Genomic DNA, 56624 nt, shown 5'->3' on the forward strand with positions numbered 1-56624 from the left:
CGGTTTTCATTGTTCCACTGGCTTTCGCCGTGACGTACCAGAACCAGCTTAGTTACAGCCATAGCTTAACTCCTTAATAACTTTACGTTTCTATGATAATGGTGACCGGTAAACTGCCGGAGACGACAACGCGGCAATTTTAATGTGCATTACCATAGCTGAATTCTGCGCAGCGCGTAAGTCCGTAACGCTCGCGATGCGCGATTTTCATGCGCTTTGTCAAACCGCAGTCAGTTGATAACGCGTTATTGACTGATACGATTCACCTGGTTGCAGCCAGCAGTCGGGCTGAGGCCACTCAGGATGATTAGGCGAGTCGGGTAAGAACTCACTCTCCAGCGCAATACCCTGGAAAGCAGTATAGACGCCCTGTTCGCGCGCCGGAGTACCTTCCAGATAATTCCCGCTATAAAGCTGTAATGCCGGGGCGCTGGTAAAGACATTAAGTTGCAGTTTGCCATCGGCAGACCACAACGTGGCAGCGGGCTGTGTCGCGCTGTCATTTAACAAATAGGCGTGATCGTAGCCTTTTACCGCACGCTGATCGGCATCACTGAGGAAATCCTGTGCAACCGATTTTGCCTGGCGGAAATCAAAACTGGTCCCTGCCACGGCTTTCAGCGGTGCATTGGGAATGCCTTCGCTATCCACCGGCAGATAATGATCGGCATTCAGGTACAGGCGATGCTGACGTGCATCACCGTGTTCCGCATCCAGATTGAAATAGGCATGATTCGTCAGGTTAACCGGGCAGGCTTTATCCACAGTGGCGTCATAATGAATCGACAGCATGTTGTCATCATCCAGATGGTAGCGCAGCGTCACCAGCAGCGTGCCCGGGAATCCCTGATCGCCATCGGGAGAGTCCAGGCGATATTCCACTTCGCTGTCGCTTTGACCAACAATCTGCCAGCGACGGTTGTGGAAGCCCTCAGGGCCTCCGTGCAACTGATGCGCACCCTGATTGGCTGTGAGCGCGATGCGCTGGCCGTCATGCTGCAACTGTGCGTGGGCAATGCGGTTGGCATAGCGGCCTACGGTCGCACCTAAGTAAGCGCTCTGTGCCAGATAGTCTGACGGCGTGGCGCAGCCGAGCAGCGCCTCACGAACGTGACCATCGCCCATCGGGACCCGGGCAGAGAGCCAGGTGGCACCCCAGTCCATAAATGTCGCGACCATCCCATTGCGATTGCGCAGGGTAGTGATGCGCCACGGTTGCCCATCGGGCGCGTGAGAATTTGGGGTTAGCATTCGCCGGCTCCTGCTGAGGCTTTGCAGACGTAGAAGGTCTCTTTAATGCCAGATTTTACTTCGTACTGTTCTGCTACGGCGGCTTTGACCTCGTCCACCAGATCGAACGGCATCAGCGCTACGATGCAACCCCCGAAACCACCGCCGGTCATGCGCACGCCGCCGCGATCGCCGAGCGTGGCTTTGACAATCTCAACCAACTGGTCGATCGGCGGTACGGTGATTTCGAAGTCATCACGCATTGAGGCGTGCGACTCGGCCATCAGCACGCCCATGCGGGCCAGATCGCCGCGCGCCAGGACATCGGCGGCTTCAAGGGTACGAGCGTTTTCCGTCAGAACATGACGAACACGTTTGGCCACCAGCGGATCAAGCTGATCCTGCTGCGCGGTAAACTGGCTCAGTTCCACATCACGCAGTGAGGTTTCGCCGAAGAATTGTGCTCCGGCTTCACACTGCTGGCGGCGCGTATTGTATTCACTGCCTACCAGGCTGCGGCGGAAGTTGGAGTTGATAATGACCACCGCGATATCGGATGGCATCGGCACCGGGCGCGTGCCCAGCGTGCGGCAATCGAGCAGCATGGCGTGATCTTTCTCACCCAATGCCGAGATCAGTTGATCCATAATGCCGCAGTTACAGCCGACAAACTGATTCTCAGCTTCCTGTCCGTTTACCGCAATGGCGGCACCGTCCAGAGGCAGTTCATACAGATGCTGGAACACGGTACCGACGGCCACTTCCAGCGAGGCTGAGGAACTTAATCCGGCACCCTGTGGCACATTGCCGCTGATCACCATATCGGCACCGGCAAAATAGGGTGCACGCTTCAGCAGGTGTTTTACCACGCCGCGTACATAGTTAGACCACATCTGATCCGGGTGGCTGACGATCGCTTCATCCAGCGAGAAAATGTCCTGCTGATTGTCATAGTCGGCGGCAATCACCCGCACCTGACGGTCGCTGCGTTTTGCACAGGCGATAACAGTCTGGTAGTCAATGGCACAGGGCAGCACAAAACCGTCGTTGTAGTCGGTATGCTCACCGATCAGGTTGACGCGGCCCGGTGCCTGAAGGGTATGGGTTGGCGCGTAGCCGAACACGGTACTGAAAATCTGTTGGGTAGCGGTCTGTAAGCTCATGATTATTCCGCCTCACGGAAATGAATATCGCTGACGGCGCGCAGACGTTCTGCTGCCTGCTCGGCCGTTAAGTCACGTTGGGTTTCAGCCAGCATTTCATAGCCGACCATAAATTTACGCACCGAGGCTGAACGCAGCAGCGGTGGATAGAAATGTGCATGTAGCTGCCAGTGGTCATTGGCATCGTCATTAAACGGCGCGCCATGCCAGCCCATGGAATAGGGGAAAGAGCACTGGAACAGATTGTCATAGCGACTGGTGAGCTTTTTCAGCGCCAGCGCCAGATCGCTGCGTTGTGCCTCGCTCAAGTCGGGCAGGCGCTTCACGTGGGCTTTCGGCAGCAGCAGTGTTTCAAACGGCCATGCCGCCCACCACGGCACCACGGCCAGCCAGTGCTCCGTTTCCACTACGGTACGACTGCCATCGTTCAGCTCGCGAGCCGTGTAATCAACCAGCATCGGGGAGGCATGTTTCGCAAGATACGCGCGTTGCAGATCGTCTTCACGCTTCGCTTCATTCGGCAGAAAACTGTTGGCCCAGATCTGGCCATGCGGATGCGGGTTAGAGCAGCCCATTGCGGCGCCTTTGTTCTCGAACACCTGTACCCAGGGATAGTGCTGGCCCAGATCCGCCGTTTGTTCCTGCCAGGTTTTTACGACATCGACCAGGCCTGCCAGCGTCAGTTCGGGCAGCGTTTTGCTGTGGTCCGGAGAGAAGCAGATCACCCGGCTGGTGCCGCGTGCGCTCTCGCAACGCATCAGGATGTCGTCGCTCTCTGGCGCATCCGGGGTGTCGGTCATCAACGCAGCGAAGTCGTTAGTGAAAACGTACGTGCTGGTGTAATCGGGATTTTTATCCCCGGTCACACGGGTATTTCCCGGGCAAAGGAAGCAATCGGGATCGTGTGCAGGCAGTTTTTCCTGCGACGGTGTTTCCTGTGCACCCTGCCATGGTCGTTTGGCACGGTGAGGGGAAACCAGAATCCACTGATCGGACAGCGGGTTATAACGTCGATGAGGGTGATCGACCGGATTAAATTTCTGCATGTTGTGTCCTGATAACCGGGTTTATGCATTTCTGAACTGCAAAGAAAAATAGCACAATCTACGCACTGAAAGCGTGATCGAGTTTGTATAAATGGAATCGTTTACACAAGCTGAAAAATCCGAAGTATCAATAAAAATAGTGCGGGCTTGGAGAGTTATCAGGCAGAGTGGGGTGAATAATGGTAGCGGTTACACCAAAAGAGCAACGGTCAGGTTGCCACGAGCTGCAGGGGTCGATCGTTTTTTCCGATCGACCCGAAAGGTCAGAGTGACAACGCGTCCTGCGTGTAACGATATCCCTCGCCATCCGCGACAAAGCTCAGACGATGAGTAATGCACTGCGGAGCATCCTCCGCATGGTGCGAGACAAACAGCAGTTGGGTACGGCCTTCTCCAATCAGCACATCAACGAAGCGGCGCACCAGCAGGCGATTTATCGGGTCCAGGCCTTGCAGAGGTTCATCGAGGATGAGCAGCGCCGGATGTTTCACCAGCGCCCGGGCGATCAATACCAGCCGTTGCTGACCCCAGGAGAGATCGTGGAAAGGGGAATCCGCCACGGCTCCGCTCATGCCCAGCAGCGCCAGCCACTGTTTTGCCAGCGCCTGCTGACGGTCGGACACCGCCTGATAAATCCCGATGGAGTCAAAGTAGCCGGAAATCACCACATTGCGCACGCTGCTGCTGACACGATAGTCGAGATGCAGACTGCTGCTGACATAACCAATATGCTGTTTGATATCCCAGATAGTTTCCCCGCTGCCACGGCGGCGGCCAAACAGCGTCAGATCGTTGCTGTAGCCCTGCGGGTGATCGCCTGTCACCAGGCTGAGCAGTGTCGATTTTCCGGCACCGTTAGGGCCGGTGATCTGCCAGTGCTGGCCACGTTCCACCTGCCAGCTGAGAGAATGCAGGATGGGACGGTCGTTGTAAGACACCACGCCATCGCGCAGCGTAATCAGCGGTGCGTCCTCCGCCAGTAATGGGATCGCGCTGGCATCATCGGCTTCCGGCAGTGTCATGCCCGCCAGCTGTTCACTGTGCGCCAGCTGCGCCACCAGCGCTTCCGCCAGGATCGCCTGCCGTTCACCGGTGTGGGTCAGGGTGCATTCAGCCAGCACGCCCACCCGATCGATGAAATCAGGAATATCATCAAAACGGTTAAGCACCAGCACCACCGTTAATCCCTGCTGTTGCAGGTTGCCGAGGACATCGGCAAGGTTGGCGCGTGACGCCACATCTAAACCGTCAAACGGTTCATCGAGGATCAGCAGATCGGGCTGCGCCATCAATGCCTGACAGAGCAGCGTTTTGCGGGTTTCCCCGGTCGAGAGATACTTAAAACGGCGTGTCAGCAGGTGCTCAATACCAAACTGAGCAGCCAGTTGCTGGCAGCGAACGTTATCGCGTACCGCTTCCTGAATAATTTCACTGGCAGTGAGGCCGGTATCGTCTTCATCAGCACTCAGCAAATCGGTGTTATTACGCTGCCATTCATCGGCTACCAGTTTTTGTAACTGCTCCAGCGATAAACGGGTGGGGCGTTGAAACTGGCTGGTCACGCTGCCTTTCGAGGGCGGCAGTTCACCTGAGAGGGCGCGGGCCAGTGAGGACTTACCGCTACCGTTAGCGCCGACAAACGCCCAGCTTTCACCGGCCGTCAGGGTCAGGTCGTTGAGGTTAAGTACCCGGGTATCGTTCAGACGGAAGATACCCTGGCGAATCTGCAATACTGGCATTCTCGTTTCCCTTTTCGATTCACAGTAACGTCGCGATGATGACGCGGTCGGCATTAAAACTGGCGGTCACAGTGGCGCCCGGTTCGATTTTTTGCTGCACAATATGCAGATTATCCACGGTCGCGCACAGGATTTCACCGCCTCCCACGGCAATCAACACCTCGCTGTGGGTTTCCCCCTGCTCAATCTGACTCACGGTTCCGGCCAGCTGATTATCCGCCTGGGTGGGAGCGCGAGTCACCTCAATCCACGGCGCTTTAATCAGCACCAGCACCTCTTTGCCGTGGGTCAGTTGCAGACGATTGGCACTTACTTCCGTCAGGGCGACCTGGATTTGTGTCTGCCCGTCGGCCAGTTGCACTCTTATATGCTGCTGCACCGGACGCTCATCGCGGGCGATAAGCGTGCCGAAAAGCTGATTGCGTGCGCTGGTTTGCAGTGAAAAGCGCGCAATGGCACCTAACAGACTGCCTGGCAGTGCGTCATCCTGCAAGACATCAAACGCTTTTTGCTGAATCTGCTCCAGCAGGGCATACAGTTGCAGCAGGCGCTCGCCGTAGGCGGTGACCACGGCACCGCCGCCGCCTTTTCCTCCGGTGGCGCGATCCACCAGCGTCCGGTCGGCCAGCTGATTCATTTCGTTAATCGCATCCCAGGCACTTTTATAGCTGATGCCCGCAAGTTTGGCACCCTGGCTGATCGAGCCACTCTCTTTCACCTGGCGCAGCAGTTCAATACGGCGTGGGTCGGCAAACAGTCGTTGTTGCAGTTTCAGGATCAGGGAAATATCGGCCTGCATAGGAACTCCGGAAGGGGGCAAGATAAAGGGTCTGGGTTGATTCTATCAGTGCGCGGCAAATAAATTGCGCACGAAGGCACAAAAGGTCAGTGCTTTCTTAACCATGCCCGCTACAATGCTTCTTTTGTCCCGTAAGATGAGGTTTCCATGCTGGAGTTACTGAAAGGCCTTGCCGTTGCCATTATCATGGTGCCAATCGTCATGGCGATTATCCTCGGTCTGATTTGGGGTCTGGGCGAAGTATTCAACGTTATTTCCAAAATTGGTCACCGCAAAGACCAGCCAGCGAAAAAAAACCAGATTACCCAGTAAATCTCTCCTGTTTCTGATCGGCGCCCGGCTCTGCCGGGCGTTGTCGTTTCTGCCCCACTAAACTTCTCGCCTCAGATGCCGATAATTACGGTTACAGATCCCAGTGCATCGTTATATTATTCAGTACATAACGAACCCACTGGAGAGAAAACATGTCTGTAAAATGGAATCACTGGCTGGCCGCCGCCGCCGTCAGTCTGAGCGTGGGTGGCCATGCCATCGCGGCAGAAAACGTGACTGTATTTGCGGCAGCTTCACTGACCAATGCGCTGCAGGATATTGCCAGCGAGTATGAGAAGGGCAAGGACGTGAAAATCGTCTCTTCGTTTGCCTCCTCATCAACGCTGGCTCGCCAGATTGAGCAGGGTGCGCCGGCCGATCTGTTTATCTCTGCCGATCAGCAGTGGATGGACTATGCCAGCGAGAAGAAAACGATCGATAATGGCAGTCGTGTGACCCTGTTGGGTAACGACCTGGTGCTGGTGGCCCCAACGGCCAGTCAGCCACAGCCGGTGAACATCAGTAAAACAACCGACTGGAAAAGCCTGCTAAAAGGTCAGCGTCTGGCCGTCGGGGACCCGGACCATGTTCCTGCGGGAATTTATGCCAAAGAAGCGTTGCAAAACCTGGGCGCATGGGAGCAACTTTCCCCGGTGATGGCGCGCAGTAACAGCGTGCGTGCGGCGCTGGCGCTGGTGGAGCGTAACGAAACCCCTTACGGAATTGTTTACGGCTCTGACGCCATAGCCAGTAAGAAAGTCACCGTGGTCGGCATCTTCCCGAAAGAGAGCCATAAACCGGTTGAGTATCCGCTGGCGATCGTCACCGACCATAACAATGCCCGTGTGAAGGCGTTTTATGACTATCTGAAAGGGCCGGAAGCGGCGGTTGTGTTCAAAAAGTACGGGTTCGCGCCATTATAATTGCAGGTTAAAAGATAAATTAACCAAAATATTTTAAGCTGCAGCAAGGCGGCAAGTGAGTGAATCTCCAGGAGCTGACTAAAGTCAGTGACTGGGGTGAGGGAGTGCAGCCAACACTGCTGCAGGTTAAAAGATAAAGGTTAAAACGATGTTTTTAAGCGATCCTGAATGGCAGGCCGTAGCGCTGAGTCTTAAAGTTTCCCTGGTCGCAGTCGCCTGTAGTCTGCCTTTTGGGATCCTGATGGCATGGCTACTGGTGCGCCGTCAGTTCCCTGGAAAAACCCTGCTCGACAGCATTATCCATCTACCGCTGGTGCTGCCACCGGTGGTGGTGGGCTATTTGCTGCTGCTGGGATTCGGGCGTCGCGGCTTTATTGGCGAATATCTTTATGACTGGTTCGGCTTCAGTTTTGCCTTTAGCTGGCGCGGTGCCGCACTGGCCTCAGCGGTGATTGCTTTTCCGCTGATGGTGCGCGCTATCCGTCTGGCGCTTGAGGCCGTGGATACCAAACTCGAACAGGCAGCACGTACCCTCGGGGCCGGGCGCTGGCGGGTCTTTTTCACCATTACCCTGCCGCTCACGCTGCCGGGTATTATTGCCGGTACGGTGCTGGGTTTTGCCCGATCGCTGGGCGAATTTGGCGCCACCATTACGTTTGTTTCCAATATACCCGGCGAAACCCGTACGCTACCTTCTGCCATGTATACCCTGATTGAAACACCGGGGGCCGAAGGGGCGACAGCACGCCTGTGCGTGATTGCCATTCTGCTGGCGCTGGTTTCCCTGCTCCTTTCCGAATGGCTGACCCGCTGGGGTCGTAAGCGTTTAGGTCTCTGATGCTGATCCTCGATTTTACTCAACAGCAGGGCGACCACACCCTGACGGTAAAGGCCACCCTGCCCGCCAGTGGTGTTACGGCCATTTTTGGCGTATCCGGTGCGGGAAAAACCTCACTGATCAATGCCATTGGCGGTCTGACCGTACCGCAGCAGGGCAGCATTACGCTGAACGATCGGGTGCTGAGTGATACGGCTACCGGCATCTGGTTACCGCCGGAGCAGCGGCGTATTGGTTATGTCTTTCAGGATGCCCGCCTGTTCCCGCACTATCGGGTGCGCGGCAATCTGGAATACGGCATGGCAAAAAGCATGCGCCCGCAGTTCGATGCACTGGTCAAACTGCTGGGGCTTGAATCTCTGCTCGATCGTTTCCCGTGGTCATTATCCGGGGGGGAGAAACAGCGCGTCGCCATTGGCCGGGCGCTGCTGACCGCTCCGGACATGTTGCTGATGGATGAACCCCTGGCGTCCCTCGACTTACCGCGTAAGCGCGAACTGCTGGCCTGGCTGCAAACGCTGGCGCGCCAGGTTTCCACGCCGATCCTCTATGTCAGCCACAGCCTGGATGAACTGCTGCATCTGGCCGATAACGTCATGGTGCTCGATCAGGGGAAGGTAAAAGCGTTTGGTGCACTGGAGAGAGTCTGGGCCAGCAGCGCCATGCGTCCGTGGCTGCCAAGAAGTGACCAGAGCAGCATTCTGCGCGTGCAGGTGCTGGAACAGCATCCGCATTATCAGATGACGGCGCTGTCGCTGGGCGATCAGCATATCTGGGTGAATCGGGTGGATTCCCCGGCGGGCACGCCGTTACGTATCCGTATCCAGGCCGCCGATGTATCGCTGGTGCTCAAGCCACCGGTGAACAGTAGCATCCGCAACGTTATCCCGGCGCAGGTGGCTGAACTGCTGGAGATTGATAACCAGGTGGAAGTGAAGCTGCTGGTGGGGCAAAGCGAGCTGTGGGCGCGTATCACGCCCTGGGCTCGCGATGAACTGATGATAAAACCGCATATGTGGCTGTTTGCTCAAATAAAAAGCGTGTCAATCACCACCTGATTACAGCACTTCCTGATAGATAGTGTCGGCAATCCCGGTTTCCAGATTGGTGCCAATCACGCGTTTTGCCCGCGCTTTAATGGCTTCGTCGGCGTTGCCCATGGCTACGCCTAATCCTACGGTTTCCAGCATGCTGAGGTCATTATAATTATCGCCAAAAGCGATCACGTCACTCATCTGGTAACCGTTGGCGGCTACCCATTGCGCCAGTCGTTTGCCCTTGCTGTTACCCGCTTTGGCGATATCCACCTGATCATGCCATGACCATTCACAGGCCAGACCCATCTCGGCTTCGACCTTTTCAGCGAACTGTTGCAGCGCCGTGGTGTCTGCATGAGACAGGGCAAATTTCCAGATTGACTGCGCATTTTTTGCCGCATCTGCCAGGCTATTGACCTGCAAGAATGTCGGACGCTGGGCTTCAGGCAGTGACAATCCCCAGTTAATGGTGCGCGTCACATGGCCGGTTTCTGTTTTGTACAGCATCGCATCATCGACGTATAGCAGGCCATGGATCCCCGCGGTGTCGAGCATCTCAATCACACGCAGCGCCTGTTCTTTGGGCAATGGGTCACTTTGTAAGACTGTTTTTGCCTGATAATCATACAAATAAGTGCCATTACAGCAGATTGCAGGTGTATCCAGCGCCAGTGCCTGATAAAAAGGATGGATGGCCACATGATGGCGACCCGTCACGATCAGGATTTTTATGCCGGCCTGTTGCGCCTTTTTGAGCGCTTCCAGTGATTCTGGCAGTATGGTTTTGGAAGGGGTTAACAGCGTGCCGTCCAGATCGAGGGCGATGATGCGATAGCTCATAACAGTTCCCGTGGCTCAAAAGAAGTCAATAAGTGTACACCTTGTGACGCCAGCCACAAAACGGGCGGCACAGAGAGAAAGCATCATCCGAAGATGAAGAGAAAAGCCACTTACCGATTTCCCGTTCAGAACAAGGAGCATTCATGAAACAAGTTGTTTATACCGCCAGCCCTGAGAGCCATCAGATCCACGCCTGGCAGCTGAATGATGACGGCGCACTGACGTTGTTGCAGGTGGTTGATGCCCCAGGCCAGGTGCAGCCGATGGTGGTCAGCCCGGACAAAAAGTTTCTTTATGTCGGCGTGCGCCCGGATTTCCGTGTGGTCGCCTATCGCATTGATGCCGAAGGTAAACTGAAAGAAGCGGGCCATGCACCGCTCACAGGCAGCCCGACGCATATCTCTACCGACCGCCAGGGGCGCTTCATTTTCGTCGGCTCTTATAACGATGCTTTCGTCAGCGTCAGCCCGATTGGCGCTGATGGCCTGCCGGGTGCGCCAACGCAGATTGTGAACGGTCTGGAAGGCTGTCATTCCGCCAATATCGATCTGACCAATCAGACACTGTTTGTTCCGGCGCTGAAGCAGGACCGTATCGCCTTGTTCAGCCTGTCTGACAGCGGCGAACTGACGCCACGTGCCCAGTCTGAGCTGAACACCACCAAAGGGGCCGGTCCGCGCCATATGGTGTTCCACCCGAACCAGCGCTATGCCTACTGCGTGAATGAACTGGACAGCACGGTTGACGTCTGGGACATCAGTAAAGGTGAAGTGGAGAAAGTACAGAGCCTGGATATGATGCCGGAAGGCTTCAGCGATACCCGCTGGGCTGCCGACATTCATATCACGCCGGATGGCCGTCATCTGTACAGTTGCGACCGCACCGCCAGCATTATTACCGCGTTCAGCATCAGTGCCGGGGGCGATAGCCTGACCGTTGAAGGCCATCAGCCTACGGAAACGCAGCCGCGTGGTTTCAACATCGACCATAGCGGCCAGTACCTGGTGGCAGCAGGGCAGAAGTCGCACCATATCGAAGTGTATAAAATCACTGCCGACCGTGGCCTGTTACAGCCGCTGGCACGCTATGCGGTAGGGCAGGGACCAATGTGGGTGGTCGTTCACCAGCTGGATTAAGCACGTTAATTTTTTGGCAGTCAATATCAAGGGTCGGCCATATTCTGGCTGGCCCTTTTTTATTGGCCAGAGCGATATCACATGAAGCATTATTAAAGATGATTGATTATCGCTTAGCGTAACGAACTCAGATAATAATGAAGAGGGTTGTGTCAAAATAAGCATAACGAAAAATAGCATATTTTTTCCAATCGTATTTTTACCATTTCTCAATAACTATGATCTATGCTGCACTTTTGGTTTTTATCCTCATATTAATTTGGAAGTACTGAGTGTAATCGATAAATTACGTTGTCGACAACAGACTCACACTTTCTCTGATGCCGCGTGAGAACTGACAGGAAGTCAGTGTCAGGATGACTATTTTAAAAAACAAAGAGTGTTTTCAATGTCTGCATTATCTTTTCCCTGTACCATTTTTACCACCCAGCAACGTATGGATGACTTCGGCGCTAAGGATATGCACTGCGGGGATTTAAGTGCGGAGCAGTTGAAAAGAGATTTTGGCCTTGCAACTGTCTCTGACAGGGTTGATCCCTGGACGCTGGCACGAAAAAAGCACCAGCAAGTGCCCACTTATCCTGCATCCTCATCCGCCTGGAAGGCGGAGTCGATTAGCAAACAGGAGTGCATCAATATCCTGTTTGATGAGTTCCGTGAGTACGCAAAATTGTTCTCTTTTTACGGTCCCTATCGGGATAACATCATTGAGATGATCACCCATATGCAGCATAAAAAAGGGATGAATTTTAGTAGTACGATGCTGGATTCGGCATTGAGAGTACAAATATTGACTGATCAATCAAACGAAAATAGTTCACGGTTGTTATTACAAAAAACGTTAATAAAAAATATTGATTGGGAAAATGGTTACTATCCTTCAAATGAGAAAAATGAACTTACAGATGCGATATTCAAAGGTAGACTTCCAAAGTTTGATCGCATTCAGGATCGATTTAACGGTATGGGAATTAGCGTGCATGATACCTGGGCAACCCAGATCAGTATTAAATCACTAAGAATAGAAGGTGATCGTTTTCGCGCTGTTATACATTATAAAATCCAGGACCATTTTGGCTTGGATAATCAGGATGTACATAACTGGAAATACAGGCAGTTTCGCTTGTTCCGTATCTGGTTTGTCCTTCAACGCTATAGCAAGTTTGCCTTTAAACCGTTTATGACCAATATGGAAGCCACCATTGAGATTACAGGTGAACGTAATGTTAAATAGTTCTAAAAAAAGAAAATTCATGGTTTTGATAATCATGATTATTGGTGGTTATATATTATGGTTATGGTGTCGTCCAGTAAGAATTATCGCCGTTCATCAGAGTGGTAGTTATAGCATCGTATTAGTAAAAAATTATCCGTTTACTGATGCAGGGAAAATGGAATGGTGGTTAAAAAACAAAGGAATGGTAAAGGAGACGTATAATATACCCAAAATAGATAAGCAGGGGCGATATCATGTAACATTGTGGGATTTTGACGAGGGATATAAAGAGTTGGATAAATACGATCGTCTTTGTTTTGAGGATATGAAACCGCCCAAAAACTGTGTGGATAAAAATGCGATGATGACCGTCAGTCGCGATAAATACAACGTTACAGATTTCACACTTGATGATGGAGTTTACATCCTTCAGGATAATGGTCTGATCGTCAAAAGAAAGACGGATTGAATGAAAGTTTATTATCATCAGTAAAAAGTAGGTCGGTATGATGGCGATGGCCTCAACAGAGGCTTTATTATGGCTGATTTTAATAGGGCAAAGTGGTAATACCCCCTGTGCTAGTCGTATTTTTACTATTTATCAATAACTATGATCTGTGCTGCACTTTTGGTTTTTATCCTCATATTAATTTGGAAGTACTGAGTGTAATCGATAAATTACGTTGTCGACAACATAATCACACTTTCTCTGATGCCGCGTGAGAACTGACAGGAAGTCAGTTTCAGGATGACCATTTTAAAAAAAAAGGAGTGTTTTCAATGTCTGCATTATCTTTTCCCTGCACCATTTTTACCACCCAGAAACGTATGGATGACTTCGGCGCTAAGGATATGTGCTGCGGTGATTTAAGTGCGGAGCAGCTAAAAAAAGATTTTGGTCTTTCCAGTGTCTCTGACAGGGTTGATCCCTGGACCCTGGCACGAAAAAATTACCAGAATGTGCCCACTTATCCTGCGTCCTCCTCCTGGCACACGGAGTCGATTAGCAAACAGGAGTGCATCAATATTCTGTTTGATGAGTTCCGTGCGTGCTCAAAAACGTTCTCTTTTTACGGACCGTACCGGGATAACATTATCGAGATGATCACCCACATGCAGCATAAAAAAGGCATGAATTTTAGCAGCACAAGGTTAGACTCGGCGCTGAGAGAGCAGATACTGACTGATAATGCAAAAAAAAATAGTTCACGATTGTTATTAAAAGATGCCTTTGCGTTAAATATTGACTGGGAAAATGGCCTCTATCCGACGCATAGGAAAGTAAAACTTACTGATGCTGTAAATGAGAGCATACTTCCTAAATTCGACCGCATTGAGGACCGGATCAACGGGATGGGGATTAGCGTGCATGATACTTGGGCTACCCGGATAAATATTAAATCGCTAAGGATAGACGGTGATCGTTTTCGCGCTGTTGTGCATTATAAAATTCAGGACCATTTTGGGTTGGATAACCAAGATGTACTGGATTGGAAGTTCAGGCAATTTCGCCTGTTTCGTATCTGGTTTGTGCTTCAGCGCTATAGCAAGTTTGCCTTTAAGCCGTTTATGACCAATATGGAAACCACCATTGAGATTACAGGTGAACGTAATGTTAAAAAGATATAAAAAAACATCACTTATTCTTCTGGTGATGATGGTTATAGTTGGGTGTGTATTATATTTTTTGCTTCTGCCAGTTAAAGTTATTGCAGTTCATCAGAGAGGTAACAATAGTACCATATTAGTAAAGCATTACCCTCTTACTGATAAAGGAAAAATAGAGTGGTGGCTAAAAAATAAAAACATGTTTCAAACAAAATATAATGTTCCCAAACCAGATGAAAGTGGGATTTATAATGTTGTTTTTTGGGGCTTTGGTGATGGATATAAAGAAGAGGGTAAATATGATCGCCTATGTTTTGACGATATGCCTCCACCCAAAAACTGCATTGATAAAAATAAACTGATGATTATCAGTCACAGCAAAGACAACGTCACTCAATTCACCGTTGGTAACGAATATTATATCCTTCAGGATGATGGGTTAACCGTTAAGATAAGATCGTATTGAATGGGTGCTGTTAAAATCGACAAAAAAAAGAGTGTATTACATTTTGATGCTGATGGTGTTTTTTGGGGTTTTATTATGGGAATGTTATCAGCCAATTAAAATCATCGCTGTCCATCAGGACGGTAATTATAGTGAGGTTTTAGTTAAAGACTATCCTTTTACAGATGAAGGGAAAATAAAATGGTGGTTAAAAAATAAAACGATATTAAAAGAAAAATACAATATTCCCAGGCCAAGTGAGGATGGGCGATATCATGTGATACTGTGGGATTTTGGTGATGGTTATAAAGAAGGGGATGGATATGATAGTCTATGTTTTGATGATATGCCTCCTCCCATCAACTGTATTGATAAAAACAAAGTGATAACAATTGGCCATAATATAAATAGTTCCGCAAGTTTCACCGTCAGTGGCGGGGTTTACTTCCTTCAGGATAATGGACTCATCGTAAAAAGAAAGCGCCAGGAGTAATCATATTGGCCAGGAGCATTGATTCTGCGGGTGATCATCTGGCAGGTCCGCTTACTCTTCATTAACTCTCTTTAAACTGCCTGTTAAGCCAGTCGGAAAACATCGTCATTGCCTCACTTTCTGGCTGGGACTGTAACCGTGTCAGCCAATAGCCTCCAAGGTGGATTTCAGCGTCAAAAGGGCGAACAATTTTCTCCGTTTGTAGCAGGTGATGAAAAATCTTAACTGGTGCCAGCGCAATGCCCGCTCCCAACAAGGCAGCCTCGATCATCGTCAGCGAAGAGTCGAAAATCATCACCGGATGTGAGGGAGAAGGTGGGAGTTCGTTAAGACTGTGCAACCAGTGGCTCCACTCGTCACGACGAAATGACCGCAACAGCGTAAATTTATGCACGTCCGCCGGTTGCTGTAACTGACGGGCTATCGTGGGATGACAGAGCGGTGAAAACGGGGCATCACAAATTAACGTCGCCTCGGTGCCGTGCCAGGCACCGCTACCGAAGCGGATGGTGTAATCGTGACCTTCGGCTGCGGGGTCAACCCGATTATTGTGTGTGGACAGTTGCAGCTCAATATGCGGATGACGGTGGTTGAAATCCTCCAGGCGCGGCAACAGCAAACCAGTAGCAAAGGACCCAACCACCCCCACTTTTAATTTTTCGCGCATCTTACCCGCAGAGAAACGGTCCAGCGTATTGGCAATACGATCAAAAGATTCGTTTAAGACCGGTAACAAATTCTCGCCTTCCGTGGTCAGCATCAGACCGCGAGCAACACGGATAAATAACGAGCAGCCCAACTGCTGCTCAAGTGACTTTACCTGCTGGCTCACGGCCGCATGCGTTACATTCAGTTCAACTGCTGCGTTAGTAAAACTTAGATGGCGCGCAGCTGCTTCAAATGCTCTTAGCGCATTGAGGGGGATGTAAGGGCGGGGCACGGATTTTACCTGTAAGATTTTCTTTTATCAGGTGTAAAAATTAACAGTTTGTTGCTGTTTGTCAAACCCGTCAAACTGACTGCTGTTCAAGAATATGGAAGGTTAGAAACAGTGAAATTACGTTCTCAGGCTGTGATGGTGGCTGTACTGGCATCGGCATACTCATTGGGTGCCGTAGCGGCTCCTGATGTGGAAACAACGGTCCGCCAGGCGATTAAACCCCTTATCGATCAGCAAAACATTCCGGGTATGGCAGTGGCGGTCCTGGTAAAAGGCAAACCATACTATTTTACCTGGGGTATGGCAGATAAAGAGCAGCATCTCCCGGTGACTCAGGACACCCTTTTTGAACTGGGTTCGGTGAGTAAAACGTTCACCGGTGTGCTGGGGGGCGTGGCGGTGGCAAAAGGTGAGATCGCGCTTAACGATCGTGCCAGTCAATACTGGCCGGCACTTAATCTTCCACAGTGGCGCAACATTACGCTATTGCAACTGGCAACGTATACGGCAGGTGGCTTGCCCCTTCAGGTTCCGGATGCCGTTACGGATGAAGACGGGCTGAAAAACTTCTATCAACAGTGGCAACCTCAGTGGGCTCCGGGAAAGACGCGGCAGTATGCGAATAGCAGTATCGGACTTTTTGGCATGCTGGCAGTAAAGCCAACGGGGCTCTCCTTTGAACAGGTGATGCAGCAGCGTGTATTGACGCCACTAAAACTCACACACACATTTATTACCGTACCAGAAGTCAGCGAAAATGCTTATGCGTGGGGTTATCGCGATGGGAAACCCGTCCGCGTATCGCCTGGTATGCTGGATGCCGAATCCTACGGTGTGAAGTCGTCCATAAAAGATATGTTGCGCTGGATGCAGGCCAATATGAATCCTGAACAGGTCGGGGATAAGACATTGCAGCAGGGGTTGGTGCTTGCCCAGACGCGTTATTATCGCACTGATGCGTTATATCAGGGACTTGGCTGGGAGATGCTTGACTGGCCAGAACAGTCAACGCTGGCCATCAGAGGCGCTGATAGTCCGGTGGCTCTGGGGCCCCAGCAGGTGCGGGATGCGCAATCGCATCCACGGGTGAAGGCATCATGGGTACACAAAACGGGTGCTACGGGGGGCTTTGGAGCCTATGTGGCCTTTATCCCGCAAAAACAGATCGGTATTGTCATGCTGGCGAATAAAAACTATCCCAATACCTTGCGGGTAAAAGTCGCCATGCAAATAGTCAAAGCTTTAGAGTAATAGTGAGGCGGGGGCATTGCGCCGGAAGGGAAATGCCCCCGCCTCTCACCCGGAAAATTATGAATACATCGCCGTTATGGATGCGCTACCGAGCGAATGGAAATGCACGTTAAAGCCTACCAAGGCGCCGCTGGCGTTCTCATCCACTTCCAGCGCTTCAACGTCAATGGCATGCACGGTGAAGATATAGCGGTGGGATTCGCCTTTTGGGGGTGCCGCGCCGCCGTAGCCCGCGCTGCCGAAATCCGTGCGCGTCTGCACTGAGCCCGTTGGCAGATTCACTTTGCCGGAACCTGCGCCTTCGGGAAGTTCGCGCGTCTCGGCGGGCAGATTTGCTACCACCCAGTGCCACCAGCCAGAACCGGTAGGAGCATCAGGATCGTAACAGGTCACCACAAAACTTTTTGTCCCAGCGGGAACATCGTCCCAGGCCAGATGTGGCGACAGATTATCACCCTGGTAACCCATGGCATTCAGCACCTGGCGTTCCGGCAACTTATCTCCGTCGTTAAAATTCTGGCTGCTTAATTTCATGTCATCTCCCATTTATTGGTGTAGTAGCTTCAGCAGCTCTTCGGCCGCCGCTGCGGAAGAGGCCGGATTTTGTCCGGTGACCAGGTGGCCATCGGTCAGCACATAAACACCCCAGTTATCAGTGTGTTCAAACTGACCGCCAAGCTTCTTCAGCTCGTCCTCGACCAGAAAAGGTACCACATTCGTCAGGCCAACGGCGGCTTCTTCGCTGTTGGTAAACCCGGTCACCCGTTTCCCGGCAACGATGGGCGTGCCATCGGGTTTTTTGGTATGACGCAGTACCCCCGGCGCATGACAGACGGTGCCCACCGGTTTGCCATTAGCAAACAGCGTTTCGATCAGCTGAATACTGTCGGCATTCTCGGCCAGATCCCACAGCGGGCCGTGCCCGCCAGGATAGAACACCGCATCAAACTGGCTGGCATCGATAGCATCCAGACGTTGCGTATGGGCCAGCGCCTGCTGTGCCTCCACGTCACTGCGAAAACGTTCGGTGTCGCGGGTTTGTGCATCCGGCTCGTCGCTGACCGGATCGAGCGGGGGTTGTCCGCCCAGCGGAGAAGCCAGCTCTACGGTGATCCCGGCATCACGGAAAACATAATAAGGCGCAACAAACTCTTCCAGCCAGAAACCGGTTTTATGGCCGGTATCGCCCAGTTTATCGTGCGAGGTTAATACCATTAATAACTTCATGAGGGTTTATCTCCTGCCACACGCACCACCAACTTGCCGAAGTTTTTCCCTTCCAGCATACCGATAAACGCCTCCGGCGCATTATCCAGCCCGTCGATAATATCTTCACGGAATACCAGGCGCTCTTCAGTCACCCACTGGCTCATCTGGCGGAAGAACTCATCAAAGCGGTGGCCATAATCCTGAGTAATGATAAAGCCCTCAACGCGCAGGCGTTTTTTCAGGATGGCGCTTTGCAGCAGCGGCAGGCGGTCCGATCCGGCGTGCTGCCCGGTGCTGTTATAGTCGGCAATCAGGCCACAGACCGGAATGCGTCCTTTGGTGTTCATCAGCGGGAGCACGGCATTAAACACCTTGCCACCAACGCTTTCGAAATAGACGTCAATGCCATCGGCGCAATGACGGCTCAGCTGTTCGGCCAGGTTGTCATCACGGTGATCGAGGCAGCGATCAAAGCCCAGCATGTCTTCGGCGTAGCGGCATTTCTCCGCACCGCCTGCAATGCCCACCACATGGCAGCCTTTCAGTTTGGCAATCTGGCCAACGAGGGAGCCAACGGCACCTGTCGCGGCGGCGACCACCACGGTTTCTCCCGCCTGGGGATTACCGATATCCAGCAGTCCCATATAGGCGGTAAAGCCCGGCATCCCGAGCATTCCCAGCGCCCAGGATGGATGCTTCAGCACCGGGCCGCTGAGTTTCACCAGCTCTTCTCCGCTGGAGATCGCGAAATCCTGCCAGCCGCTGTAACTCAGCACCCAGTCCCCGGCGGCAAAATCTGCGTGCTCAGAGCGCTCAACAATCGATACGGTTCCGCCACACATCACCTCATTAAGGGCGACGGGTGGCACATAGGAAGGGGCATCGCTCATGCGTCCACGCATATAAGGGTCGAGCGACAGCCAGACAGTGCGCAACAGCACCTGTCCGGCAGCGGGTTCAGGAACGTGCTGTGCCTCGAGGCGGAAATTCGCCGTAGTCGGTGCGCCGTGCGGACGAGAGGCCAGCAGCAGCCGACGGTTGGTCTGTTTATCTTGTGGCATGTTATCTCCTGTTTGCGGCAGCAGGCCGCGCAAAACCTGATAAAAGCGTAGCGCATCACGCTGACGGCTGCCTGGAGACTGCCTCCATTGTTAACAATTAAACAGGGCAGGATGTGCTATAGCGGCACTGACGGCGTCCGTAAGCTGTGTCAGCGCCTGTGAAGTGATCACGTAAGGCGGCATCAGATAAATCAATCGCCCGAACGGGCGGATCCACACACCCTGTTCAACAAAGAACTGCTGCATCGCCGCCATATTGACGCTTCTGTGCGTCTCCACCACGCCAATCGCCCCCAGCACCCGCACATCGGCCACTTCCGGCTGTGTGCTCAAGGGCAACAGTGCCGTGCGTAGCTGTCGCTCAATGTTTGCCACCTGCGCCTGCCAGTGGTTCTCCTGCAATATTGCCAGGCTCTCTGATGCCACGGCGCAGGCCAGCGGATTGCCCATAAACGTTGGACCGTGCATAAAGCAACCGGCGGCGCCGTTGCTGATGGTGTCTGCCACCTGGCGTGTCGTCAGGGCTGCTGAGAGCGTCATGGTGCCGCCGGTCAGCGCTTTCCCCACGCAGAGAATGTCCGGGCTGATGGCCGCATGTTCACAGGCGAACAATTTGCCGGTACGGCCAAATCCGGTCGCGATCTCATCGGCGATCAGCAACAGCTGATAGCGGTCACACAGCTCACGCACCCGTTGCAGATAGCGCGGATGATAAAAGCGCATGCCGCCTGCACCCTGCACGATAGGTTCGAGGATCACCGCCGCCAGCTGGCGATGATGCTCAACAATCAACGATTCCAGCTCATTGGCATCTTGTGCCTGCCACGGTTGATCGAAACGCGGCGGCGCGGGTGCAAAAAGATGCTCCGGCAGATAGCCCTGATACAGGCTGTGCATGGAGTTTTGCGGGTCGCACACCGACATCGCCGCAAAGGTATCGCCATGATAGCCGTTACGCAGGGTGAGGAAACGCTGGCGTTTTTCGCCCTTCGCCTGCCAGTACTGCAACGCCATTTTCATCGACACTTCAACGGCGACGGACCCCGAGTCTGCCAGGAATACGCACGTCAGATTCTGTGGCGTCATCGCCACCAGACGACGACACAGCGCAACCGCCGCCGGATGCGTGACGCCGCCGAACATCACATGGGACATCTGCGCCATCTGCGTCTGTAACGCCTGGTTAAGGCGCGGATGGTTGTAGCCGTGGATCGCCGCCCACCACGAGGACATGCCGTCCACCAGCTGGCGGCCATCCGCCAGTTCCAGCGAGGTGCCAGCGACAGCGACCACCGGGTAGCAGGGAAGCGGCTGGCTCATGGAGGTGTAAGGGTGCCAGATATGCTCACGGTCAAAGGCGAGATCGTCAGGGGTCATAAAATCACTTGTAAACCAAAAATAAAAAATTTAGTTTACAAGTATAACCAGGCCGTGAAGACAAATGACAGACTTTTTTGGAGCAAGCAATGGCAACTCGTTGGACCCTTTCTCAGGCACAGGCGCTGTTTGATAAACCTTTTCTCGAACTGATGTTTGAGGCGCAGCAAATCCATCGCCAGTACTTTGATCCGCGTCAGGTGCAGGTCAGCACGCTGCTGTCGATCAAAACCGGGGCCTGCCCCGAAGACTGTAAATACTGTCCGCAAAGCTCGCGTTATAAAACCGGGCTAACCTCCGAACGCCTGATGGAAGTGGAGGAGGTGCTCAGTTCAGCGCGTAAAGCCAAGGCCGCCGGATCCGGACGCTTCTGCATGGGCGCCGCATGGAAAAACCCGCACGAGCGCGATATGCCTTACCTGGAGCAGATGGTGCAGGGGGTAAAAGCGATGGGGATGGAGACCTGCATGACGCTGGGCACCTTGAGCGAGCAGCAGGCGCAGCGACTGGCGCATGCCGGGCTGGATTTTTATAACCATAACCTGGATACCTCGCCGGAGTTTTACGGCAGCATCATCACCACCCGTAGCTATCAGGAGCGACTGGATACGCTGGGCAAAGTGCGCGATGCCGGGATCAAAGTCTGTTCCGGTGGCATCGTCGGGCTGGGAGAAACAGTCAGCGATCGTGCTGGCCTGCTGGTGCAGCTGGCCAACCTGCCAACCCCGCCGGAGAGCGTGCCAATCAATATGCTGGTCAAAGTCAAAGGCACCCCGCTGGCGGATAACGATGACGTCGATCCCTTCGATTTTGTACGCACCATTGCGGTGGCGCGCATCATGATGCCGCGTTCCCATGTGCGCCTCTCTGCCGGGCGTGAGCAGATGAGCGAGCAAACCCAGGCGATGTGCTTTATGGCCGGAGCCAATTCGATTTTCTACGGCTGCAAGCTGCTGACCACGCCAAACCCGGAAGAGGACAAAGACCGGGTGTTGTTCCGCAAGCTGGGCCTGAACCCGCAGCATACGGAGACGGAAAGCGGGGATAACGAGCAGCAACAGGCGCTGGCAGCCCAGTTGATGACTGCGGATACCGACCTGTTCTACAACGCGGCGCTGTAATGAGCTGGTCACAGCGTATTGAACAGGCACTGACCGCCCGGCGCAGCAGCGGGCAGTACCGCCAGCGCCACCCTAGCCAGCAAGGGGATGCACGCAGCCTGCGGGTGGCGGGGCAGGACTATCTGAACTTCTCAGCGAATGATTACCTCGGATTAAGCCACGATGCCCGCATCATCAGCGCATGGCAGCAGGGCGCTGCACGCTATGGCGTTGGCGCAGGCGGTTCGGCGCATGTGACCGGCTATCGCGCCCCTCAGGCCGCACTGGAAAGTGAGCTGGCCGACTGGCTGGGATACGATCGCGGATTACTGTTTATTTCAGGATTTGCGGCGAACCAGGCCGTTATCACGGCGATGATGGCGAAAAATGACCGGATCTTCGCCGATAAGCTGTGCCATGCCTCGTTGCTTGAAGCCGCCAGCCTTAGCCCGGCGACGCTGCGGCGCTTCGCGCATAATCAGTCGTCGGCACTGGCGCAGCTGCTGGTTCTGCCTGCCAACGGCGAAACGCTGGTTGTGACGGAGGGGATTTTTAGTATGGACGGCGACCGCGCCCCGCTGGCAGAACTGCATCAGCTCTCTCTGGCACAGGGCGGCTGGCTGCTGGTGGATGATGCGCACGGTATCGGCGTCTGCGGCGAGCACGGGCGCGGCAGCTGCTGGCAGCAGGGGGTGAAACCGGAGCTGCTTATTGTCACCTTCGGCAAAGCCTTTGGTGTCAGCGGCGCAGCGGTGCTGTGCAATGAGGACACTGCCGAGTACCTGCTGCAGTTTGCCCGTCACCTGATTTACAGCACCGCGATGCCGCCTGCGCAGGTCTGCGCACTGCAGGCGGCCCTCGGCTGTATCCGGCAAGGCGAGGGTCTGCGCGAGCAGCTGTCGGCCAACATTCACTACTTCCGCCAGCAGGCGGCTGGTTTGCCCTGGTCACTGGCATCCTCCGACAGTGCCATCCAGCCCCTGATGGTCGGTGATGAACAGGCGGCGCTGACGTTGTCGCAGCGGCTGCGTGAACGCGGCTGCTGGGTCAGCGCCATCCGCCCCCCCACCGTGCCGCCGGGGACGTCACGTCTGCGTATTACTCTCAGTGCGGCTCATCGCACGGAGGATATCGATCGGCTTCTGGAGGCTCTCCATGCAGCAAACCGTTGATAAGCAGGCCGTAGCGGCAGCCTTCGGGCGCGCAGCACACTGCTATAACCAACATGCGGATCTTCAGCGTCAGTGCGGTGAACACCTGATGGCGCTGGCACGCCCCGGTCACACGCTGCAGGTGCTGGATGCTGGCTGTGGCACCGGCTGGTTCAGCCAGCGCTGGCGTGCTGCCGGGCATCAGGTCACGGCACTGGATCTGTCGGAAAAAATGCTTCAGCAGGCAGCGAACAGCCACGCTGCGGACCATTACCAGCCCGGCGATATCGAGGCGCTGCCGTTTGCCGATGCCCGCTTTGATCGCTGCTGGAGCAATCTGGCCGTTCAGTGGTGCAGCGATTTGTCACAAGCGCTGCGTGAGCTGCAACGGGTGACGAAACCGGGCGGTCAGGTGCTGTTCTCTACGCTGGCAGCCGGGTCACTTACTGAAGTAGAGCAGGCCTGGCAGGTGCTCGGACGGGCGGCACCGGTTAACGCGTTTGCCAGCCTGAGCAGGATTAAACAGGCGGCGGCGGGCAGTGCACTGACGCTGACCCCTTACACGTTGACGCTGGCCTTCCCGGATGTCCTGAGTCTGCTTCGTTCCTTAAAAGGCATCGGTGCCACCCATCTGCATCAGGGCCGCGAAGAACGGCCGCTGAGCCGCGGGCAACTGCAACAGCTTGAACAGGTCTGGCCGCGTGATGTGCGCGGTTGCCTGCTCAGTTATCAACTGGTTTCAGGAGTGATGGAACGTGAATAAACGCTGGTTTGTGACCGGAACGGATACTGAAGTGGGAAAAACTGTGGCCAGCTGTGCGTTACTCCAGGCGGCACGGGCCGCGGGCTATCGCTGTGCAGGCTATAAGCCAGTTGCCTCCGGCAGTGAGATCACCCCGGAAGGGATTCGTAATGAAGATGCTCTGGCATTGCAACGTAACAGCGCGGTCAGGTTACCCTACGATGTGGTGAATCCGCTGGTTTTTGTTGAACCGACCTCACCGCATATTATCAGTGCCGTGGAGCAGCGGCCGATTACCGCCCAGCAGCTTTCTGACGGGCTTGATGCGGTGGAACAGCAGGCGGATTGGGTGCTGACGGAGGGGGCGGGTGGTTGGTTTACGCCGCTGTCGGACAACCTCACGTTTGCCGATTGGGTACAGCAGATGCAGCTGCCGGTGATTCTGGTGGTGGGGGTGAAGCTGGGATGTATCAACCATGCGCTGCTGACCGTACTGGCGGTACAGTCTGCCGGTTTGCCGCTGGCAGGATGGATTGCGAACGGTATTCAGCCGCCGGGTCAACGGCATCAGGAATATCTGGCTACGCTGAAACAACGTATCCCCGCACCGTTACTGGGTGAAATCCCGCATCTGACCGGGCAGGGGAGAGAGGATTTAGGGCGTTTTATTACGCTACCTTGAGGCTGACTGGCGGACCAGAAAACAGGGGCCGCCCCTACGATATCCTGTAGGGGGAACCCCTTTTTTCCGGTCGACCCGTCGTCATTACACCGTCAGCCATGTATTCACCATGCTGTCATTCAGTTGGGCAACTTTGCCATGGGCGACATTGCGCCCGCGATGCAGCAGCAGGAAGTAATCGGCCACGCGGCGAATAAACGACAGGCGCTGCTCCAGCAACAGAATCGTCATGCCGAAGTCGTGATTCAGACGATGGATCAGATTGCCCATCTCCTCTTCCAGCCAGGGTGACATCCCCTCCGTCGGCTCATCCAGAATCAGCAGCTTCGGTTGCAGTACCAGCGCACGTGCCAGCGCCAGTTGCTGTTGCTGGCCAATCGGCAGCTCGCCGCTGCGCTGATGGCGCAGAGAGTAAAGCGCCGGAAACAGATCGTAAACCATCGGCGGGATTGCGCGATGGCGCGCCATACCTGCCCCTGCCAGCAGGGCAATTTGCAGGTTCTCTTCAATGGTCATCTGCGAAAAAATCTGGCGCCCTTGCGGCACATAGCCAATGCCCAGCGACGCGCGTTTCTCTACCGGTTGCAGTAACAGATCCTGCGGCGGGCCGTTATCTTCCTGCCAGATCATGGAACCGCTGTTGATGGGCAGGTGTCCCATAATGCAGTTCACCAGCGTGGTTTTACCCATTCCCGGCTGGCCGATAATGCCGGTGCAGGTGCCAGGTTGCAGATCCAGGTCAACGTCCCACAGAATGTGGTTTTGCCCATAAAATTGATTAATAGAACGTAAACTGAGCATCTGACACTCTCCTTCAGACAGTTATCGATCGCACCTGTTTTGCTTACGCTCTTTGACGTCAGGCAAACAGTCCGGCATTGATAAAAATGCCCGCGGCTTAGCGCTTTTCGCTTTGGTGTGATGAAAGCGTGAGGCGGTACTGATATAGCTTGCAAATAGCAGGCCAGTTCGGAAAAAGGCCAAAAATACACAAAGTGGTAACATTGACGGCAGGTATTGGTGAGCGACGCTAAACAATGGCTCGTGGTCAACCGCGCGCTGCACCGGGCCAGTGCCGCAGGTGAAACAGTCATGGTGCAACTGCCATGTAAAATAGCAGAGCCGAAAATGTGAGGTGATAATTCGACAGGCGCACGTGGCTCAAAACGGTGCATAAGTTGCCCGTTTATCCTTGCTGCTGCCCCCTTTGCGTGACGAAAAAAAAGCAAAAAAAAATATTTGGCGGTCAGATGGGAGCGTGGGGACGATTTATACACATCAGACGGGTCAGGCGCTGAAAACAGTTATCCACTATTCCTGTGGATAACCTTGTGCATTAACGTCTGAAAACCTGCGCAATGCGAGAGCGGACGCGGCTTTGGCTCGGGTTGGTGTGAAACTCGGCTTATTGATAAAATATAGTTAAATCAATTGTTTATTTAAAATCAATACAGGTAAAAATCCTGGGTTGATCCATCAGCGCTTTTGGCGGGCGGCTATTGACAAATGTTAAAAGGCTAAACTATCTGGGGATAAGCCTCTCAGACACTTTCCGCATACGTTTGCGCACCGGGCGGCAAAAGTGCGGCTTTGCGTTTCTTTGAAGCAGTATGAAAAATACCTGGGATTTTATCCAGCCTTTTTTGCTGGCAAAATCGTCACGGCAGAGTAGAATTACAGTCCGGTTCGCGTCCCTCTTCATCAGGTAGCCTGTTATGAGCAAAGTGTTTAAACTCAACTCCGATTTCAAACCTTCTGGCGATCAGCCGGAAGCGATTCGCCGCCTGGAAGAGGGGCTGGAAGATGGCCTGGCGCATCAAACGTTATTGGGCGTAACCGGATCAGGTAAAACCTTTACGATTGCCAACGTGATTGCCGATCTCAATCGACCGACGATGGTACTGGCACCCAATAAGACGCTGGCGGCACAGCTTTACGGCGAGATGAAAGAGTTCTTCCCTGATAACGCGGTGGAGTACTTTGTCTCTTACTACGACTATTACCAGCCTGAAGCCTATGTCCCCAGTTCTGACACCTTTATTGAAAAAGACGCCTCGGTAAACGAACATATTGAGCAGATGCGTCTTTCTGCCACCAAAGCCCTGCTCGAACGGCGGGATGTGATTGTGGTGGCCTCCGTTTCAGCGATTTACGGCCTGGGTGATCCGGACCTCTATCTGAAGATGATGCTGCACCTGTCTCGTGGCATGGTCATCGACCAGCGCGCGATCCTGCGTCGGTTGGCCGAGCTGCAATACACCCGTAACGACCAGGCTTTCCAGCGTGGCACGTTCCGCGTACGCGGTGAAGTGATCGATATCTTCCCGGCAGAGTCTGACGACTATGGGCTGCGTATTGAGCTGTTTGATGAAGAAGTCGAACGTTTATCCATTTTCGATCCGCTGACCGGGCAGATTGAATCGGTGGTACCGCGTTACACCATCTACCCGAAAACGCACTATGTGACACCGCGTGAGCGCATTTTGCAGGCGATGGAAGAGATCAAAGTGGAGCTGGTCGATCGCAAACAGGTGCTGCTGGCCAATAATAAATTGCTGGAAGAGCAGCGCATCAGCCAGCGCACTCAGTTTGATCTGGAAATGATGAACGAGCTGGGTTACTGCTCGGGCATTGAAAACTACTCTCGCTATCTTTCCGGGCGTGGGCCTGGTGAGGCACCGCCTACGCTATTTGACTATTTGCCTGCTGATGGCCTGCTGGTCATTGATGAGTCCCACGTGACGATCCCGCAAATCGGCGGGATGTATCGCGGTGACCGGGCGCGTAAAGAGACGCTGGTGGAGTACGGTTTCCGTCTGCCATCAGCGCTGGATAACCGTCCGATGAAGTTTGAAGAGTTTGAAGCGCTGGCGCCGCAAACTATCTATGTGTCCGCGACGCCCGGAAACTATGAGCTGGAGAAGTCGGGCGGTGATGTGGTGGACCAGGTGGTGCGTCCCACCGGCCTGCTTGACCCGACCATTGAGGTGCGCCCGGTGGGGACGCAGGTGGACGATCTGCTGTCTGAAATCCGTAAACGCGTAGTGATAAACGAGCGCGTGCTGGTCACGGTGCTGACCAAACGTATGGCAGAGGATCTCACCGAATATCTGGAAGAACACGGCGAGCGGGTGCGTTACCTGCACTCAGATATTGATACCGTGGAGCGTGTGGAGATTATCCGTGACCTGCGACTCGGTGAGTTTGATGTGCTGGTGGGGATTAACCTGCTGCGTGAAGGGCTGGATATGCCCGAAGTGTCGCTGGTGGCGATCCTCGATGCGGATAAAGAGGGCTTCCTGCGATCTGAACGCTCACTGATCCAGACCATAGGCCGTGCGGCGCGTAACCTTAACGGTAAGGCTATCCTCTACGGTGATAAAATCACGCCGTCTATGGCACGTGCGATCAGTGAAACGGAACGGCGTCGTGAAAAGCAGGAGCAGCACAACCTGGAAAACGGCATTGTACCGCAGGGCCTGAATAAGAAAATTGCGGACATTCTGGAGTTGGGCCAGGGGCTGGCGAAGAACAAAGCGAAGGTGCGCAGCATGAAAGGGCGCAGCATTGTGGAAGACGATCCCGAATATGTTGATCTGTCGCCGGGTGGATTGCAGAAACGCATCCATCAGTTGGAAGCTCAAATGCAAAAGCATGCACAGAATCTGGAGTTCGAAGAGGCCGCCCAGGTACGCGACCAGCTTCACAAGGTGCGCGAGCTGTTTATCGCGGCATCCTAGCGCTGGGCTGACCCGATTCTGTAGTGGCGACCCCTGAGGGATCCCCACAAAACAAGACCTGCATTATTTGCAGCCACCTTCTTTTCCGGTCGGCCAGTGACGCGGGCCTGCACGATGGTTCAGGTCAACGTCAAGGGCGTTTCGCTTTCCCGCTGCGCTTCCTCAGCGCTGCTGAATGCCGCCTCAACGTCAAAATCCAGGTCAAAACCCAGATCCAAAATCCTGATTCAAATCAATCCGCAGAGACTGTCACATGGTGGGGGTTGTAATACCTACAGCGAGCAGACGTTCTGCGGGGATGGGGCCAGTTTGAGGTAAGCCGGACGTCACGCGGCAGGGACGCCGCGTGCCGAGGCCCGCATGGATGCGGCAGTTGCCGATCCGGCGTGCTCAAACTGGCCTCAGACCTGAAGCCGAATGATCAGACATTAATTTTTCCGGTCGCCCCGTCTCTACACCATTGCCTGCACTGCGTGCTCCAGCGCCAGACGTAGCAACTGGCGATCGTGGCGATACGGAATATCCCCGGCCTCCAGCGGTTCCTGAATGATCAGTCGCCCGTCGAGTTGGCTGCTGTCGACCTTTGGCCCCAGCACCAGCGCATCAATCACACGTTTGCCTATCGCCTTCTCCATCATGGCCAGCTTATCGGTGACCGTCAGCTTCGCGGCCGCCGGGCTGAGTTCTTTCCCGAGATTACCAATAAACACCATCGTGGCCGGCGTGCGGCGCAGGGCCTGAGCAATCTCAGGCAGCAGCAGAACGGGCATCAGGCTGGTGTAAAAACTGCCCGGACCAATCAGGATCAGGTCAGCTTCGCCAATGGCCTCCACCGCTTCACGCGTGGCGCTGACTTTGGGCGCGAGCATCAGCTCCTGCGGCGGTTGTATCATCTGATCAATTTCAGTTTCGCCGTATATCAGATGGCCTTCTTCATCCAGCGCCACCAGGTCAACCGGCTGCTCGGACATTGGGATCAGGAATGCATCCACCTTCAGCAAATTGCGGATCAGATTGATAGCTTCAAACGGCCTGACGCTGAGGTGATCGAGGGCTTTCAGCATCAGGTTACCGAGGTTATGCCCTGCCAGCTCACCGTTACCGGCAAAACGGTACTCAAACATGGCGGAAGCAACGCTCGGTTCGGCGATCAGCTGATTCAGGCAATTACGCATATCGCCCCAGGCGATACCGCCTTCAGAGCGGCGTATACGCCCGGTGGAACCCCCGTTATCGGTGGTGGTGACAATGCCGGTCAGGCGGGAACCCAAAGGTGAAAGGGCGGACATCACACGGCCCAGACCGTGTCCTCCCCCTAATGCCACCACGCGGTCGAGGTCAGCTAACGTGCGATTTCGCATAATATCCATTCGTCATGTGATGAAACTGTTATGAGCCTTATTTTACGCTAAACGTCCGCTAAAATGCGGGGAAAATGCGTTATATATAATAATACATAGCGAAATACTGCGCTGGTAACCCTGCTGTATTAGCGCTAACATTTGCGCTATCACGGTTTACCGATGTTCGGTGAATCACACTTAAGCCCTGATACCTGTGTCCTGCTGGATATGGTGTCCTGGCCGCAACCGTTGAGTTGCCAGGGTGCAGAAAGAAATGACTGCATCTCCCTATCTGGAAAGGTGTCACAGGTGCCACAATTTACTGATAACTTCGCGCGCAGGTTTTATTACCTGCGCCTGTCGATCACCGACGTGTGCAATTTCCGTTGCACTTACTGTTTGCCCGACGGTTACAAGCCGCAGGGCGCGCAGAACAAAAGCTTCCTGTCGCTGGATGAAATCCGCCGCGTCACACGTGCCTTCGCCGCAGCAGGTACGGAAAAAGTGCGCCTGACGGGCGGTGAACCTTCCATGCGCCGTGATTTTACCGAGATCATCGCGGCCGTGCGTGAAAATCCTTCCATTCGTCAGATAGCCCTCACCACCAACGGCTATCGCCTGAAGCGCGATGTCGCGCAGTGGCGTGCTGCCGGGCTGACCGCGCTGAATGTCAGTATCGACAGCCTGGATGCGCGCCAGTTTCATGCCATCACCGGGCAGGATAAATTTGATGACGTGATGCGCGGGATTGATGCGGCCTTCGACGCCGGATTCAGCAAGGTAAAAGTCAACACCGTACTGATGCGTGACGTCAATCATCAAAGCCTCGATACCTTCCTCGACTGGATACGCACCCGTCCCATTCAGCTGCGTTTTATCGAACTGATGGAAACCGGTGACGGTGGTGCACTGTTCCGCAAACACCATGTATCCGGGCAGGTGATCCGCGACCAGTTAGTGCAACAGGGCTGGGTGCAGCAACTACGCGCCCGCAGTGACGGCCCGGCGCAGGTGTTCAGTCATGCGGATTATCAGGGTGAAATTGGCCTGATCATGCCGTATGAAAAAGACTTTTGCGCCAGCTGTAACCGTCTGCGCGTCTCTGCGACGGGAAATCTTCATCTCTGCCTGTTTGGCGATGGCGGTGTGCCACTGCGCGATCTGCTGGCCGATGACAGCCAGCAGGCCGAATTACAGGCGCGTATTGCCGGTAGCCTGACGACGAAGAAAGAGACGCATTTTCTCCATCAGGGAAATACCGGTATTACACAAAATCTCTCGTTTATCGGCGGCTAACAGCCGACGATACAGGCGTTAATCTAAGGAGTATATATGGGCAAAGGATCAACGGATTTTATCCCCCTTAACGTGGCGGTACTCACCGTCTCCGATCGCCATACGACTGAAACTGACAGCTCCGGCGACTATCTGCGCGAAGCGCTGGCAGAGGCCGGGCACCACACGGTGGAGAGCGGTATCGTGGCGGATAACCGCTACGGTATTCGTGCTGAAGTCTCGCGCTGGATCGCCAGCGATAATGTGCAGGTGGTGCTGATTAACGGCGGTACGGGGTTTAACGAGAAAAACGCCACGCCGGAGGCATTACTGCCGCTGTTCGATCGCGAGATTGAAGGCTTTGGCGAACTGTTCCGCATGATCTCCTATGAGGATATTGGCACATCTACCCTGCAATCGCGCGCGGTGGCCGGTTTAGCCAATAACACGCTGATTTTCGCCATACCGGGATCCACCGGCGCCTGCCAGCTTGCCTGGGAGCGCATCATTCAAGATCAGCTCGATGCCCGCACCCGTCCCTGTCACTTTGTTTCGCATGTGAAGAAGCCGTAAATGTCTCAGTTAACGCATATTAATGCCGCCGGAGAGGCGCATATGGTGGATGTGTCCACCAAACAGGAAACCGTGCGTGAAGCACGGGCAGAAGCCTATGTCGTCATGCGTCCTGAAACGCTGCAAATGATTATCGATGGCAGCCACCACAAAGGGGATGTGTTCGCCACGGCGCGCATCGCCGGTATTCAGGCGGCCAAACGGACCTGGGAGTTGATCCCGCTGTGCCATCCGCTGCTGCTGAGCAAGGTTGAAGTGTCGTTAAGCGCCGAACCTGAACATCACCGGGTTCGCATTGAATCGCTGTGCCGCCTGACGGGGAAAACCGGGGTTGAGATGGAAGCGCTGACGGCAGCATCGGTCGCTGCGTTAACGATTTACGATATGTGCAAAGCCGTGCAGAAAGATATCACCATTGAGCAGTGTCGCCTGTTAAGTAAGAGCGGCGGGAAATCCGGTGATTTCCAGGCGGTGGCCCATGATTAACGTGCTGTTTTTCGCCCAGGTGCGCGAACTGGTCGGTATTGATCGCCTTGAACTGCCCGCGGAATATCAGAATGTCGAAGCCCTGCGTAGTCAGCTGGCGCAGCAAAGCGATCGCTGGGCGCTGGCGCTGGAATCCGGCAAGCTACTGGCCGCGGTTAATCAGACGCTGGTGTCGATGCAGCATCCTGTTCGTGCCGGGGATGAAGTTGCCTTCTTCCCACCGGTCACCGGGGGCTGAAATGGATACCCGTATTCGCGTGGGCAGTGCGCCCTTCAGCATGAGTGATGAGTACCAGTGGCTGGCGGCATCCGATCTTGACGGTGCCGTGGTGACGTTCACGGGCAAGGTGCGCAACCACAATCTGGGGGATAATGTCAGCGCGCTGAGGCTGGAACACTATCCCGGTATGACCGAAAAAGCGCTGGCAGAGATTGTCGAAGAGGCGCGCGCCCGCTGGCCGATGCAGCGTGTGACGGTGATCCATCGTATTGGCGAGCTGTTCCCTGGCGATGAAATCGTGCTGGTGGGGGTTAGCGGTGCGCACCGGGGAGCGGCGTTTGCCGCCGCAGAATTTATCATGGATCAGCTAAAGACCCGTGCCCCGTTCTGGAAACAGGAAGCCACCGCTGAAGGTGACCGCTGGGTTGCCGCGCGTGACAGCGACCATCAAGCCGCAGACCGCTGGAAATAGCGTATTTATCATGTTGACTCTGCCTTGAGGATTTTCATGCGCCGGATTGAACTGCATCATCTTTTGCCGCTGGCCCTGCTGGTGCTGGCGGGTTGTAGCCATCAGCCGTCGGACAAGGCATCTCAGCCGCGCCCGACCGATGTAAAAGCCGATATTGCCCGTCTGTTACCTGCGGGCGTTAGCGATCGTCAGGGATGGACGCAAGATATTTTCGTGGCATTTAACAGCCAGAATATCGTGCCCGACGTCAGCAATATCTGCGCCGTCATTGCGGTGACCGGACAGGAATCTAACTTCAGCGCCGATGCCACCGTGCCGGGTCTGCCAAAAATTGCCTGGGCGGAGATAGATCGCCGTGCCGGGCAAATGCATATTCCGTCCTTCCTGGTGCGCACCGCACTGATGATCAACTCACCGACCGGCAAAAGTTATGCCTGGCGTCTGGATCACGTCAAAAGTGAGAAAGAGCTGAGCGCGGTATTTGATGATTTTATCGATATGGTGCCAATGGGACAGAAGCTGTTTGGCAACCTGAATCCAATCCACACGGGCGGGCCGATGCAGGTCAGTATTGCCTTCGCGGAAGCCAATGCTAAAGGGTATCCGTATCAGGTGGACAGTTCTGTTCGCCGCGAAGTCTTTTCCCGCCGGGGAGGCATGTGGTTTGGCACCCGGCACCTGCTTGGCTATCCGGCTAATTATCCGTCGCCGCTGTATCGCTTTGCCGACTTTAATGCAGGCTGGTACGCCAGCCGTAATGCGGCATTTCAGGCGGCAGTGTCGCGATTAAGTGGCATTAAGCTGGCGCTGGATGGTGACCTGATCAACTACGGTTCCGACAGTGCAGGATCGACCGAGAAGGCGGTACGTACTCTGGGTAAGCGGCTGGATTACAGTGACCGGGCGATTCGCCGTGCGCTGGAGAAAGGCGACAGCATCGATTTCGAGAAAACCGATCTGTGGAAGTCGGTATTTGCTCTGGCTGAGAAAGATGCCGGGAAAAAGCTGCCGCGCGAAGTGTTACCGGGAATCAAGCTGGAGAGTCCGAAGATTACCCGTAATCTCACCACCGCGTGGTTTGCCCAGCGGGTGAACAGCCGATATCAGAGCTGTATCGGTCGTCATTAACAGGGACGGGCATGCCCGTCCCCTACCGCTGTCTTACACTGATTGCAGTTTGAAAATCTGCACCGTCTGCGCCAGCGTCTTCGCCTGATCTTCCAGCGAAGCCGCAGCCGCGGACATCTCCTGAACCAGCGCGGAGTTTTGCTGCGTTGCGCCATCCATCTGGTTCACGGCGACCGTTACCTGACCAATACCCTGTGATTGCTCATCCGAGGCATGCACAATTTCCCCGATAATGGTTTTCACCGAGTTCACCGCCTGGGTCATCTCCTGCATGGTTTTTCCGGCGCTCTGCACCAGCGTCACCCCCTGATCAACACGTTGAGTCGATTCGCTGATCAGGGCAGAAATGTCTTTCACTGCGTTGGCACTTCGCTGCGCCAGATTGCGCACCTCTGCCGCCACAACGGCAAAACCACGCCCCTGTTCCCCGGCTCGTGCAGCTTCAACCGCCGCGTTCAGCGCCAGGATGTTGGTCTGGAAAGCGATACTGTTGATAATGCTGGTGATAGCACCGATTTTCTGTGAACTTTCATCGATCTGTTGCATGATCTTCACCACCTGCGACACCAAATGCTCACCGCGTTGGGCAATATCCGTGGCATTTTCGGTCAGTGCCGTGGCCTGATGCGCGTTATCGGCGTTATGTTTTACCGTCGCTGTTAACTGCTCCATGCTGGCTGCTGTCTCTTCCAGCGCTGCCGCCTGCTGCTCGGTACGGGAAGCGAGGTCAAGGTTGCCGCTGGCAATCTCTTCTGCACCCTGGCGCACGGAATCACTGGCCGAAATAATCTCACCGACCATATTGCGCAACTGATGCTGCATGGTCTGCATGGCGAAGAAAATACTCTGCTGATCGTTCTCTTTCACCGGAATATTGGCGCTGAGATCGCCTTCCGACACGGCCATGGCGATATCTGCCGCCTGACGCGGTTCGCCACCAATAGGCGTTGCCACTTTACGGCTGAAGATCACGCCCAGCACGCCGCACACCACGATGATACTGATCAGCATCATTGCCACTGCGTACATTAACTGGCGGTTAGCGGCAGCCATCACCAAATCAACCGGAGCGACAACGCTGAGATACCATGAAGCTTTGCTGTTACCGACGGTCACCGGACGCCAGGTTTGCAGCACCTCTTCGCCCAGTACCGGATCAAAGCGTTCGACCATTTTGGTGGTGAAGCCGTCAGTTTCGCCTTTGTACTGCTTACCGGCATCCGCTTTATTCGGACTGGAAACCACTTTACCGGCGGTGGAAATCAGCATGGCATAGCCGCTGCCTTCCCAGGGTTTGATTTTACTGACACGCTCTTGCAGCGAGGCGAGGGAGATATCAGAGGTGGTGACCGCTTTCAATTTACCGTCATCGACAATGACCGCAGAAACCGACGTCAGCAGGGTAGGGATGCCGTTATAAGCGTAGCTATAGGGTTCGGTCAGGGTGTCGCGCTCAAGTTTGCGCGGCACCAGGTAGTAGTCACCCTGGCCTGGTGTCAGGAACGATCCCATAAAGTGCGCTTTATAGTTTCCTGCCTGGTCACGGTCAACAAAACGGGCAAAACGCCCGGCGGGCGGCGATCCTGGCTGGCTGGCGAACTCGGCATCGCGGCCATCAAAGGCATCAGGTTCGAACACGACCGACATCGACAGATAGCTTGGGTTAAGTTTCAGGGAGTAGATCATCTGCTGTTCTGCAATAGCACGATCGCTGATGCCAGAGGCACGCAGAGCGACCAGGCTCTGTCCCATCGATGTGGCGACAGTACGGGCATAATCCAGCTCATTCTGTACGGCCAGTGCCTGGCTCTGGGCGATCTGACCGAGATATTCTTCTGCCAGTTTCCTTTGCTGTTGGCTGGACTGCCAACTGAGCAGTCCAATCGTCACGCTGAAACCGAGGGTGATAGTCAGCACCCCGGTCAGCAGCATCAGTGTACGGGTACTCATTTTCTTTTTTGGAACCGACTGACTCTGCATCTGACTTCCCCCGATGTGGCAATAATGTGATCGCTATGTGTCTTCTTGTAACTAAAATTCCCTGTAAGCGATCTATCGGCAGAAGCTGCACAATCTTTATCCGCTTATTGTCTCACTCCGTAATAACTTCAACAGGTAATCAATCTGGCAAAAAGAGCACGGTTGCAGGGTGGCGGAGCGGGTGGAGTTTGTGCCAAGCTAATAGCGGATCTAACCGTAATTTCATTCACCTTTTAAGGGGAGCATCATGGACCGATATCCACGTTCCAGTGATTCAATCGTACAGCGCGCCAGCACCGGCCTGTCTGTTTATATGGCGCAGGTCTACGGCTGGATGACCTGTGGACTGCTGTTAACCGCCTTTATCTCCTGGTATGCGGCCAATACGCCGCAGGTGATGGAACTGGTGTTTGCCAATCGTATTACCTTCTTTGGCCTGATTATCGTCCAGTTGGGACTGGTGTTTGTGCTGTCGGGGATGGTGCATAAACTCAGCGGCACCGTTGCCACCGGGCTGTTTATGCTCTATTCGGCGCTGACCGGACTGACGATGGCGAGTATTTTCCTCGTGTATACCTACTCTTCCATTGCCAGCACTTTCCTGGTGACGGGCGGGATGTTTGGTGCCATGAGTCTGTGGGGCTACACCACGAAACGCGATCTGAGCGGAATGGGCAGTATGCTGTTTATGGCGCTGATCGGCATCGTACTGGCATCACTGGTGAACATCTGGCTGAAGAGCACGGCGCTGATGTGGGCGGTAACCTACATTGGGGTAGTGGTGTTTGTTGGTCTGACGGCGTATGACACCCAGAAGCTGAAAAATATCGGTGAAGGGATCGACGTTAATGATAAAGAGAACCTGCGTCGCTTCTCCATTATGGGGGCGCTGACGCTGTATCTCGACTTTATCAACCTGTTCCTGATGCTGCTGCGGATTTTCGGCAACCGCCGTTAAAACCAGAGTGGGCGAGGCGCGCCTCGCCCCTACGTGTCTGCATGTCCCGCAGGGGGCAGGCGCGTATCTGAATTCACGTAGGGGTCAGGCGCGTATCTGAATTCACGTAGGTATCAGGCGCGTATCTGAATTCACGTAGGGGTCAGGCATGCCTGACCCGCTATCATTACGTTGACAAATTCTTTGCCCGTAACGATTTCGCCCGGCCTTCCAGCCATAAATACAGCACCAGCGCCAGCAGCAGCGGGGCAATAAAATAGAGCACTCGATAGGCCAGCAGCGCGGCGATAATCGCACCATGCGAAATCGGTTCACCACGCAATAACGCCAGGAACACCGCCTCCAACACGCCAATTCCGGCCGGAATATGAATGATTACCCCGGCAATACTGCTGATCAGCAATACGCCCAGCACCTGCGGGAAATCCACTTTCTGCATTAACAGCAGCCAGATAATGGCGCCCATCACCAGCCAGTTGGCGCTGGATACCGCAAACTGAATCAGCGCCATTCGCAGTGACGGGAGCGCCAGCTTCTGTCCTTTGATCGTCCAGCGCCGTTTTTTTGAGAATGCACACAGCGCCAGATAAGCCACGACAAAAGCCAGCAGTGCGAAGCCCGTGATACGCAGGGTACCGGCACCGATAAACCAGCCGCCTGGCACGCTGACCATACCGGCGCTGAACACCACGCCGGCCACCAGAACATAACCCAGCCAGTTAGTCGCGATACTCAGTGAGAAGATGCGCGTAATGGTGCTGCCGTCCAGCCCCAGCCGTGAGTAAAGGCGATAGCGCATCGCTACGCCTCCGACCCAGGTACTGAGCGTCAGGTTAAAGGCGTAACAGATAAACGACACCAGCATCACCTGTCGTTTTTCCAGCTTATGTCCGCAGTAGGCGCGGCCGATCAGGTCATACAGACCGTAAGTCAGGTAACTGACTATCACCAGCGCCACTGAGCCTAAAATGGCCAGCCGGTTATAATTGACCACCACATTCCAGACATCGGCCCAGTTCACCTGGCGGGCGTAGACCACCAACAGCACAATAACAGCGATAAAAAACAGCCAGGTGAGGACTTTTCGCGTACGTTTCCAGAGTAACGAGGAGGTTGCCATCAGGGTTTTGCCCCTTCGTTTTCCGGTTCAACGCGATCCTGAGTTTCCATCTCCGGCTGAACCAGTGGAGGCACCTGGGCCAGTTTCGGCGTATGGGCCGGCAGCCAGCCTGCAATTGCCGGGAAGTGGCGCAGAAAGTGGAACACCACCACATTTTTAGTGAGCTGCCACCAGCTGCGTGACGGTAGCTGACTTTCCTGCACCCGCTGACAGTCGGCTGACAGCAAGCCCTCCAGCTTATCACGCACCTGCTGATTAAATGCACGATCGTGGATCATTAAATTAGCTTCCAGATTTAGCGACAGACTCAACGGATCAAGGTTACTGGAGCCCACCGTTGCCCACTGGCTGTCCTGCACCGCGATTTTGGCATGCAGCGGGCGACGGCAATACTCATAGACTTCCACGCCCCCCTCCACCAGGTAGTTGTACAGCAGCTCGGCACCCACTTTGACAATCGGCATATCCGGTTTGCCCTGCACGATAAGGCGCACGCGCACTCCGCGCCGCGCCGCCTGACGCATCTCACGCAGCAGGCGATAGCCGGGAAAGAAATAGGCATTGGCGATGATCACATCCTGTCTGGCATTTTTCAGCATTTCGATATAATGCTGTTCAATATCATCGCGGTGCTGATGGTTATCACGATAAACCAGCAATGCCTGGGCATCCCCTGGCGTGGCATTGTGCGCCGGACGGTGAGAACGGTGTCCCCACCAGCGGTAATGTTTTTGTTCGCTGCCGATCTCCTGCTGCACATAGTGTGCAATATCGTCAACAATCGGGCCTTTCACCTCAACGGCATAATCCTGCTTGGCCTCCGGGCCAAAGCTGGCGTTATGCTCTGCGGAATAATTGATGCCCCCGACGAAAGCGATGGTGCCATCGACGACCACGATTTTACGGTGCAGGCGGCGGAACAGGTTGGTGCGCATCCCCAGCACCAGCGGACGCGGATCATAATAGAGAAAACGTACCCCCTGCGATGTCAGGCTGTGCACGAACGCGTCAGAGAGGTCCGGTGAACCATATCCATCCACCATCATCTCAATTTTTACCCCGCGCTGCGCGGCCGCCAGCAGTTCCTCATGGAGGGCGTTACCCACGTCATCCTCAAACAGGATAAACGTCTCCAGCAGCAGGCTGTGCTGTGCGCGGCGGATCGCCCCAAATACCCGGGGGAAAAATTCTTCACCGTTTTCCAGCAGCGTAATCTGGTTGCCCTCACGCCAGTTCAGATTCATAGGTGGATCTCCACGGCGAGCGGGGCATGATCGGAGAGATGTGCCCACGGGCGTAACGGGATGGTTTGCGGATGGCTAATGCCCGCATTGCGCACATAGATACGGTCAAGCCGCAGCAGAGGAAAGCGGGCAGGGAAGGTGCGAGCCGGACGGCCATTTTTGCGGCTGAATACCTCTTCCATCCCCGCCTCACGCTTCAGAATGGCATTCGCCCGCTGGCGCCAGTCATTGAAATCGCCGGCGATCACCACCGGCGCTTCCGGCGGCAATTCATTGACCAGCTGACACATCATGCGCAACTGGGCCGAACGGTGCGCCTCGCGCAGACCAAGATGTACGCAGAGAATATGCAGCGTAACGGGGGAGTCCGGCACCTGAATCTGGCAATGCAAAATGCCGCGTTTTTCCGTGCCCGCAACAGAGATATCCCGGTTTTGATAATCGACGATCGGCAGACGTGATAACACGGCGTTGCCGTGATGCCCCTCCGGATAGACCGCGTTGCGCCCATAGGCAAAGTCTTTCCACATGGTATCCGCCAGAAATTCGTAATGAGGGGTTTCAGGCCAGTCAGCAACGCGTAACTGATGCAACGCATGGCTGCCCATCACTTCCTGTAACAGCACAATATCCGCCCCGGTGTTGCGAACGGCATCACGCAGTTCAGGCAAAATAAAGCGACGGTTAAAGGCGTTAAAACCCATATGTGTATTGATCGTCAGGACTTTAAATGAAAATCCTTGCGCTTTTTGTGACATACTGATGACGCTACCTTCATAACTAATGAAGGATAAAGTGTAGTCTTTGTCACAAAAGTGTGGCGGGATATGCGTTAATTTGCAGCATAATCCGAAAACTACGTTAGTCTGAGGAAATATGTTACTGGCCTGTGTCAGTAACCCGCTTGGGTAACCTTTAACGGAGGTTGCCAGGAGAAGAGCATGAAATGGTCTAATCGTATTCAGATTGTCACCGGACAAAACTGCGTACATATCGCACTGCACCTGCTGCTGATTGCTGCGCTGGTGTGGGGGTGGAAACATCAGGCCTTGTTACAGGTCAGCACGATTTTACTGGCGATGTATGTCAGCGTGTTTGCCGCGATGTTATTGACCCAGCGTTTGCCGCGTCTGCGGCGTATTGGCGATTTTCTGGAAGACGTGACCACCACTTACTATTTTGGTGCCGCAATGCTGGTGCTGTTGGTGCTGTCACGAGTCATCCATAATAACCTGCTGCTGTGTGCCGCAGGGGTCGTTATGTTAGCTGGCCCTGCGCTGGTCTCCCTGCTGGTGAAAGAGCGGGTGCAGCCGAGTCAGCGCCCACGCTAAACCCCAACGGGCCACTTCGGTGGCCCGTCTGTTTTATGGCCTTTCTCTCCGTCGTTTCAATCACTCTGCCAGCGTTAGCAATACCACCACGACCACCACGTGCTGCAGTGTTACCAGGGCCGTCATCACTTCATAAACCTCCTGCATGACAAAAGTGTTGTTACGTTAATGCGCTGTATGCAACAGCAAGCGATCGTTTGTGCACTGTTACAGGCTGTAGCGCATTTTCGGATAACACGATAAGAATAACTCCCTGTGCAGCGTAGGGATCTGTTATAATGCCCGGCTTACGCACCGTGGTTTGTGCTCTCATTCAAGCGTCAGGAATGATCCTGGCGTCAACTCTCCCCCTGGAAACTACACCGCTATGCGGTCAGGGCGGATCCGGAGTCAGTCAACTTTATGTCATTTGATTCTCTCGGCCTTAACGCCGATATTTTGCGCGCTGTTGCAGAACAGGGCTATAACGAGCCGACGCCTATTCAGCGCCAGGCTATCCCGGTAGTCCTTGCTGGCCGCGACCTGATGGCCAGCGCACAGACCGGTACCGGTAAAACCGCAGGTTTCACCCTGCCACTGCTGCAGTTGTTAAGCAGCAACAACCCGCACCCTAAAGGCCGTCGCCCGGTGCGCGCACTGATTTTGACCCCGACCCGCGAACTGGCGGCTCAGGTGGGCGAAAACGTGCAGGAATACAGTAAATATCTGGATATGCGTTCGCTGGTGGTCTTCGGCGGCGTGAGCATCAACCCGCAGATGATGAAACTGCGCGGTGGTGTGGATGTGCTGGTCGCGACCCCGGGTCGCCTGCTGGATCTTGAGCACCAGAACGCTCTTGATCTGTCTCAGGTGGAAATCCTGGTTCTGGACGAAGCGGACCGTATGCTGGATATGGGCTTCATCCACGACATCCGTCGCGTGCTGGCAAAACTGCCTGCAAAACGTCAGAACCTGCTGTTCTCTGCCACTTTCTCTGATGAGATTAAAACCCTGGCGGAAAAACTGCTGCACAACCCGGAACAAGTGTCCGTGGCGCGCCGCAACACGGCTTCTGAGCAGGTGACGCAGCATGTGCATATGGTTGATAAGAAACGTAAGCGCGAGCTGTTATCCTTCCTGATTGGTCGTGACAACTGGCAGCAGGTGCTGGTGTTTACCCGTACCAAGCACGGTGCTAACCATCTGGCTGAACAGTTAAATAAAGACGGCATCACGTCTGCTGCTATTCACGGTAACAAGAGCCAGGGCGCACGTACCCGTGCACTGAGCGACTTTAAAGACGGCAAAATTCGTGTGCTGGTGGCAACGGATATCGCTGCCCGTGGTATCGATATCGAAGAGCTGCCACACGTAGTGAACTACGAACTGCCAAACGTGCCGGAAGACTATGTACACCGTATTGGTCGTACCGGTCGTGCGGCCGCAGTGGGTGAAGCGTTGTCACTGGTGTGTGTGGATGAGCTGAAGCTGCTGCGTGATATCGAACGCGTACTGAAGCGTGAAATCCCGCGTATGGCGATTGACGGCTACGAGCCAGACCCAAGCATCAAAGCAGAACCGATCATCAACGGTCGCCAGCAGCAGCGTGGCGGAGCCGGTGGCGGCGGTGGACGTGGTCGTGGCGGCCCGGGCCAGGGTCAACGCAGTAACAGCGGTGGCGATCGCAGTGCCAGCGGCAGTCGTACCGGTAACGGCGGCGGCGGCAATGGCGGCGAACGTCGTCAGGGTAATGCGAATGGCAGCAGTGCAGGAGCCCCACGCGGCGCTCGCCCTGAAGGCGGTAACGCTGGCGCACCACGCGTCAACAAAACCCGCCCACGTCGTTCTAACCCGGCGAACAACGGCTAATTAATCAGGGGGAAGCGCCCGCTTCCCCCTTTGCTCACCCATCCCACAGGTTTACCATGCGCGTATTACTTGCCCCGATGGAAGGCGTTCTCGATTCGCTGGTGCGTGAACTGCTGACCGACGTCAACGACTACGATCTCTGTATTACCGAATTTCTGCGGGTAGTGGATGCACTGCTGCCGGTGAAATGTTTCCAACGCCTCAGTCCCGAACTCGATCATGACAGCCGCACGCCGTCAGGCACCCGTGTGCGTATTCAGCTGCTTGGGCAGTATCCGCAATGGCTGGCAGAGAATGCCGCGCGTGCCGTCGAGCTGGGCTCCTGGGGCGTGGATCTCAACTGTGGTTGCCCGTCAAAAACGGTGAACGGCAGCGGCGGTGGGGCAACGTTATTAAAAGATCCCGAGCTGATTTATCAGGGCGCGAAGGCGATGCGTGCCGCCGTGCCTGCCCATCTCCCCGTCACGGTGAAAATCCGGCTGGGCTGGGATTCCGGTGCGCGGCAGTTTGAAATTGCCGATGCGGTGCAGCAGGCTGGCGCCACGGAGCTGGCGGTACATGGCCGAACCAAAGAGGATGGCTATCGCGCTGAGGCGATAAACTGGGCGGCGATAGGCGAGATTCGTCAGCGGCTGTCGATTCCGGTGATTGCCAACGGTGAAATCTGGGACTGGCAGAGTGCGCAGGATTGTATGCAGGCCACGGGATGTGATGCCGTTATGATCGGGCGCGGTGCGCTGAATGTGCCCAATCTCAGCCGGGTGATCAAATACAACGAACCGCGGATGCCGTGGCCGCAGGTTGTTCAACTGCTGAAAAAGTATGTGCTCCTGGAGAAGCAGGGCGATACCGGACTGTATCATGTGGCGCGTATCAAACAGTGGCTGGGGTATCTGCGTAAAGAGTATGAAGAAGCCTCACCGTTGTTTATGCAGGTGCGCGTGTTGCAAACCTCCGCGGATATTGCGCGGGTGATTGGTTCCGTGAATGGCTAACCCTCTGTTAATGGCTGGCCCACAGGCCAGCCTCTGCCTGCTCATCTGCATCAACCCTCTTTCCTCTCACGGACATAACTTGTCTCTAAACTGATCGGGATCTGTTAGCAAGCTAAGGGTATAATGTGACACATATCGTATCTTTTTCTGGCTCCGCTATGTCCGCAATCCCGGCGTTAACCAATGCCCAACTGAACAAACGTATTATCTCTGTCGTGATCTTCACCTTCTTTTGCTACCTGTCTATCGGCCTGCCGCTGGCGGTATTGCCGGGCTACGTGCATAACCAGCTGGGCTACAGCTCGTTTATTGCCGGACTGATTATCAGCCTGCAATATTTCGCCACGTTGATCAGCCGACCGCAGGCCGGGCGTTATGCCGATCTGCTGGGGCCGAAAAAAGTGGTGCTGGTGGGGCTGATCCTCTGTGGTGCCAGCGGGCTGTTTACCCTGCTAGCGGTGCTGATGGATGCCTCACCGCTCACCAGTCTGCTGCTGCTGGCCGTGGGGCGCGTGGTATTAGGCTTTGGTGAAAGCCTCACTGCCACCGGATCGATCCTCTGGGGCATCAATGTGGTGGGCACCGTGCAGAGTGCTCGGGTAATCTCGTGGAATGGCGTGGCAACCTATCTGGCAATGGCAATGGGGGCACCGCTGGGCGTGATGCTCAATGCGCTGTTCGGCATCCCCGGTTTTGCCGTGTTGATCATGCTGATGGCCGCCTTTGGCTACTGGCTGGCGACCCAACGCCCGGCGATTCAGGTACAAGTGGGGCAGCGCATTCCCTTCAACCAGGTGTTTGGAAAAATCTGGCTGTATGGTCTTTGCCTGGGATTAGGCACGGTCGGGTTTGGGACTATCGCCACCTTTATTACGCTCTACTTCTCCCATCATGGCTGGAACGGTGCGGCGTTCTCCCTGACCCTGTTCAGCATCGGTTTTATTCTCATGCGCCTGCTGTTTAACAACAGCATTGCGCGCTACGGGGCCATTCGTGTTTCGCTGGTCTCCTTTGCCATTGAATGTGTAGGATTGCTGCTAATCTGGCAGGCCGGTTCGATCTGGCTGGTGGATCTGGGGGCATTTCTTACCGGCAGCGGTTTCTCGCTGATCTTCCCGGCGCTGGGCGTGGAAGCGATCCGTCGGGTTCAGCCACAAAATCAGGGATCGGCGCTGGGGCTTTACTCCGCGTTTCTCGACTGTGGATTAGGCATTACCGGGCCGATTGCCGGATTGCTGATTGGGCACTGGGGCGTGGACAGTATCTATCTGGCGGCGGCAGGGGTGGTGTTGCTGGCCCTGTTAATCATGGTCAGTGTGCTAATCCGGGGCAATAACACATTGCCCCGACAGGCTTAGTACACTTCCGGCACAATCATATCGTCCGGCACCGGGGTGCGGTGATAATCCTCGTTGCGCTCACGGCTGGGCAGGGTGATGGGTTTTAAGGCGCTGTCCTCATACGGCACCTGGCGCAGCAGGTGGCTGATGCAGTTCAGGCGCGCCTTCTTTTTATCCACGCCCTGGACCACCCACCACGGCGCTTCGTCAATGTGGGTGCGCGACAGCATAATCTCTTTGGCTTCGGTGTAGTCTTCCCAGCGGCGGCGGCTTTCCAGGTCCATCGGGCTGAGCTTCCACTGCTTCAGCGGATCGTGAATGCGGCTGAGAAAACGCAGTTCCTGCTCTTCATCGGTGATAGAGAACCAGTATTTAACGATCTGGATCCCGCTGCGCGTCAGCATCTTCTCGAACTCCGGTACGCTGCGGAAAAACTCTTCCACTTCCTGTTCATTACAAAAACCCATGACCCGCTCAACGCCTGCGCGGTTGTACCAGCTGCGGTCGAACAGCACCATTTCGCCCGCCGCAGGCAGGTGTGCAATGTAGCGCTGGAAGTACCACTGTGTACGTTCACGGTCGTTGGGGGCGGGCAGGGCAGCCACACGACAGGTACGGGGGTTCAGACGCTGGGTAATACGTTTGATCACGCCACCTTTGCCCGCGGCATCGCGGCCTTCAAAGATAATCACCATGCGGTGCCCGGTGCGCATCACCCAGTCCTGCATCTTCACCAGTTCACCCTGTAGCCTTAGCAGCTCGCGGAAATAGTGTTTACGCCAGGCTTTCTCGCCTTCTTCCATCTTGCTGTCATCGCCAAAACGCAGATCGTCCAGCTCCATTTCCAGCTCTTCGTCGTAGCTGTCGTAAAATTCCTGTAGCAGACGATGGTGAATATTCTCAGCTGAGAAATCATTACCTTGCATCGCCATACGTCGTTCTCCCGGTCATGTGGTGAAAATAGCCATTCAGGCAGGTTCATCAATTTATCCTCTGGTAATACGCACTCTGTGTGACAGGAAAATGACAACCTTGAGGGATTTCTGCGTGAACAGTCGCTCCGGTAACAAAACTGTCATCGGCATACGGCAGGATAAGACTATCGCCATAACGCGCCCGAACCGGAAAAAAACGAATGACGCAACACCTGCCGTTACTGCGGCAAAAACCGGACTTCAGTGATGATGTTTCCGGCCTGATTTATGGCTACCGCTTTGTTCAGGATCACGCACCCGAAAGCCTGACCGTTCAGCAATCCTGTGAGGCCTGGGCCAGCGGAGCCGTTGAGGGCAGCTTTCTCTGGCTGCACGTTAATCTTAACCATGCCGCCGCCGCCCGCTGGCTGAAAACCCACTTTGGCGTTGATGAAGACTTCTTTGACGAAATCCAGCAGGGGTCGCACAGCACCCGTATAGAACGACAGAATGATGCGCTGATGGCGGTATTGAACGATGTTACTTTCAACGCACGGGAAACCAGCGACGAAAGCGCTACGCTGTGGATCTGGTGTCGCGATGGGCTGGTGGTCAGCGCCCGCTTTAAACCGCTGCGGCTGGTGGAACGGTTAGTCAGTAAGCTGGACCAGCTGGAGCTGCGTTCGTCGACCGGGCTGCTGGCTCAGTTGCTGGCGGAACAGGAAGAGGTGCTGGCGCTGATTGTGCGCCAGTCGAATCAGTATGTGGATCAGATAGAAGAGCGCCTGCTCGGGCAGCATATAAAAAGTAATCGTGGTGAACTGGGGCGCCTGCGCCGCACATTGCTGCGTTTCCAGCGCCTGCTGGCACCGGAACCGGCGGCACTGTTTCGCCTGATCAATCGCCCGCCGGGCTGGCTGCATCATCATGTGGTGCAGGATCTGCGTCAGTTTACCGAAGAGTTCACCGTGGTCCTGAACGACCTGAATGGACTGACCGAGCGCATCCGGCTGCTGCAGGAAGAGATCGCTGCGCAGCAACTGGAACAGAGTAACCGGACCCTGTTTACCCTGACGCTGATCACCGTGCTGGCCCTGCCGATTAATCTGGTGGCCGGGTTCTTTGGCATGAATGTGGGCGGTGTGCCGTTGGCCAATAATCCGCACGGTTTTTTCCTGCTGGTGATGCTGGTAACGCTTTTCACCTGCGTTGCGGCCTGGCTGGTGTTGCGGCGGCGTGATAAGCCCTGACGGCTATCTCGCGCCAGTAAAAAACGCACAATAAAAAACCCCCGCACCTTAACGGCACGGGGGTTTTTATATCTACTGCGCGGAATTAAGGCTTCGGCGTGCTGTAGATCGGGCCAGGCTGAGTCAGCGCGGGAACCGCCTGTACTGACGCATCGGTCGCTGCCTGTGCTTCAGTCGTCGCTGGCGCTTCCGTAGCGGCAGGGGCTTCAGTGGTGACAGGAGCTTCTGCGCCCTGAGTGGCAACGGCGGCGGCTGGCTCTTCCTGCGGAGCGGCTGCCTGCTGAGGCACTACAACCGGAGCAGAAGGCTGGCTATTCGCATCGCCGTTCACTTTGGTTGGCATGCCAGAACGTGCTTTCAGCGCGTCTTCCATTGCGGTTGTGTTAACGCTGGCGTCTGAAACCACTTTGTTCACCGCGCTGGTCAGTGTCAACGGAACGGGCTCGCGAGAGGCAAACTGCTCTTCGGTCTGCGACAGTGGGTTATGAATTTCCACGTAGCGTGAACCGTCCGGCTCAACCGATGCTTTAATCGGCTGATCGATAAACTGCACGCGTGTACCCACTGGCACATTCTTGAACAGCCATTTGATATCGTCAGCACGCAGACGCACACAGCCGTGACTCACGCGCAGGCCGATACCAAAGTTAGCATTGGTACCGTGGATGGCATACAGACGGCCGATATACAGCGCATACAGACCCATCGGGTTATCCGGGCCAGCCGGGAAGACTGCAGGCATGGATTCACCGCGTGCGGCGTACTCTTCATGCATCTTCTTGGTTGGGGTCCAGGTTGGGCCATCTTTTTTGCGCTGAACGGTGGTCGTCCAGTTTACCGGCGTATCACGGCCCAGTTCGCCGATACCAATAGGCAGCACAACCACTGTTTTACTGCCTTTCGGGTAATAATACAGACGCATTTCCGCACTGTTGATCACGATGCCTTCACGTGGAGCGTCAGGCAGGAGCAACTGCTGAGGAATGATCAGTTTGCTGCCTGCTTTCGGCAGATAAACGTCCACGCCTGGGTTCGCTTCCATAACGTTGCTCAGACCCATCTGGTACTGAGCAGCGAAAGCTTCCAGCGGAAGTTTGCTGTCTTCCGGGATGGTAATTTCCAGATTTTCCCCGATCAGGCGGCTGTTGGCGGCCGGAAGAGGGTAAACCACAGCGAAGGCAGAGTGGCTGAAAGCCGCAGCGGCCAGAATCAAGGTGACTAACGCACGGATGTTCTTTTTCATAGTAATTTCAGGTGTAGCGCCATGTAGACTGTTGATAAACGACCCAATACTGGCCAACTGTGACCGGCTGCACATTATATGTGCATTATGGCCCCGGATGAAACCAGGATTTTCCCTGTTGAACTATCTTTACGATAAATTGTGTGCAATACGACCATTTTTGCGATGCATCATTCTGTTTTTGCGATGCATCGTCCTGATTTCAGGGTTGCCAGAGCGGATCTTTCCCACTCAGTTTCCGGTCAAGGAAGAAGGCGGCACTGATCAGGGCCAGATGGGTGAGCGCCTGAGGCGTATTGCCTAACGCGTGACCGCGACTGTCAAACTCCTCCGCATACAAGCCGAGGGGGTTGGCGTAATTTAGCAGCTTCTCAAATTCAAAGTGTGCTTCATCAAGCCGCCCGGCACGCGCAAGGCACTCAACGTACCAGAAAGAGCAGGCGGCAAAGGCCCCTTCTTCACCCTGCAGGCCATCGGCCGGGGTTTCGCTGACGTTGTAGCGGCGCACCATTCCATCACTGACCAGCTTCTCTTTAATCACATCCAGCGTTGCCAGCCAGTCCGGGTCGGTCGCCCCGACAAAGCGCACCAGCGGCATTAATAGCATTGAGGCATCAACAAACTCGCCGTGACGGGTGGCGACAAAGTGACCCGCCTCTTTATGCCAGAAATTCTCCCAGATATCGCTACGGATCGCATCCCGGGCGGCGGTCCAGCGTTCGGCAGGCATTGACAGCGATCGCTTTTCACCCAGACGTATTGCACGGTCGAGTGCTACCCAGCACATCAGGCGTGAATGCAGGAAGTGCTGCGGTTCCCCGCGCATTTCCCAGATGCCGGCATCACGCTGCTCCCAGTGGTCGGCCACATAGTCAATCATCCGGCTGACGTGGCTCCAGCCGCGCTGGGAAATCGCTTCGCCGTATTTGTTGGCGAGATAAATGGCGTCCATCAACTCACCGTAGATATCCAGCTGCGACTGGCGCCAGGCATCATTACCAATGCGCACCGGGGTGGAACCGGCATAGCCCGACAGGTTCAGCAGTTCGCTTTCGTGTAGCTCGGTGCCGCTGTCGATGCGGTACATCACCTGTAATTTTTCAACGTCGTTGTGACTGTTCTCAACGCAGCGGCTGACCCAGTGCGTGAAGTGTTTTGCTTCATCGACATAGCCGAGGCGCATCAGGGCATACATGCTGAAAGAGGCATCACGGATCCAGGCGGCGCGGTAGTCCCAGTTCCGTTCACCACCCAGCTCTTCCGGCAGGCCAAATGTGGCAGCAGCGGCAATTGAACCGTGTTGCCAGGAGGTCAGCAGCTTCAGCGTCAGCGCCGAGCGGTTAACCATTTCCCGCCAGCGTCCCTGGTAGCTACTCTGCGCGCTCCATTGCCGCCAGAACGCCAGCGTGGCATTAAAGCAGCTTTCGGTACCTTCTTCTTCACGCTGCGGATCCTCATCGCCCCCGAAAATAAACTCGCGCGATTCCCCTTCCTTTAGGGTGAAGCGGGCGACCGCCGCGGCACCTTCCAGGGCAAAGTCCACTTCGCCCGTCAGGCGTAACGTGGGCTGACCTTCTGCGTGGAATATCACGCCTCCTGATTGCAGAGTGGCGCGGGTTTCTGCCCGGGCATAATCATGGACAGGCGCACAGCGCAGGTTGATGGTGGCGCTGCCGTGCACCACATTAATCCGACGAATAATGCGTGGCTGGCGGTCTTCCCGCTGGCATACCGGCATATAGTCGGTCACTTCCACGACACCCAGATCGTCCAGCCAGCGGGTTTGTAGCAGGGTGGTATCGGGCAGGTAGAGCTGTATACGACGCGCATCGGGCCAGTCGGGGCTGAGGCTGAATAAGCCCGCCTTATCGCTGTCGAGCAGGGCGCTGAATATTGAGGGGCTGTCGAGGTTGGGCCAGCAGAAGTAGTCGAGGGTTCCGTCATTGGCGATCAGTGCGCAGGTGCGCAGATCGCCAATGACGCCGTGGTCTTCAATCTTTCGTTTGATTTTATTCATCGTTTAACTATAGCGGTTGTTTTGGCAGATGGGCGCGGCATGCCACGCCCCTACGATAACTGCACTATCTTTTCGCCGGGGTCAGGCATGCCACTCGTCTACTACAACCGTAATCTTTCGCCGGGGTCAGGCATGCCACTCGTCTACTACAACCGTAATCTTTCGCCGGGGTCAGGCATGCCACTCGTCTACTACAACCGTAATCTTTCGCCGGGGTCAGGCATGCCACTCGTCTACTACAACCGTAATCTTTCGCCGGGGTCAGGCATGCCACTCGTCTACTACAACCGTAATCTTTCGTAGGGGTCAGGCATGCCTGACCCTCACTCAACTATCATCCCGTAAAAAACGCTCTTCCAGCGTCGCCTGCAGCAACAGCATCGCCTGCTCAGCATGCTGCATATGGTCGCGCATGATGCGTTCCACCGCGGTGGCATCCTCACGGCGCAGCGCATCAATCAACTGATACTGATATTCGATGCCCTGGCGACGATCGACGGGCTGCGGCTGCTGATAAATATCTTTGCACACCGCCAGATCTTTCAGCAGACGTTGCAGAAAACGACAGAAAAAGGCCAGCAGCGGATTGGCCGAATAACTCGCCACCACGCTGTGAAAATCCAGCTCGGCCATGCGCTGTTCCCAGCGCTCTTCTTCACTTGCTGGCGGGTGGTCATAGATGCGAATCAACTGATGCAACTGCTGAAAACCCGCCTCATCAATCTGGCCGATGGCGCTGACCGCAACCTGCGGCTCCAGGGTTTTACGCAGCGCATAGATATGGCTGATGCTCAGCTCGCGGGTAAACAGATAATTCGACAGCAGGCTCATGGCACGGTTTTCCGGCATGCTGTCGATAAATGCACCGCCGCCGGGTCCGGTACGCGTGCGGATCAGCCCCTGCGCTTCCAGCGCCTTCAGTGCCTCACGTACCGTACTTTTTCCGGCTGAAAATCGTACCATCAGATCTTTTTCCTGCGGCAGGCGATCGCCGGGCAGCAGGTTGTCATCCACAATGCTCTGCTTGATGGCATCAATGATGGTGTCGGTGCGTTTACGCTTTACCGCCTCAGGGGGCGTTGATACTGAAGACATGGTCACCTGTATGTCAGAGAGTGGGCTGAACGCTGGGCGGCGTGAGCTGCCAGGCTGGCGCGGCTGCCAGCAGTTGACGACTGTATTCGTGCTCAGGCGCACTGAACAGCGTCTGTGTGGCGGCGCATTCGACGATAGTACCAGAATTCATCACTGCAACGCGGTCGGCAATCGACTCCACCACGGCCAGGTCATGGCTGATGAACAGATAAGACAGACCCAGCTCCTGTTTGAGATCCTCCAGCAACAGAAGAACCTGTGCCTGTACTGAGACGTCAAGCGCAGAGACAGGTTCATCCAGCACCAGAATCTGTGCCTCTGCCGCCAGCGCACGGGCAATCGCCAGCCGCTGCGCCTGACCGCCAGAAAACTCATGAGGATAACAGTTCAGGGCATCGGCAGGCATATTGACCGCCGCCAGCAGCTGTTGCATACGCGGCAGACAGTCACGCGCAGAATATCCACACAGCCGCCGGAGCGGCACGCTCAGGATCTGGCGAATGGTTTTACGCGGATTGAGCGATGCCACCGGGTCCTGAAACACATACTGAATGGTTTTGCCAAAAGCCTGCACGCCACGCTGGGCCAGCAGGCTGGCCTCTTCACCCTGTAGGGTCAGGCTGCCAGACGTGGGGGATTCCAGCCCGACCAGCATACGGGCGAGGGTACTTTTTCCACTGCCACTTTCACCGACCACGGCAAGGGTTTCCCCCTGGCCGAGATTAAAACTGATGCCTTTTACCGCCTCAACGGCGTTACTGCGTCGCCACCATCCTCCCTGACCCGGGTAGGTTTTTATCAGATTTTTCACTTCAATCACGTTCTTCATGAAGAGGTCTCCTGCTGGTGTAGCTGGCGGATTTGTTGCAGGAAGGCGCGGCCCTGACCGCGCTGCGGCACGCTGGCAATCAGTCGTCGGGTATAGTCGTGTTGAGGAGCCTGTAATACCGTGGCGGTGAGACCGCTTTCCACAATTTCACCCTGGCGCATGACCGCTACCCGGTCACACATCTCACTGACCACGGCAAAGTCATGCGTAATAAACAGCAGGGCCAGCCCGCGTTTGTGGCGCAGTTCGTTCAACAGGGCGAGGATACGCGCCTGTACCGTGACATCCAGCGCGGTGGTGGGTTCATCGGCAATAATGACCTGTGGATCGTTGGCGAGGGCGATAGCAATGCCCACGCGCTGACGCTGGCCGCCGGAAAGCTGATGAGGCCAGGCATCAAAGCGTTCTGCCGCCTGCTGAATGCCGGTATCTTCCAGTAATGTAATGGCTTTGGCGCGTGCCGCCGCGGCGTTTAGCGGCTGGTGGCACTGAATCGCCTCGACCAGCTGCTGGCCGATGCGCATCTGGGGATGCAGTGACGTCAGCGGGTCCTGGAAGATATAAGCCACGCGTACACCACGGCGTTGCTGCATCTGGGTGGCAGAGAGAGACAGCAACTCCTCATTCTCCAGCCAGACACTACCGCCGGTGATCACACCGGGTGGCGAAGCCACCAGACCCATAATCGCCAGTGCGCTGACGCTTTTACCGGAGCCGCTTTCACCAATCAGTCCGAGGCATTCACCCGCCTGCACATGGAAGCTGACGCCTTTTACCGTGGGCACCCGATGGCTCCCACGGCTGAACGCTACCTGTAAATCCACCACTTCCAGCAGCGCATCAGGATGAGCACGCGGGGCGACCGCTGCACGATCAACGGTGGTCATTGCCTGTGAGCGTAGCAGGGCGCCGGACTTCAGACGCGGATCCAGCAGGTCACGCACGCCATCTCCCAGCAGGTTAAAACCGATTACCAGCAGGAAGATCATCACGCCCGGCACCAGGGCAACATGGGGGGCGATAAACAGCTGGTTGCGCCCCTGGCCCAGCATCGACCCGAGATCGGCATCCGGTGGCTGTGTGCCCAGACCGAGGAAGGAGAGCCCGGCCGTTTCAAGGATCATCCAGCCGATGGTGGTGGAGAGCGTCACCACGATCAGCGGCAGAACGTTAGGCAGGACTTCGCTTAACAGGATCTGCGTATGATTTTTCCCCGACAGTTTGGCTGCCTGAATAAAATCACGGCTGCGCAGGCCGAGCGTCAGACCGCGTACATTACGGGCAAAGAACGGAATATTGACCAGCGCGATGGCATAGAGCGCATTCAGTAGCCCTGGCCCGAGCACCGCGACAATCGCCAGCGCCAGCAGGATATAGGGAAAGGCCATAATCATATCGATCAGGCGCATCAGGATACTGTCTGTGCGCCCGGCGGCGTAGCCGGCAATCAGGCCGATCAGCGTGCCGAAAATGGCGGCCAGCAGAGTCGCGCTCAGGCCCACGGCAACAGAAACCCGGGTGCCCCACAGCAGGCGCGATAACATATCGCGGCCCAGTGCATCGGTGCCCAGCAGGTGGCCCGGCGTCAGCGGCGGAGCAAGACGTTGCAGCAGGTCGGTGGCATCCGGGTCCGGCAGCGGCAGCAGCGGAGCGATAAAGGCTGCGGTTAAGGTGATTGCCAGCAGCAGCAATCCCAGCGCGGCGAGGCGGTTGTGCAGTAACAGCGACCAGCTGGAGCGGCGCGTGGGCAGGGTAGTGGATGTCGTCATGATTTTACCCTCGGGTCGAGGCAGGCCTGAACGATGTCGGTCAGCAGATTAATCAGTACATAAGCAATGGCCGCAACCAGCACGCCGCCCTGTACCAAGAGCAGGTCGCGGGTTGAGACGGCTTTCACCAGCATCGCGCCCAGGCCCGGCCACTGGAACACGGTTTCAATATACACCGCGCCGCCCAGCACAAAGCCAGCCTGAATACCGATTGCCGGGATCACCGACACCAGCGCCACGCGAAAGGCGTGACGCCAGATCACCCGGCGCTCGCTGACGCCTTTCGCGCGCGCTGTGCGGATGTAATCCTGTCGCAGCACTTCCAGCATCGCGGTGCGCGTCAGGCGGGCAATCACCCCGGTGGCAACAATTGCCAGCGTGATGGCGGGCAGCGTCAGATGATGCAGCAGGTCCCATGCATCGCCGCCACCATAAATCGCGAACATGCCGGAGGCCGGGAACCAGCGCAGGCTGACGGCAAACAGCATGATCATCAGCAGGCCGATCAGGAACGAGGGCAGGGAAATGCCGATCAACACCAGCAGGGTGATCAGTTTGTCGCCCCAGCCGAACTGGCGTACCGCCGAGGTGACACCCGCCAGCAGGCCGAGGATCACGCTCAGCAACAGCGCGCAGCCGCCCAGCAACAGGGTGGCGCTCAGGCGTTCCAGCACTTCATCGATCACCGGGCGGTTCAGCACATAGGAGCGACCAAAATCGCCGTGCAGCAGGTTGTTGACCCAGATGAAATACTGCTGCCACAGCGGTTTATCCAGCCCCAGTTCGGCGCTGACGCGCGCCACATTTTCCGGTGTGGCAAATGCGCCGAGCAATGCCTGTGCCGGGTTGCCGGGGATCATCGCCATCAGCAGAAAGACAATCAGCGACAGGCCGATAATCACCGGGATGATGCCAATCAATCGCCGCAGTAAATAGTTCCACATGGCAGGCGGCCTCCGTCAGGGTTTGCTGACCTGATGCAGGATCAGGTTGAAGTTGGGTTGCAGGGCAAAATTCTGCACCTGGCGTGTGGTCACGGCATTTTGCTTCCAGTTGGCGACGAACAGCCAGGGGGCATCATCGTGAACGAGGGCCTGCACCTGGCGGTACAGTGCACCGCGCGTCTGCTGGTCGCTGCTGCTTCGGGCTTCATCCAGCAGCTTATCGACCTCGGGATTGCTGTAATAACCGGAATTAAAGCCGCCTTTATCCGGCCACGCATCGCGCCGCAGGGTGAGGAACGGCAGGGTATCCGGGTCATTGGTCATCCATGCCATCTCTGCCATCTGGGTTTGCGGGGTCAGCCCGGCATTCACTTTGGCCAGATAGGTGTTCCACTCCCAGGTCTGAATAGTGACGTTGAGGCCCACGGCTTTCAGATCGGCCTGAATCGCGGTGGCCATCGGGATCGGATCAAGCATCCCTGATCCCCCTTCTGTGACGTAGAAATTCAGCGTAGCCCCTTCTGCCCCGGCTTCTTTCAGCAGCGCACGGGCCTTTTCTGGATCGTAAGGATACGGGCTGACCTCTTTGTTCGCCGCCCAGGCAAACGCTGAGGGTATCGGGCCATCGGCGACCTGGGCCGAGCCCTGCAAGACTTTATCGACCAGCGCCTGCTTATTGACGGCGTAGTTCACCGCCTGGCGAACGCGTTTATCGTTAAACGGTTTCTCTTTGGTGTTCAGCAGCAGGAACCAGACGTGCGGGCCGACCGCCTGGTGCATCTGGAACTGCGGGTTATCGGCGAAGGTTTTTACCGTGTCCGGCGGCACTTCCACCATCGCATCAATGCCGCCGGAGAGCATCTCCGCGGTGCGGGTGTTGCCATCGGTAATCGGACGGAACACAGCGGCTTCCAGCTTCGGCGCGCCGTCCCAGTAGTCTTTATTGGCGGTCAGCACCACGCGCTGGTTGGCCTGCCACTCGCCAAAACGAAAGGCCCCGGTGCCGACCGGATGGCGACCAACGTCTTTGTCATATTTCTTCACCGCCGCCGGAGACACAATCAGCCCGGCAGGGGTCGCCAGATTGGAGAGCAGGGGGGCGAAGGGCTGTTTCAGCGTAAACACCACCGTCTGTGCATCCGGGGTGGTGATGGTATCGATGGAAGAGAAGAAGAAACTCAGCGGGAAGGGGCCGGTGTGATAGTACGGATGTTGCTTGTTAAGCATGCGTTCAAAGGTAAATTTCACCGCATCGGCATTGAACGGCGTACCGTCGTGGAACGTGACGCCTTCACGCAGATGGAAGGTATAGCGCAGGCCGTCCGGGCTGATTTCCCAACGGCTGGCGAGTGCCGGTTCAATCGAGAGTGAACCCGGCGCATTGCGCACCAGACCATCGTAAATATTGACCAGAATACGCGAATCGTTAGCGGCCGTAGCCACCTGAGGATCGAGCGACTGTGGCTCTGCCACCTGGCCGATAATTAGCACGCCGGGGGGAGATTCTGCCCCGGCCTGGGGTGCCAGGGCCAGCAGACCCAGGCAGAGGGAAAGACAGTGCAACCCGGTGCGTAGCGATGTGAACATGGTGGTCCCCGTTAAGCAGAGTGGTCAGCGCACGGTGTGACGTGCGGATGAACAAAGTTTGTCCTGTTTGTTATTTATGCGTATAAATAGCGTTAAGTGCAATAATTTATCCATATAAATTTGATCTGCCTGGCAGAAGGAGGGTGCAATGACCTTTTCTATTGTGGCACGCGATCCACAGAGCGGCGCACTGGCGGCGGCCACGGCCACGGGCGGCCCGGCCGTGGGTGCGCTGGTGATCCATGGCCGCGCCCGTACGGGTGCTATTGCCACGCAGGCGCTGACCAATCCACTGTACGGCAGTCGCGGGCTGGCATTGCTGGCAGAGGGGCTGACGGCAGAACAGACGCTGCATCTGTTGTTGAAGGAAGATGATGCGCGTGAGCGGCGGCAACTGCTGATTATCGATAATGCCGGGGCGACCGCGCACTGGAGCGGCAGCCTGTGCGGGCGCTGCTTCAGCAGCATGGCGGGCCCGCAGCTGGCCGTGGCGGGCAATATGCTGGTCAGTGAACAGGTCCTGACGGCGATGCAGACTGCGTTTGCAGCGGCGCACCGTCTGCCGCTGGCCGATCGGATGCTGGC

The 56624-nt window shown here is 55.4% G+C and carries 55 protein-coding genes and 1 riboswitch (2 of these 56 cut by a window edge); of the genes, 29 read left to right on the forward strand and 26 right to left on the reverse strand.

Annotation, left to right across the window (positions count from 1 at the left end; genetic code table 11):
* The 6 genes from gpmA to modE form a co-directional block, all read right to left on the reverse strand.
* Positions 1-62: the beginning of a 2,3-diphosphoglycerate-dependent phosphoglycerate mutase gene (gpmA, locus tag LJN55_RS06575; RefSeq protein ID WP_012441996.1), read on the reverse strand. It extends 691 nt beyond the left edge of the window; 62 of the gene's 753 nt are visible here — the first part of the coding sequence; it begins with the start codon at positions 60-62; its stop codon lies beyond the left edge, outside the window.
* Between the two features lie 157 nt (positions 63-219).
* Positions 220-1251 carry a galactose-1-epimerase gene (gene galM, locus LJN55_RS06580; protein ID WP_133841208.1) on the reverse strand — a complete coding sequence of 344 codons (1032 nt, stop codon included), beginning with the start codon at positions 1249-1251 and terminating at the stop codon, positions 220-222.
* Entirely contained in the window at positions 1245-2396 is a 1152-nt protein-coding gene (galK, locus tag LJN55_RS06585) for a galactokinase (protein WP_456076155.1), read from the reverse strand. The genes galM and galK overlap by 7 nt, the downstream gene beginning before the upstream one ends.
* Complete coding sequence (gene galT / locus LJN55_RS06590) at positions 2396-3439, reverse strand: galactose-1-phosphate uridylyltransferase (RefSeq protein ID WP_133841206.1); 1044 nt, start codon at positions 3437-3439, stop codon at positions 2396-2398. The genes galK and galT overlap by 1 nt, the downstream gene beginning before the upstream one ends.
* A 263-nt stretch (positions 3440-3702) precedes the next feature.
* Positions 3703-5178, reverse strand: a complete 1476-nt coding sequence (gene modF / locus LJN55_RS06595) for a molybdate ABC transporter ATP-binding protein ModF (RefSeq protein WP_133841205.1) — start codon at positions 5176-5178, stop codon at positions 3703-3705.
* Between the two features lie 19 nt (positions 5179-5197).
* The gene (gene modE / locus LJN55_RS06600) at positions 5198-5977 is read right to left on the reverse strand and encodes a molybdenum-dependent transcriptional regulator (protein WP_133841204.1); all 780 of its coding nucleotides are present in this window, start codon (positions 5975-5977) and stop codon (positions 5198-5200) included.
* A 147-nt stretch (positions 5978-6124) separates the two neighbouring features.
* On the opposite strand from modE, the gene LJN55_RS06605 reads away from it, so the two are divergent.
* From LJN55_RS06605 to modC, 4 genes are all read left to right on the forward strand, one after another.
* A complete protein-coding gene (locus tag LJN55_RS06605; RefSeq protein WP_133841203.1) occupies positions 6125-6289 on the forward strand; it encodes an AcrZ family multidrug efflux pump-associated protein in 165 nt (54 codons plus the stop codon).
* 152 nt (positions 6290-6441) lie between these two features.
* Positions 6442-7212, forward strand: coding sequence for a molybdate ABC transporter substrate-binding protein (gene modA / locus LJN55_RS06610; protein WP_227535886.1), 771 nt, complete (start codon positions 6442-6444; stop codon positions 7210-7212).
* 148 nt (positions 7213-7360) lie between these two features.
* Positions 7361-8050 (forward strand): molybdate ABC transporter permease subunit, encoded by a 690-nt coding sequence (gene modB / locus LJN55_RS06615; protein ID WP_133841201.1) that lies wholly within the window; start codon positions 7361-7363, stop codon positions 8048-8050.
* Complete coding sequence (modC, locus tag LJN55_RS06620) at positions 8050-9108, forward strand: molybdenum ABC transporter ATP-binding protein ModC (RefSeq protein WP_200641003.1); 1059 nt, start codon at positions 8050-8052, stop codon at positions 9106-9108. Before modB ends, modC begins: the two co-directional genes overlap by 1 nt.
* On the opposite strand, the gene LJN55_RS06625 is transcribed toward modC, so the two are convergent.
* The gene (locus LJN55_RS06625) at positions 9109-9927 is read right to left on the reverse strand and encodes a pyridoxal phosphatase (RefSeq protein ID WP_200641001.1); all 819 of its coding nucleotides are present in this window, start codon (positions 9925-9927) and stop codon (positions 9109-9111) included.
* Positions 9928-10070: 143 nt separating this feature from the next.
* Between LJN55_RS06625 and pgl the strand changes: the two genes are divergently transcribed.
* From pgl to LJN55_RS06655, 6 genes are all read left to right on the forward strand, one after another.
* The gene (pgl, locus tag LJN55_RS06630; RefSeq protein ID WP_200640999.1) at positions 10071-11063 is read left to right on the forward strand and encodes a 6-phosphogluconolactonase; all 993 of its coding nucleotides are present in this window, start codon (positions 10071-10073) and stop codon (positions 11061-11063) included.
* Between the two features lie 388 nt (positions 11064-11451).
* Positions 11452-12297: a YPO3983 family protein gene (locus LJN55_RS06635; RefSeq protein ID WP_227535887.1), complete on the forward strand. Its 846-nt coding sequence runs from the start codon at positions 11452-11454 to the stop codon at positions 12295-12297.
* Positions 12287-12748, forward strand: a complete 462-nt coding sequence (locus tag LJN55_RS06640) for a DUF943 family protein (protein WP_200640995.1) — start codon at positions 12287-12289, stop codon at positions 12746-12748. The genes LJN55_RS06635 and LJN55_RS06640 overlap by 11 nt, the downstream gene beginning before the upstream one ends.
* 311 nt (positions 12749-13059) lie before the next feature.
* The gene (locus LJN55_RS06645; RefSeq protein WP_200640993.1) at positions 13060-13908 is read left to right on the forward strand and encodes a YPO3983 family protein; all 849 of its coding nucleotides are present in this window, start codon (positions 13060-13062) and stop codon (positions 13906-13908) included.
* Positions 13892-14353: a DUF943 family protein gene (locus tag LJN55_RS06650; protein ID WP_227535888.1), complete on the forward strand. Its 462-nt coding sequence runs from the start codon at positions 13892-13894 to the stop codon at positions 14351-14353. The genes LJN55_RS06645 and LJN55_RS06650 overlap by 17 nt, the downstream gene beginning before the upstream one ends.
* A gap of 46 nt (positions 14354-14399) precedes the next feature.
* Positions 14400-14825, forward strand: a complete 426-nt coding sequence (locus tag LJN55_RS06655) for a DUF943 family protein (protein WP_265106033.1) — start codon at positions 14400-14402, stop codon at positions 14823-14825.
* A gap of 61 nt (positions 14826-14886) precedes the next feature.
* Here the strand turns inward: LJN55_RS06655 and ampR are convergent, their stop codons facing one another.
* On the reverse strand, positions 14887-15765 hold the full coding sequence (gene ampR / locus LJN55_RS06660) for a LysR family transcriptional regulator AmpR (protein WP_227535890.1): 879 nt from the start codon (positions 15763-15765) through the stop codon (positions 14887-14889).
* A 135-nt stretch (positions 15766-15900) separates the two neighbouring features.
* Here ampR and ampC point away from each other — a divergent pair, with 135 nt between their 5' ends.
* The gene (gene ampC / locus LJN55_RS06665) at positions 15901-17016 is read left to right on the forward strand and encodes a class C beta-lactamase (RefSeq protein ID WP_407647799.1); all 1116 of its coding nucleotides are present in this window, start codon (positions 15901-15903) and stop codon (positions 17014-17016) included.
* A 57-nt stretch (positions 17017-17073) separates the two neighbouring features.
* Here ampC and LJN55_RS06670 read toward each other — a convergent pair whose 3' ends face one another.
* The 4 genes from LJN55_RS06670 to bioA form a co-directional block, all read right to left on the reverse strand.
* A complete protein-coding gene (locus tag LJN55_RS06670) occupies positions 17074-17550 on the reverse strand; it encodes a kinase inhibitor (RefSeq protein ID WP_227535891.1) in 477 nt (158 codons plus the stop codon).
* Positions 17551-17562: 12 nt separating this feature from the next.
* Complete coding sequence (locus tag LJN55_RS06675) at positions 17563-18243, reverse strand: type 1 glutamine amidotransferase domain-containing protein (RefSeq protein WP_171149347.1); 681 nt, start codon at positions 18241-18243, stop codon at positions 17563-17565.
* A complete protein-coding gene (locus tag LJN55_RS06680; RefSeq protein ID WP_227535892.1) occupies positions 18240-19286 on the reverse strand; it encodes an NADP-dependent oxidoreductase in 1047 nt (348 codons plus the stop codon). The genes LJN55_RS06675 and LJN55_RS06680 overlap by 4 nt, the downstream gene beginning before the upstream one ends.
* 90 nt (positions 19287-19376) lie before the next feature.
* Positions 19377-20663 carry an adenosylmethionine--8-amino-7-oxononanoate transaminase gene (bioA, locus tag LJN55_RS06685; protein ID WP_227535893.1) on the reverse strand — a complete coding sequence of 429 codons (1287 nt, stop codon included), beginning with the start codon at positions 20661-20663 and terminating at the stop codon, positions 19377-19379.
* 89 nt (positions 20664-20752) lie between these two features.
* Here bioA and bioB point away from each other — a divergent pair, with 89 nt between their 5' ends.
* The 4 genes from bioB to bioD are packed head-to-tail and all read left to right on the forward strand — an operon-like array spanning position 20753 to position 24338.
* Entirely contained in the window at positions 20753-21784 is a 1032-nt protein-coding gene (bioB, locus tag LJN55_RS06690) for a biotin synthase BioB (protein WP_171149348.1), read from the forward strand.
* On the forward strand, positions 21784-22935 hold the full coding sequence (gene bioF / locus LJN55_RS06695; protein WP_133841183.1) for an 8-amino-7-oxononanoate synthase: 1152 nt from the start codon (positions 21784-21786) through the stop codon (positions 22933-22935). The genes bioB and bioF overlap by 1 nt, the downstream gene beginning before the upstream one ends.
* Positions 22919-23677, forward strand: a complete 759-nt coding sequence (gene bioC, locus LJN55_RS06700) for a malonyl-ACP O-methyltransferase BioC (protein ID WP_227535894.1) — start codon at positions 22919-22921, stop codon at positions 23675-23677. Before bioF ends, bioC begins: the two co-directional genes overlap by 17 nt.
* Positions 23670-24338, forward strand: a complete 669-nt coding sequence (bioD, locus tag LJN55_RS06705; RefSeq protein ID WP_227535895.1) for a dethiobiotin synthase — start codon at positions 23670-23672, stop codon at positions 24336-24338. The genes bioC and bioD overlap by 8 nt, the downstream gene beginning before the upstream one ends.
* Before the next feature lie 84 nt (positions 24339-24422).
* Here the strand turns inward: bioD and LJN55_RS06710 are convergent, their stop codons facing one another.
* Positions 24423-25139, reverse strand: a complete 717-nt coding sequence (locus LJN55_RS06710) for an ABC transporter ATP-binding protein (protein WP_227535896.1) — start codon at positions 25137-25139, stop codon at positions 24423-24425.
* 914 nt (positions 25140-26053) lie between these two features.
* On the opposite strand from LJN55_RS06710, the gene uvrB reads away from it, so the two are divergent.
* Positions 26054-28078 (forward strand): excinuclease ABC subunit UvrB, encoded by a 2025-nt coding sequence (gene uvrB / locus LJN55_RS06715; RefSeq protein ID WP_200640957.1) that lies wholly within the window; start codon positions 26054-26056, stop codon positions 28076-28078.
* A 452-nt stretch (positions 28079-28530) separates the two neighbouring features.
* Here the strand turns inward: uvrB and LJN55_RS06720 are convergent, their stop codons facing one another.
* Positions 28531-29439, reverse strand: a complete 909-nt coding sequence (locus tag LJN55_RS06720; RefSeq protein WP_227535897.1) for a gluconeogenesis factor YvcK family protein — start codon at positions 29437-29439, stop codon at positions 28531-28533.
* Positions 29440-29604: 165 nt separating this feature from the next.
* A riboswitch (molybdenum cofactor riboswitch) is annotated at positions 29605-29740 on the forward strand.
* Here LJN55_RS06720 and moaA point away from each other — a divergent pair.
* The 6 genes from moaA (at position 29731) to LJN55_RS06750 (ending at position 33575) form a co-directional block, all read left to right on the forward strand.
* Positions 29731-30717, forward strand: a complete 987-nt coding sequence (moaA, locus tag LJN55_RS06725; protein ID WP_133841177.1) for a GTP 3',8-cyclase MoaA — start codon at positions 29731-29733, stop codon at positions 30715-30717. (Overlaps the previous riboswitch by 10 nt.)
* 36 nt (positions 30718-30753) lie before the next feature.
* Positions 30754-31269: a molybdenum cofactor biosynthesis protein B gene (gene moaB, locus LJN55_RS06730; RefSeq protein ID WP_167864904.1), complete on the forward strand. Its 516-nt coding sequence runs from the start codon at positions 30754-30756 to the stop codon at positions 31267-31269.
* Positions 31270-31755: a cyclic pyranopterin monophosphate synthase MoaC gene (moaC, locus tag LJN55_RS06735; protein ID WP_159338069.1), complete on the forward strand. Its 486-nt coding sequence runs from the start codon at positions 31270-31272 to the stop codon at positions 31753-31755. It begins immediately after the preceding gene.
* Positions 31748-31993 carry a molybdopterin synthase sulfur carrier subunit gene (gene moaD / locus LJN55_RS06740; RefSeq protein WP_200640949.1) on the forward strand — a complete coding sequence of 82 codons (246 nt, stop codon included), beginning with the start codon at positions 31748-31750 and terminating at the stop codon, positions 31991-31993. Before moaC ends, moaD begins: the two co-directional genes overlap by 8 nt.
* Position 31994: 1 nt before the next feature.
* Positions 31995-32447 (forward strand): molybdopterin synthase catalytic subunit MoaE, encoded by a 453-nt coding sequence (moaE, locus tag LJN55_RS06745; RefSeq protein WP_159338070.1) that lies wholly within the window; start codon positions 31995-31997, stop codon positions 32445-32447.
* 36 nt (positions 32448-32483) lie between these two features.
* The gene (locus LJN55_RS06750) at positions 32484-33575 is read left to right on the forward strand and encodes a DUF1615 domain-containing protein (protein ID WP_227535898.1); all 1092 of its coding nucleotides are present in this window, start codon (positions 32484-32486) and stop codon (positions 33573-33575) included.
* 33 nt (positions 33576-33608) lie between these two features.
* Here the strand turns inward: LJN55_RS06750 and LJN55_RS06755 are convergent, their stop codons facing one another.
* On the reverse strand, positions 33609-35555 hold the full coding sequence (locus tag LJN55_RS06755) for a methyl-accepting chemotaxis protein (protein ID WP_227535899.1): 1947 nt from the start codon (positions 35553-35555) through the stop codon (positions 33609-33611).
* A 247-nt stretch (positions 35556-35802) separates the two neighbouring features.
* Between LJN55_RS06755 and LJN55_RS06760 the strand changes: the two genes are divergently transcribed.
* The gene (locus LJN55_RS06760) at positions 35803-36513 is read left to right on the forward strand and encodes a Bax inhibitor-1/YccA family protein (RefSeq protein WP_133841170.1); all 711 of its coding nucleotides are present in this window, start codon (positions 35803-35805) and stop codon (positions 36511-36513) included.
* 166 nt (positions 36514-36679) lie between these two features.
* Here LJN55_RS06760 and LJN55_RS06765 read toward each other — a convergent pair whose 3' ends face one another.
* The 3 genes from LJN55_RS06765 to LJN55_RS06775 are packed head-to-tail and all read right to left on the reverse strand — an operon-like array spanning position 36680 to position 39635.
* Positions 36680-37633, reverse strand: coding sequence for a lysylphosphatidylglycerol synthase domain-containing protein (locus LJN55_RS06765; protein WP_227535900.1), 954 nt, complete (start codon positions 37631-37633; stop codon positions 36680-36682).
* Positions 37633-38877, reverse strand: a complete 1245-nt coding sequence (gene clsB, locus LJN55_RS06770; protein WP_227535901.1) for a cardiolipin synthase ClsB — start codon at positions 38875-38877, stop codon at positions 37633-37635. The genes LJN55_RS06765 and clsB overlap by 1 nt, the downstream gene beginning before the upstream one ends.
* The gene (locus tag LJN55_RS06775; protein ID WP_133841167.1) at positions 38874-39635 is read right to left on the reverse strand and encodes an endonuclease/exonuclease/phosphatase family protein; all 762 of its coding nucleotides are present in this window, start codon (positions 39633-39635) and stop codon (positions 38874-38876) included. Before LJN55_RS06775 ends, clsB begins: the two co-directional genes overlap by 4 nt.
* 183 nt (positions 39636-39818) lie before the next feature.
* Between LJN55_RS06775 and LJN55_RS06780 the strand changes: the two genes are divergently transcribed.
* The 4 genes from LJN55_RS06780 (at position 39819) to LJN55_RS06795 (ending at position 44409) form a co-directional block, all read left to right on the forward strand.
* Entirely contained in the window at positions 39819-40208 is a 390-nt protein-coding gene (locus tag LJN55_RS06780) for a YbhQ family protein (RefSeq protein ID WP_133841166.1), read from the forward strand.
* Positions 40209-40610: 402 nt separating this feature from the next.
* Positions 40611-42056, forward strand: coding sequence for an ATP-dependent RNA helicase RhlE (gene rhlE / locus LJN55_RS06785; protein WP_133841165.1), 1446 nt, complete (start codon positions 40611-40613; stop codon positions 42054-42056).
* Between the two features lie 56 nt (positions 42057-42112).
* A complete protein-coding gene (dusC, locus tag LJN55_RS06790; RefSeq protein ID WP_133841164.1) occupies positions 42113-43051 on the forward strand; it encodes a tRNA dihydrouridine(16) synthase DusC in 939 nt (312 codons plus the stop codon).
* A gap of 158 nt (positions 43052-43209) precedes the next feature.
* Positions 43210-44409, forward strand: a complete 1200-nt coding sequence (locus LJN55_RS06795) for an MFS transporter (protein ID WP_133841163.1) — start codon at positions 43210-43212, stop codon at positions 44407-44409.
* Here LJN55_RS06795 and ppk2 read toward each other — a convergent pair.
* On the reverse strand, positions 44406-45323 hold the full coding sequence (gene ppk2, locus LJN55_RS06800) for a polyphosphate kinase 2 (RefSeq protein ID WP_133841162.1): 918 nt from the start codon (positions 45321-45323) through the stop codon (positions 44406-44408). The genes LJN55_RS06795 and ppk2 overlap by 4 nt on opposite strands.
* A 203-nt stretch (positions 45324-45526) precedes the next feature.
* Between ppk2 and LJN55_RS06805 the strand changes: the two genes are divergently transcribed.
* The gene (locus LJN55_RS06805) at positions 45527-46555 is read left to right on the forward strand and encodes a transporter (RefSeq protein ID WP_133841161.1); all 1029 of its coding nucleotides are present in this window, start codon (positions 45527-45529) and stop codon (positions 46553-46555) included.
* Positions 46556-46640: 85 nt separating this feature from the next.
* Here the strand turns inward: LJN55_RS06805 and LJN55_RS06810 are convergent, their stop codons facing one another.
* The 7 genes from LJN55_RS06810 to LJN55_RS06840 all read right to left on the reverse strand — a co-directional run bounded on the left by LJN55_RS06810 (position 46641) and on the right by LJN55_RS06840 (position 56039).
* Positions 46641-47798: a L,D-transpeptidase family protein gene (locus LJN55_RS06810; protein ID WP_227535902.1), complete on the reverse strand. Its 1158-nt coding sequence runs from the start codon at positions 47796-47798 to the stop codon at positions 46641-46643.
* 202 nt (positions 47799-48000) lie between these two features.
* Positions 48001-49815: a glycoside hydrolase family 15 protein gene (locus tag LJN55_RS06815; RefSeq protein ID WP_227535903.1), complete on the reverse strand. Its 1815-nt coding sequence runs from the start codon at positions 49813-49815 to the stop codon at positions 48001-48003.
* Between the two features lie 327 nt (positions 49816-50142).
* Positions 50143-50910: a FadR/GntR family transcriptional regulator gene (locus LJN55_RS06820; protein WP_200640924.1), complete on the reverse strand. Its 768-nt coding sequence runs from the start codon at positions 50908-50910 to the stop codon at positions 50143-50145.
* Between the two features lie 13 nt (positions 50911-50923).
* On the reverse strand, positions 50924-51739 hold the full coding sequence (locus tag LJN55_RS06825) for an ATP-binding cassette domain-containing protein (protein ID WP_227535904.1): 816 nt from the start codon (positions 51737-51739) through the stop codon (positions 50924-50926).
* Positions 51736-53508: a dipeptide/oligopeptide/nickel ABC transporter permease/ATP-binding protein gene (locus LJN55_RS06830; protein WP_227535905.1), complete on the reverse strand. Its 1773-nt coding sequence runs from the start codon at positions 53506-53508 to the stop codon at positions 51736-51738. Before LJN55_RS06830 ends, LJN55_RS06825 begins: the two co-directional genes overlap by 4 nt.
* A complete protein-coding gene (locus LJN55_RS06835) occupies positions 53505-54452 on the reverse strand; it encodes an ABC transporter permease (protein WP_159338078.1) in 948 nt (315 codons plus the stop codon). Before LJN55_RS06835 ends, LJN55_RS06830 begins: the two co-directional genes overlap by 4 nt.
* 15 nt (positions 54453-54467) lie before the next feature.
* On the reverse strand, positions 54468-56039 hold the full coding sequence (locus tag LJN55_RS06840) for an ABC transporter substrate-binding protein (protein ID WP_227535906.1): 1572 nt from the start codon (positions 56037-56039) through the stop codon (positions 54468-54470).
* Between the two features lie 148 nt (positions 56040-56187).
* On the opposite strand from LJN55_RS06840, the gene LJN55_RS06845 reads away from it, so the two are divergent.
* Positions 56188-56624 carry the 5' portion of a DUF1028 domain-containing protein gene (locus LJN55_RS06845; RefSeq protein WP_200640915.1) on the forward strand. The gene runs 208 nt beyond the window's last position, so the window shows 437 of its 645 coding nt (coding positions 1-437); the start codon lies at positions 56188-56190; its stop codon lies beyond the right edge, outside the window.

It is taken from the genome of Erwinia rhapontici (assembly GCF_020683125.1).
Classification (GTDB): Bacteria; Pseudomonadota; Gammaproteobacteria; order Enterobacterales; family Enterobacteriaceae; genus Erwinia; species Erwinia rhapontici.

Bases quoted from the DNA above. Each gene is read 5' to 3' on its own strand.
- LJN55_RS06640 (WP_200640995.1), top strand. From the start codon at position 12,287: ATGTTAAATAGTTCTAAAAAAAGAAAATTCATGGTTTTGATAATCATG.
- LJN55_RS06815 (WP_227535903.1), bottom strand. From the start codon at position 49,815: ATGAATAAAATCAAACGAAAGATTGAAGACCACGGCGTCATTGGCGAT.
- galT (WP_133841206.1), bottom strand. From the start codon at position 3,439: ATGCAGAAATTTAATCCGGTCGATCACCCTCATCGACGTTATAACCCG.
- LJN55_RS06765 (WP_227535900.1), bottom strand. From the start codon at position 37,633: ATGGCAACCTCCTCGTTACTCTGGAAACGTACGCGAAAAGTCCTCACC.
- bioA (WP_227535893.1), bottom strand. From the start codon at position 20,663: ATGACCCCTGACGATCTCGCCTTTGACCGTGAGCATATCTGGCACCCT.
- pgl (WP_200640999.1), top strand. From the start codon at position 10,071: ATGAAACAAGTTGTTTATACCGCCAGCCCTGAGAGCCATCAGATCCAC.
- LJN55_RS06760 (WP_133841170.1), top strand. From the start codon at position 35,803: ATGGACCGATATCCACGTTCCAGTGATTCAATCGTACAGCGCGCCAGC.
- LJN55_RS06655 (WP_265106033.1), top strand. From the start codon at position 14,400: ATGCTGATGGTGTTTTTTGGGGTTTTATTATGGGAATGTTATCAGCCA.
- uvrB (WP_200640957.1), top strand. From the start codon at position 26,054: ATGAGCAAAGTGTTTAAACTCAACTCCGATTTCAAACCTTCTGGCGAT.
- LJN55_RS06605 (WP_133841203.1), top strand. From the start codon at position 6,125: ATGCTGGAGTTACTGAAAGGCCTTGCCGTTGCCATTATCATGGTGCCA.
- LJN55_RS06755 (WP_227535899.1), bottom strand. From the start codon at position 35,555: ATGCAGAGTCAGTCGGTTCCAAAAAAGAAAATGAGTACCCGTACACTG.
- dusC (WP_133841164.1), top strand. From the start codon at position 42,113: ATGCGCGTATTACTTGCCCCGATGGAAGGCGTTCTCGATTCGCTGGTG.
- galM (WP_133841208.1), bottom strand. From the start codon at position 1,251: ATGCTAACCCCAAATTCTCACGCGCCCGATGGGCAACCGTGGCGCATC.
- bioC (WP_227535894.1), top strand. From the start codon at position 22,919: ATGCAGCAAACCGTTGATAAGCAGGCCGTAGCGGCAGCCTTCGGGCGC.
- LJN55_RS06710 (WP_227535896.1), bottom strand. From the start codon at position 25,139: ATGCTCAGTTTACGTTCTATTAATCAATTTTATGGGCAAAACCACATT.
- LJN55_RS06795 (WP_133841163.1), top strand. From the start codon at position 43,210: ATGTCCGCAATCCCGGCGTTAACCAATGCCCAACTGAACAAACGTATT.
- LJN55_RS06840 (WP_227535906.1), bottom strand. From the start codon at position 56,039: ATGTTCACATCGCTACGCACCGGGTTGCACTGTCTTTCCCTCTGCCTG.
- LJN55_RS06835 (WP_159338078.1), bottom strand. From the start codon at position 54,452: ATGTGGAACTATTTACTGCGGCGATTGATTGGCATCATCCCGGTGATT.
- modF (WP_133841205.1), bottom strand. From the start codon at position 5,178: ATGCCAGTATTGCAGATTCGCCAGGGTATCTTCCGTCTGAACGATACC.
- LJN55_RS06825 (WP_227535904.1), bottom strand. From the start codon at position 51,739: ATGAAGAACGTGATTGAAGTGAAAAATCTGATAAAAACCTACCCGGGT.
- ampC (WP_407647799.1), top strand. From the start codon at position 15,901: ATGGTGGCTGTACTGGCATCGGCATACTCATTGGGTGCCGTAGCGGCT.
- LJN55_RS06635 (WP_227535887.1), top strand. From the start codon at position 11,452: ATGTCTGCATTATCTTTTCCCTGTACCATTTTTACCACCCAGCAACGT.
- LJN55_RS06680 (WP_227535892.1), bottom strand. From the start codon at position 19,286: ATGCCACAAGATAAACAGACCAACCGTCGGCTGCTGCTGGCCTCTCGT.
- LJN55_RS06650 (WP_227535888.1), top strand. From the start codon at position 13,892: ATGTTAAAAAGATATAAAAAAACATCACTTATTCTTCTGGTGATGATG.
- ppk2 (WP_133841162.1), bottom strand. From the start codon at position 45,323: ATGGCGATGCAAGGTAATGATTTCTCAGCTGAGAATATTCACCATCGT.
- modE (WP_133841204.1), bottom strand. From the start codon at position 5,977: ATGCAGGCCGATATTTCCCTGATCCTGAAACTGCAACAACGACTGTTT.
- LJN55_RS06720 (WP_227535897.1), bottom strand. From the start codon at position 29,439: ATGCGAAATCGCACGTTAGCTGACCTCGACCGCGTGGTGGCATTAGGG.
- bioF (WP_133841183.1), top strand. From the start codon at position 21,784: ATGAGCTGGTCACAGCGTATTGAACAGGCACTGACCGCCCGGCGCAGC.
- LJN55_RS06775 (WP_133841167.1), bottom strand. From the start codon at position 39,635: ATGTCACAAAAAGCGCAAGGATTTTCATTTAAAGTCCTGACGATCAAT.
- moaB (WP_167864904.1), top strand. From the start codon at position 30,754: ATGGGCAAAGGATCAACGGATTTTATCCCCCTTAACGTGGCGGTACTC.
- moaD (WP_200640949.1), top strand. From the start codon at position 31,748: ATGATTAACGTGCTGTTTTTCGCCCAGGTGCGCGAACTGGTCGGTATT.
- moaC (WP_159338069.1), top strand. From the start codon at position 31,270: ATGTCTCAGTTAACGCATATTAATGCCGCCGGAGAGGCGCATATGGTG.
- clsB (WP_227535901.1), bottom strand. From the start codon at position 38,877: ATGAATCTGAACTGGCGTGAGGGCAACCAGATTACGCTGCTGGAAAAC.
- modA (WP_227535886.1), top strand. From the start codon at position 6,442: ATGTCTGTAAAATGGAATCACTGGCTGGCCGCCGCCGCCGTCAGTCTG.
- LJN55_RS06750 (WP_227535898.1), top strand. From the start codon at position 32,484: ATGCGCCGGATTGAACTGCATCATCTTTTGCCGCTGGCCCTGCTGGTG.
- moaE (WP_159338070.1), top strand. From the start codon at position 31,995: ATGGATACCCGTATTCGCGTGGGCAGTGCGCCCTTCAGCATGAGTGAT.
- LJN55_RS06675 (WP_171149347.1), bottom strand. From the start codon at position 18,243: ATGAAGTTATTAATGGTATTAACCTCGCACGATAAACTGGGCGATACC.
- LJN55_RS06830 (WP_227535905.1), bottom strand. From the start codon at position 53,508: ATGACGACATCCACTACCCTGCCCACGCGCCGCTCCAGCTGGTCGCTG.
- modC (WP_200641003.1), top strand. From the start codon at position 8,050: ATGCTGATCCTCGATTTTACTCAACAGCAGGGCGACCACACCCTGACG.
- bioB (WP_171149348.1), top strand. From the start codon at position 20,753: ATGGCAACTCGTTGGACCCTTTCTCAGGCACAGGCGCTGTTTGATAAA.
- LJN55_RS06780 (WP_133841166.1), top strand. From the start codon at position 39,819: ATGAAATGGTCTAATCGTATTCAGATTGTCACCGGACAAAACTGCGTA.
- LJN55_RS06670 (WP_227535891.1), bottom strand. From the start codon at position 17,550: ATGAAATTAAGCAGCCAGAATTTTAACGACGGAGATAAGTTGCCGGAA.
- LJN55_RS06805 (WP_133841161.1), top strand. From the start codon at position 45,527: ATGACGCAACACCTGCCGTTACTGCGGCAAAAACCGGACTTCAGTGAT.
- LJN55_RS06820 (WP_200640924.1), bottom strand. From the start codon at position 50,910: ATGTCTTCAGTATCAACGCCCCCTGAGGCGGTAAAGCGTAAACGCACC.
- modB (WP_133841201.1), top strand. From the start codon at position 7,361: ATGTTTTTAAGCGATCCTGAATGGCAGGCCGTAGCGCTGAGTCTTAAA.
- rhlE (WP_133841165.1), top strand. From the start codon at position 40,611: ATGTCATTTGATTCTCTCGGCCTTAACGCCGATATTTTGCGCGCTGTT.
- LJN55_RS06625 (WP_200641001.1), bottom strand. From the start codon at position 9,927: ATGAGCTATCGCATCATCGCCCTCGATCTGGACGGCACGCTGTTAACC.
- LJN55_RS06810 (WP_227535902.1), bottom strand. From the start codon at position 47,798: ATGAAAAAGAACATCCGTGCGTTAGTCACCTTGATTCTGGCCGCTGCG.
- LJN55_RS06645 (WP_200640993.1), top strand. From the start codon at position 13,060: ATGTCTGCATTATCTTTTCCCTGCACCATTTTTACCACCCAGAAACGT.